The organism is Kribbella sp. NPDC051620, from assembly GCF_044453825.1.
GTDB lineage: Bacteria > Actinomycetota > Actinomycetes > Propionibacteriales > Kribbellaceae > Kribbella.
Window position 1 is genome coordinate 956,568 of sequence record NZ_JBITDB010000004.1, and the last position, 55,769, is coordinate 1,012,336.

Sequence of the window (55,769 nt, forward strand, 5' to 3'; positions counted from 1 at the left end):
CGGCTTCACCGGCAGCTTGCTGCGCGGTACGCCGCGATAGACCCCGAACGCGAGGGCCGGCATCAGCAGGGCGGCCAGCGGGATGTCGAAGTACCGGCCGATCGGGTAGATCAGTGCCTCGACGGCCAGGCCGAACGAGGTGCCGAGCGCGGCGTCGACGGCGAACCAACCGGTACCACCGGTCAGCCGGCGCCAGAACAGCGTGCCGGGGACGGCGATCACCAGCAGCAGGTAGCCGAGATAGGCGATCGACATCCACGGCTTGTGGTCCTGCAGCGCGATGAACCAAGCGAGCGGCAGCACCGGCAGGCTCGCCAGCGAGGCAAGCCCCATCGCTCGTCCTGGTCTCGTCATCCCGGTCCTCTCAGTCGCGTCCACGCATACGGAAGAGAGCCCCGGACGACGAAAAGTTCCCTGCACTTCACAACTGCTGTCACAGCAAAGGCTGATAAGCGGTCAACAGTGTATGAGCCGTTTACCAGGCGACGGCGCACGCCTACACTGAGTAGGCGAACTCCCCCTGGTCCGTCACACAGCGCACGGGAGGTCACGTTCATGCCTGCCCAGCACATCGCGGGAATGCCGGTCGAGGAGATTCTGCTTGCCGCGCTCGCCGCCGCCACTCCGATGATCGCGCTGATCGGCTGGGAGATCCGGGACCGCCTCCGGCGGTTGCGCGGAAAACTCTCCCGCACCCCCGCCACCCGAGCAGACCGAACCCCAGCGAACGCCGCAGCCGACCCAACCGCAGATCCAGCCCCGGAGGTGCAGTAGACCGTGTCAGACCCCGGTCCACAGACGCTAGGCTCTGTGGTCATGGCTGAGCTGACGCGGGAGCAGATCCGGGACCTGATGGGAGCGGTGCTGACGGCGCAGGGCAAGACGTTGCCGGCTGATGACGGCGCCGACCTGCGGGAGATCGGCTTCCGCTCGCTGGACTTCTCCGAGCTGGCGCTGCGGGTCGAGGACGAGATCGGCGACGAGCTGAACTTCGACGCGCCGGGGCTGCGTCAGATCGCCAAGGTCGGCGACGTGCTGGACTTCATCGAGCAGCTCCAGTCGGCGTGACCACGCGGCGCCGGTCCACTGCCCTGATCGGGGACGACAACACCGTCGTCGCCGGTGGCAAGACGGTGACGTGGCGGACCCTGCACAAACTGCCGCAGTTGCCGTCGCCGGCCGCGGTCCTGGTCGACAACGGCGCCGACGCGCTGGCCGCGGTACGGCATCACGCCGTGCACGGCACCGAGCTGCTCGTCGCGACCACCTCGCGGGTCGACCTGAGCATGCGCGAGGAGCTCGCGGACTCCGGCTTCGCGATCGTGATCGCGAAGGGCGACGAGCACTCCGTCGAGCCCGCGAAACTCAAGCGGGTGGAGGAATCCGGCCGCGCCTGGCTGCTCACCTCCGGCTCGACCGGCCGCCCGACCCGGATCGGCCACACCCTCGAATCGCTCACCACGGTCACCAACCAGCAGCAACCCCGCACCTGGCTGCTTCCGTACTCGCCCGGCACCTACGCCTGGTGGCAGGTCGTGACGATCTCGCTGACCCAGGCCGACCAGGGCCTGGTCGTGATCGAGCCGTCCGAGCTCGAGATCTGGCCGTCCATCGCCGCCGAACACGGTGTCACCGCAGCCTCCGGTACGCCGACCTTCTGGCGGCAGACCATCTACCGCGACACCGACGCCCTCACCAAGGTGCCGCTCGAGCAGATCACCCTCGGCGGCGAGCCGGTCGACCAGACGATCCTCGACCGCCTGCACGAGCTCTTCCCGAAAGCCCGGATCTCCTGGATCTACGCCTCCTCCGAGGTCGGCGCCTCGATCGTCGTGCACGACGGCAAGGCCGGATTCCCCAAGGCCTGGCTGGATCGCGAGCCGAACGACGAACGTCCGACGCTGTCGGTCGTCGGCGACGAGCTCGTCATCGCCTCTCCGCACCACGGCGCGGGAATGGACGGCGCGGTCCATACCGGCGACCGGGTCGAGTTCGCCGGCGACCGGGTACTGATCACCGGCCGGCTCGACAGCGACGAGATCAACGTCGGCGGTTCGAAGGTTTCGGCCGGTGTGGTCCGCAGTGTGTTGCTGGCCCACCCCGGCGTCGCCTGGGCACGGGTCTTCGCGCGCAAGGCGCCGCTGGTCGGCCGGATGGTCGCCGCCGAGGTGGTGGCCAATCCCGCTCTCGGGCCGATCACCGCCGACGACCTGGTCCAGTGGTGCTCGCATCGGTTGCCGGACTACGGCGTACCGCGGCGGATCAAGCTCCTCGATGAGATCCCGCAGAAGGAGACGTTGAAAAGCGATGTCTGAGCCGACTGCAGTGCCGCCGTCCTCGGTGGTGCTGGTCTCCGGTGGTTCGCGCGGGCTGGGCCTGGCGATCGTCACCGACCTGCTGGCGTCCGGCGTGAAGGTCGCCGCGTTCGCCCGCACCGTGACCGCCGAGCTGACGGCGCTGGCGACGAAGTACCCGGATGAACTGCATGTCGGCTCGGTGGACGTGAACGATGCCAAGGCGACGCAGGCGTTCGTCAAGGAGGTCGAGGCGAAGCTCGGGCCGATCGACGGGCTGGTCAACAACGCTGCCGTCGGCCAGGACTCACTGCATGTGCACACCTCGGCCGAGCAGCTCGCGGGCATCATCCAGACGAACCTGACCTCGCCGCTCGTACTCACCCGGTTCGTCCTCCGTCGGCTCCTCGCCAAGGGCCTGAAGGGCCGGATCGTCAACGTGACCTCGATCTGCGCACAGCGCGGTTACCCGGGGCTGGTGGCGTACTCCGCGACGAAGGGCGGCATGGACGCGGCGACCCGGTCGATGGCTCGCGAGCTGGGCGGCCGGGTGCTGGTCAACTCCGTCGCGCCCGGCTTCTTCGCCTCGGAGATGTCCGCGGTGCTCGGCCAGACCCAGCTCGACCAGATCGTCCGGCGGACCCCCACCGGTCATCTGACCGAGCCGGAGGAGGTCGTACCGGTCGTCCGGATGCTCCTGCTCGACCAGACCAACATCAACGGCCAGGTCCTGGTCATCGACGGAGCAGCGTCCGTCTAGGCCGAATAGGCGCCGATGCAGGTGGCTTCCTCGCGGACCAGGTCGCCGTCGAAGCGGTCGCCGAGGTTGCGCTGGAACTCCTGGAAGGCGGCCAGGTCGAGCAGGCCTTCGCCGTTGACCACGTGGACGAAGGTGACGCCGTCGGCCAGCCGGAAGCTGGCGTAGGTCAGGTCGGGCGGGGCGGCGGCGGTCAGCTCGGCGAAGACCTTCTCGATCAGGATCAGGTTCTCGTCGGCTGCTTCCGGCTTCGTGCGGTAGCGGAACACTGCGGTAGCCATGGTTGCTCTCCTTCAGAGGTTGTCACTGGTTCAGACAGTTCAGGAGGCCCGAACTCATCGCAGCGATGAGTTCGGGCCTTCCGGGTTGTCAGTACCTGTGACAGCGAATTCCTGGAGGACACGTGAACAGCAAGATCGGTACGACCGGCGAGCAGCGCTGGGTACTGGGGCTGACCGCGATCGGCGCGATGATGGTGGCGCTCGACGCACTGGTGGTGGCGGCCGCGCTGACCACCATCCGGCAGGACCTCGGCGCGACCGTCGAGCAGCTCGAGTGGACCGTCAACGCCTACAGCCTGAGCTTCGCGATGCTGCTGATGACGGCGGCGGCGATCGGGGACCGCTGGGGACGGCGCCGGACGTTCGCGGGCGGCCTCGCCCTCTTCTCCATCGCCTCGATCGCCTGCGCGCTGGCTCCCTCGGTGCCCCTGCTGATCGCGGCCCGTACGGTCCAAGGCGTAGGCGCGGCGGTCGTGATGCCGCTGGCGATGAGTCTGCTCGGCGCCGCGTTCCCACCCGAGCAGCGCGGCTGGGCGATCGGCATCTTCAGCGGGCTGACCGGCCTGGCCGTCCTGGGTGGCCCGATGATCGGCGGCGCCGTCACCGAAGGTCTCGCCTGGCAGTGGATCTTCTGGATCAACGTGCCGATCGGCGCGGTGGCGATCCCGCTCGTCCTCGCGAAGATCCCGGAGAGCCGGGGTGCCGTCCGCCGGCTCGATCTGCGCGGTGCTGCCCTGATCACGCTTGCGGTCCTCGGCATCGTCTGGGGTGTCGTCCGTGGCGCGGTGGCGGGCTGGACGAGTCCGGAGGTCCTCGGCTCCTTCGTCGCGGGAGCCCTTCTGCTGCTGGGCTTCCTGGCTTGGGAGAGCCGCGCTCCACAGCCGATGCTGCCGCTGAAGTACTTCCGCTCGCGCGCCTTCTCGGCGGGTAACGCGGCCGGCTTCTTCCTCACGGCCGCGCTGTTCGGTGCGGTCTTCTTCCTCGCCCAGTTCATGCAGGCGACCTTCGGCTCCGGCCCGCTCAAGGCCGGGCTGCAACTCCTGCCGTGGACAGCCACCCTCTTCCTCGTCGCGCCGATCGCCGGACGCCTGGTGGACAAGATCGGCGAACGTCCACTGGTCTTCACCGGTCTGCTCCTGCAAGCAGTCGGCATGTTCTGGATCAGCCAGGCCAGCAAGGGCGCAGTCCAGTACTCCGACCTGGTGCCGGCCCTGATCGTCGCCGGCTGTGGAGTCTCGCTGGCGATGCCTGCGACCCAGAGCGCCAGCATCGGCTCCCTACCCCGGGAGGCGGTCGGCATGGCGTCCGGTATCTACGCCATGATGCGGCAACTGGGCGGAGTGGTGGGTGTCGCAGTACTGGCGGCCGTGTTCGCGGCAGCCGGGGGATACGAGTCCTTCGAGACCGGCTTCGCCCGGGCGCTGGCAGTCTGCGGCGTACTGTCGTTGCTGGGAGCATTGGCTGGCCTAGGGATCGCTGTGCGACGTAGTACCGGCGTTGTGGTGCTGGAGCCGGCGGAGGAGTTGGGATGAACCTGGAGGACGAGTTCGCGCAGTACCGGGGTGAGTTGGTCGCCCACTGCTACCGGATGCTCGGGTCGCTGCATGACGCGGAGGATGCGGTCCAGGAGACGTACCTGCGCGCGTGGCGAGGGTTCGCCGACTTCGAGCAGCGCTCCTCGGTCAAGACGTGGCTCTACCGGATCGCTACCCGGGTCTGCCTGAACGCCCTGCAGCACAGCAGCCGTCGGATGGTCCCGTCGGCGTTAGGGGCTCCAGGGGTCGACCCGCACGACATCGAGTCGCAGTCGCTGGAGACCAGTTGGCTGGAGCCGTTCCCGGATCTCCTGCTGAGCACTGACCCGGCGCAGGTTGTGGGGACTCGGCAGAGCCTCCGGTTGGCGATGGTGGCGGCACTGCAGCACTTGCCGGCGCGGCAGCGCGCAGTACTGATCCTGCGGGATGTCCTTGCCTGGCAGGCGTCCGAGGTAGCTGGGTTGCTCGAGACAACGACTGCTGCTGTGAACAGTTCGCTCCAGCGGGCCCGTGCGGAGATGGCCAAGCTTGCGCCGGCCGAGGACGACTTCAGCGAGCCGGACGAGCCGGTACGCCGGGCCTTGCTCGACCAGTTCGCCAAGGCGTTCGAGAAGGCTGATCTCGTGGCGCTGGAGGGCCTGCTGACGCAGGACACCCGCTGGGAGATGCCACCCATCCCGACGTGGTTCAGCGGGCGGGACGACGTACTGGCCCTGCTGGCGACGAAGCTCCTGCGCGGGGAAGGGCGTCGGATCCTGGTGGAGACCGCGGCCAACGGGCAGCCTGCGTTTGCCATGTACGTGCGTGGCGGCGACGGGATCTTCCATGCGCACTCGGTCAAGTTGCTGACGTTGACGAAGACCGGGATTTCCGCCGTCATGGCGTTCCACAACCCGGGCCTGTTCCCAGCCTTTGGTCTGCCGATCGACCGTTATCCACAGGACTGAAGGCGCGGCCTGCGCGAGGTTGGGCTCGGGTGACAAACTCGTCCGCGTGAGTGACTCCGAGATCCTGCACCTGCTGCCGTCGGCGGCCGCTGCCGTCGTGCTCAACCACGAGGAGGCGGACGCGTTCCTGGCCCGCCTCGGTGGGTATGACGAGCGCGACCAAGCGCAGGTCGATCGCGTCCTGCAGGAGTTCCTGCGGAAGCTGATCCGGTCTGCGTGGGAGCGTGGCTGGACGCCCGGCGACGTGGTTCAGCATGCGCGGCGCCGGTTGGAGCCGGGGGTGGAGCCGTTGCTGCTGGCGGTGATCGCCTCGGAGCATCGGGCCTATCACGAGGTCGATCCGCGCTGGCTGGATCAGTTGCTCGACCTCGGGATCGACGCGCCGTACTCCGAGTTGCAACTGACCCCGTGGGCCTCGGAGCAACGGCTCGGCCGCTATCTCGCTCTCCACACGGCTCTCACGATCGCGGGTTTCCTCCAGTCGTTGCCCGGGCTCGCGAGACTGTTCCCTCTACCCGGTACGCCGGTGCAGGCGCGCGCGGCGGCGACCGGCGTACCTAACGACAAGATGCTCGGGCGGATCAGAGCCCTGCTGGCCAAGGCCGAGGCGACCGACTTCCCCGACGAGGCAGAGGCGTTGTCGGGCAAGGCGCAGGAGTTGATGGCCAAGTTCTCTCTCGACCAGGCGCTGGTGGACGCCGACCCGGGGCTCGACCTGCCCGACGACTCGGGCGCCCGGCGGATTTGGGTCGAAACTCCTTATGTTTCAGCGAAAGCCCAACTCGTCGGAGCAGTCGCCTCCGCCAACCGTTGCCGCACGGTCTCGATGGAACAGCTCGCCGTCGTCACGATCGTCGGCGCCGAGCTCGACCTGCAACTGACCGAGCTGCTCAGTACGTCGCTGCTGGTCCAGGCGAATCGCGCGATGCTTGCTGCTGGCAAACACATCGGCAGGCGCGGCGAGTCGCGCACCCGTTCCTTCCGGCAGTCGTTCCTGATGGCCTACGCGCAACGGATCGGCGAACGGCTGCAGGCGACCACGGACGCCACACAGGCCGCCGTGCCGGCTGCCGACGCCGATCGGCTGCTGCCGGTGCTGACCAGGCGTGAGGAGCAAGTGGAGAAGCTGTTTACCAAGCTGTTCCCGGACACGATCACGCGGCGGACCCGGATCACGAACGGCGCCGGCTGGGAGGCCGGGCTGACCGCGGCCGACCAGGCGCATCTGCAGGCCCGTCCTCAGGTACGCCGATAGGCTGCGGGCCATGCCGAGCGTCAAGCAGACCAGCATCCCGGGACTCCTGCAGATCGAGCTGGACCTGATCGAGACTCCGCAGGGGTGGTTCAAGGAGAGCTTCCAGCAGGCGAAGCTGGTCGATCGAGGGTTCCCACAGGTCGAGTTCGTGCAGAACAACATGGCTTACACGACCGAGGTCGGCATCACCCGCGGGATTCACGCGGAGGCCTGGGATCGGTACATCTCGCCGGCGCTCGGGCGGCTGTTCACCGCGATCGTGGATCTGCGCGAGGGAGCGACGTTCGGCCGGCTGGAGACGTTCGAGCTGACGCCCGGGCAGGCGATCTTTCTGCCGGAGGGTTGCGGGCACTCGTTCTGCACGCTGGAGCCGAACACGGTCTACACGTACCTGCTCGCCGCGCACTGGACACCGGAGGCGCCGCGGACGATGGTCAACCTGTTCGACCCGCAGCTCGCAGTGCCGTGGCCGCTGCCCAAGGACCAGCTGCAGTACGTCGAGGCTGACGCGACGGCGCCGTACCTGGACGCCGTCACACCGATAAAGCTGTGACGCCGATCAGGGTTTGAGGCCGGCCAGGACGATGTCGAGCAGGCGGTTGGCCTGCTCGGGGGACATGTCGCGGCCCATCGTGATCCCGCCGACCAGCCGCAGGATGTCCATCAACTGCAGGTCCTGGCGGACCGAGCCGTCTGCCTTCGCCGCGTCGAGCAACAGCTCACCGGCCTCGCGGACGTTCACCTTGCAGGCCGTGAAGAATTCCGAATCCTTGCCCAGGGCCACCGTCAGCTCCCCGGCCAGGCTCTTCTTCGAGATGCTGTAGCCGACGAAGCTGCGCAGCCAGGAGGCCAGCGCGTCGAACGGGCCGAGCTTCTGGGCGAAACCGTAGGCGCGGTTGCAGACCTGCTGGATCTCGTCGACGTAGACCGCCTCCAGCAGCGCGGTCCGGTTCGGGAAGCGCCGGTACAGGGTGCCGATGCCGACGCCGGCCCGGCGGGCGATCTCCTCCAGCGAGGTGTCCGTCCCGTGCTCGGCGAACGCCTCCCGCGCGGCGGTGACCAGCAGGTCGTAGTTCCGGGCGGCGTCGGCGCGGGCAGGCCGGGTCGTCGGGAGTGGTGTCGAGGTCATCCGGCCCTCCTCGCCGAGGTGTCGTGAACGGCGCGACGAAAAGTCGCACCCTAAATCCCTTGATAAAGCGGAGGGGGCCTCCGTATGGTGGATCCGGAGGAACTCTCCACTTCGTCTCAGCACAACTGTAGCCCCTTCGGGGTAAGGAGCAAGTCACACTATGTCGGCAACAACCGCGGCGCCGGCCGGCGCCGGAACCGGCTCGCCCGCGCGGCGGCCGGGGGTAGTCCTCGCAGTCATCCTGGTCACCCAGTTGATGGTGATCCTCGACGGCACCGTCGTGAACATCGCGATGCCCAAGATCCAGCACGCGCTCGACTTCAGTCCCGCCAGCCTGTCCTGGGTCCAGAACGCCTACGCCCTCGCCTTCGGCGGGTTGCTGCTGCTCGGTGCCCGGGCCGGTGACCTGCTCGGTCGCCGGCGCGTCTTCATCACCGGCGTCAGCGTCTTCACGGCTGCCTCGCTGCTCGGTGGCCTCGCCCCGAGCGCCGAGCTGCTGCTGGCAGCTCGCGTCCTGCAGGGCATCGGTGGTGCGATCGCGGCGCCGGCAGCCCTGACCCTGCTCATGCTCACCTTCCGCGAAGGCCCGGAACGGCTGAAGGCTCTGGGTCTGTACAGCCTGGTCTCGTCCGGCGGCGCCAGCGTCGGCCTGGTCGTCGGCGGCATGCTGACCGACTGGGTCTCCTGGCGCTGGGGCCTGTTCATCAACGTCCCGATCGGCATCGGCCTGGTCTTCGCGGCCCGGCAGGTGCTGTCCGAGACGGCGCCGGAGAAGGGCAAGTTCGACGTCGCCGGCGCGCTCACCTCGACGCTCGGCATCACCTCGATCGTCTTCGGTTTCATCCGGGTGGCCGAGGTCGGCTGGACGTCGCCCGAGGTGCTCGGCGCGTTCGCGATCGGCCTGGTGCTGCTCACCGCGTTCGTGCTGATCGAGCGCCGGGTGAGCCACCCGATCGTGCCGCTGCGGCTGTTCCGCAACACCGACCGGGTCGCGGCGTACCTGACCATGCTGCTGGTCGTCGGCACGATGTTCGGGATGTTCTTCTTCCTCACCCAGTATCTGCAGGGTGTGCTGGAGTTCAGCCCGCTGCAGGCCGGCCTGGCCTTCCTGCCGCTGACCGGTCTGCTGTTCGCCTCGTCGCGGATCGTGCCGCGGCTGCTCGGCCGGATCGACGCCGGCAAGCTGATGATCAGCGGTTCGGTGCTGGTCCTGGCCGGGATGGTCTGGCTGACCCGGCTCACCGAGGACAGCAGTTACCTCAGCGGCGTCGTCGGTCCGCTGGTCCTGTTCGGGTTCGGCGCCGGGATGCTGTTCATCCCGAACACCGGCCGGGCGCTGGCCGGCGTACAGCCTCAGGACGCGGGTGCTGCCTCGGGCATGCTGAACGTGTTGCAGCAGGTCGGCGGCGCGCTCGGCCTCGGCATCCTGGTCACGATCTTCGGTACTGCTAGCCGCAACTCGGACGCCGCGTCGAAGATCCCCGCCGAGCGCATCCGCGAGATCCTGACCGATGGTGTGCACGCAGCCTTCGTCGGCTCCGCGATCTACGCGGCGCTCACGCTGACTGTCATCGTGCTCGGCGTCCGCCCGTGGAACCGACGCAACCCTTCACCGGCGGTCGAAAGGATTGAAGAAGTCCCCGTCGAGCTATGACAGTGAGTGCATGACCAAGACCCTCGCAGTCATGTTCATCGCGGGAGCCGGCGCGGCGGTACTGACCGCCGCGCCGGCTTCGGCTTCCGTCGAGTCAGCACCCGGCCGGTGTACGTCACCCGTCCTCATCCGCACAGCAGCGAGCACGGGCGGGATGGGCAAAGGCATCTGCCAGCCGACCCACACCACCACCGCGAATTGCAAGGTCAATGGCCCGGTCGTCGTGGTCGGCGGCGTCGCAACCAGCATCTGGTACTACATCACCGACCACACCATCAGCGTTTCCGGCTACGTCAGCGCCGCCTACTACGAGACCGACGACTGGGCTGTTCCGTACTGCTGAATCAGGTCAACGGCAGGCGGTAAGTCGTCCACTGGGTGTGCTGCTTGAAGCCGAGGCGTTCGTAGAGGCTGAGGGCGCCGGTGGGGTTCTGGGTGTCGACGCCCAGGGATGCGCGCTGGAAGCCCGTTTCGGCGGCCTGTCTCATCAGAGCCGTCAGCGCCACGGCGGCCAGTCCGCGGCCGCGGTGCGACCGGACCGTACCGACCTGCCCCACGTACACCTCGCGGATGCCGGTCGCCGCGGTGTCGGCGTCGTACTCGAAGCCGTTCGCGTAGGCGACGATCTGCTCGTCGTCGAGGACCAGGAACGACAGCCCGGCCCGGAACGCGCGCGACCCGGTGAACCAGACCTTCCAGGTCTCCTCGTCCTTCGGAGTCGAACCCCAGTGGTCCATGAAGACCTCGTTGTGGGTCAGCCGCAGCGCCTCGTCGTACGCCGGTTCGAACGGCACCACCCGAAGCCCGTCCGGTACGCCGACAGCCGGGATCGGCAGGTCGAGCGGGCGCTGCAAAGTGAACGAGTACCGGCACTCGTCGAAGCCCAGCTTGGTGAAGAGCGCCGCCGCTCCGACGTTCGTGCTGATCACGGTCGAGTTGAGCTCCGCCTCGGCAACGTCCGGGTGGTGCTCCTGATGCAGCTCGCGAGCGCGCCCGATCTCCCAGCTCAGCAGCGCCTGCCCGAGCCCGCGGCGACGCCAGTCGCCCCGGACCGCCGAGTCGGTGTTGAGCCGGTCGACGTCGACCAGATTCTTGCGCCAGTAGACGACGCCGTACGCCACCATCACCCCGTCGGCCCAGAGGCCGACCGTGTCCCGGGCGGTGTCCAGCTTCGGATCACCGAGCTCCTCGACCAGATCCTCGGCGCTGTAGTTCTCACCGTTCTGGTCGGTCACCTGGACGTCGTTCATCAACGCCGCCCACTCGCCCGCGTCGGTCTTCTCGATCGGCCGCGCCTCGACCCACTCCGGAAACGTCCCCATGCGCAGAACGGTAGGTGCCGGGCCGACCGCCCGGCACCCCATTTACCCGATCACGCAGTCAGTTGCCGGCAGAGCCACTCGACGGCGAGCGGGTAGCGGTACTCGATCCCGCCGTGCTTGCCCTCGAAGAGCTCGAAGTACAACCGCTCTTCCGGTACTCCGGCCTGCAGCGCCGCCCGATGAAACGCCGTCGCCCCAAAGTCGAGGTAGTACTCGTCCTGCTTGCCCGCATCGATCCACACCGCTCGCATCGACCCCAGCGCCTCGGCGTACCGGGTCTCCGTCGCGACCATGTGCACCGGATCCCGGCTCAGCCAGCGCTCCCAGACCTCCGGGATGGTGCGGCCGAGCTCGTCATAGGGAAGCAGCACCGTTCCGTCCGGCTCGGCCGAGTACGCCGCGGCGTACCCGTACATCTCGAGGAACTCCAGATCCTGGCCGGTCGTCCGCCCCGCGCGGCTCTCGAAGTCGGCGAAGAACTTCGGGTACGACCCGTCATACCGATCGCGGAGCAGCCGTGCGGCCAACGGGAACTCCGGCTGGTAGCAGACCTCGAACGCCGCGTCGCCGGCATGCGTGGCCAGCGCGCCGAACACGTCCGGCCGGAGCAGCGGAGTCACCATCGCCGCGTAGCCGCCGCTCGACTTGCCGGTGATCGCCCGATGGTCGCGATCGGCGATCGTCCGGTACCGCTCGTCGACCCACGGCACGATCTCGTCGCACAGATAGGAGTGGTACTGCCCGGTGCCCGGCGAATCTAGGTACTGGCTGCCGCCGAGCTTCGTCCACGCGTCGACGAACACCACGATCGCCGGCGGCACGTCGCCCTTCGCGAACAACGCGTCGAGCAGTTCCGGATAGGGCTGGCGGAACGGCGTCCGGTTGAACCACATCCCGAGATGCCCGGTGTAGCCCATCGCCACGTAGATCGACGGGTAGCGCTGATCCGATTCGTCGTATCCCGGTGGCAGGTAGACGAGCACCGGCCGCTCGTGCGGATCGCCCAGCGGGTTGCCGCGCAGGAACGCGCTGTCGAAGATCGTCTGGTCGAACCGTCCGGCAAGCTCCGCGGACCACGGCAACATCGGCGAGCCCCTCTCAGATCACATCGCGTCGGGCGCGCTGATCCCCAGCAGCCCCAGGCCATCCTGCAACACCGTGCGGGTCGCGACGCACAGCTTGATCCGGCTGGTCCGCACGTCGCCCTCGCTGCTCAGCACCGGGCAGGTCTCGTAGAACGCCGACAATGCGGCCGCCACCTCGTACAGATAAGTGCAGAGCCGGTGCGGCTGCAGAGTCTCGGCTACTTGTTCTATGCAGTCCCCGAACCCGCTGAGCAACAGCGCCAACCGTTGCTCCGCGGGCTCTGCCAGCACCGTCACGCTTGTTGGAGCCTCGCCGGCCTTGGCCAGCAACCGGGACAACCGCGCGTGGGCATACTGAAGATAGGGACCGGTGTTCCCGGTCATCGCGACCATCCGGTCGAGGTCGAACACGTAGTCGTTGATCCGGTCGCTCGACAAGTCCGCGTACTTGATCGCCCCGATGCCGACTGCGGCCGCGACCCTCGCCTTAGCGTCGTCGTCCAGCGCATCCCGCTCATCGAGCAACGCCCGGGCCCGCGCCGTCGCTCCGTCCAGCAGCGACGCCAACCGGACCGTGCCGCCATCTCTGGTCTTGAACGGCTTCCCGTCCGTCCCCAGAACGGTGCCGAAGGCAACGTGTTCGGCCGGAACATCGTCGGGCAGCCAGCCGGCCGCCCGGCAGAGCGCGAAGATCTGCTGGAAATGCAGCCCCTGCCGATGGTCGACCACGTAGACGATCCGGTCAGCGTGCAGCTCGTGGATCCGATGCCGTACCGCCGCCAGATCCGTCGCGCTGTACCCGAACCCGCCATCCGACTTCCGCACGATCACCGGCAATGGCGAACCGTCCCGTCCCGCGAACCCCGGCAGGAAAGCGCACAACGCGCCCCCCGACTCGGTCAGCAACCCAGCGGCCGTCAGATCGTCCACCACGCCTTGCAGCCGGTCGTTGTAGGCGCTCTCGCCGACCACGTCGGCCCGCGTCAACGGCGACCCCAGTTGCGCATAGATCCGGTCGAACTCGGTGAGAGACACCTCGACCATCTGCCGCCAGATCGCCAGCGTCTCGGCATCGCCCGACTGCAGCAGCACCACCCGTGCCCGGGACAGGTCGACGAAGTTGCTGGAGGCATCGAAATGCTTCCGCGCCCGTTGATAGAGCTGCTGCAACCCCTCGATATCAAGGGTTTCCACCGCCAGGTCCTCGAACAGCACCTGCTCGACCAGCATGCCGAACTGCGTACCCCAGTCGCCGACGTGGTTCTGCCGGATCACCTCGTAGCCGACGGACCGGAGTACGTTGCACAAGGCGTCGCCGATCACCGTCGACCGCAGATGGCCGACGTGCATCTGCTTGGCCACGTTGGGCTGCGAGTAGTCGACGACCACCCTCTTGCCGCGTGGTTTGAAAGCGATCGGCTCGTTGACCGCCGCCGCGAGTGTCGACGGCAGCAGTGTGAGGTTGATAAACCCTGGCCCGGCGATCTGTGCAGGTTCACAGAGCCCGGTCAGGTCGAGCGCCTCCACCAACTGCTGGGCGATGGCCCGCGGTGGTTGTTTCAGTGAGTTGGCGAGCCGGAGTGCCAGGTTGGTCTGGTAGTGGCCGAACTCGGGTCTGGTGGCGGCCCGGAGCTCAGGATCGAGTCCGCCGTACTCCGCGCCGAAGGCGGCCGAGGCGGCGGTGGACAGCTTGATGGCAAGGGCAGACAGCGCTGCGGACATGGCAGAGTCCTTGAGAAGAGAAGCAGCTGGAACAGGGTTGAGGTGTTCAGACAGTGCTTCGTCGTCGCAGGCCGAAGCGATCGCGCGCGATCACCGGGCTGCTCGACATGCCCCCATTATGCACAACCGGTGGCCGCAGCTCACTTCAGAGCTGGTGAGGTGACGGCGCCGGGTGCCGGTCGGCGAGCGGGATGATCGGCGGCAGCTCGGTCTCGCCGAGGAAGATCCGCCGGACCACCCGCTCCGCCGCCCGTCCGTCGTCGAACTCGCAGAACTTCTCCCGGAACAGCTGCCGGTGCTTGGCCGCCTCGGCCTTCGCGAACGCGCCGGTCTGCAGCGCGGCCAGCAACTCCTCCGGCGACCTCGCCACCAGTCCGGGCGGAAACGCCGTGATGTCGAAGTATGTTCCGCGCGTGCTGTCGTAGGCGCCGAGGTCGTCGACCAGCAGCACGATCGGCCGATCGAGATTGGCATAGTCGAAGCTGATCGACGAGTAGTCCGAGATCAGCACGTCGGCCGCCAGCATCAGATCCTCGACCCGCGGATGGCTCGAGGCGTCCACGACCCGGTCGGAGTGTGCGGTCGGGTGCTTCGACAGCGAGTAGTGCGTCCGGACCAGCACCCGGCCGTGGTCGCCGGCCGCCGCGGCCAATTGGTCCAGGTCGAGATGGATCCCGTCGCCACCCAGATCGACCAGGCCGGACGGCGTACGGACCGAGTCGACCCCGTCGCGAAAGGTCGGCGCGTACAGGACCACGAGGTGCGAGTCGTCGAACCCGAACGAGGCCCGGATCGCCCGGACGTCGTCCACGGTCGCGTTGAGCAGCCGGTCGTTGCGGGGGAACCCGTACTCGAGTTCCTCGAAGTGGGCCGGGTAGGTGCGCTCCCAGATCTCCGACGAGTACCGGTTCGACGACAGGTTGAAGTCCCATCGGTCGACCTGCCGCATGAGTTCCTCGAGGTCGAGGTCCTTCGCGGCCAGGGGGTAGTGGCGCAGATCGGTCCCCATCGTCTTCAGCGGAGTACCGTGCTGGGTCTGGATGTGGATCTGCCCGTCGCGCTTGTCCAGCTCCTTCGGCAGGTTCATGTTGCTGACGAAGTACGTCGCCTTGGCGACCAGCTTCTGGTACGCCGGTGAGCCCGCCACCACGTACTCGACGCCCTCCGGGATGGCGTCGACATGCTCCTCGTCGATCACCCAGACGCCGCGCAACTGGGGAGCCAGCTCGGCGGCTTTCTCGTAGATGGCTCGCGGGTTGCACGCGTACTGCTTGAACCAGTAGGCGCCGTAGACGGCCAGGTTGGGGTCGAGGTCGCCGCGGTGCAGCAGCTTGTCGACCGCCTTGCGCGGGCTGGGTACGGCAAGCATCTTGGCACTGAGCTTGAGGGTCGTGTACGTCGCGTAGTCGTCGTGCACGATCTGCCACCGGCGGAAGCCGCGCCGGGTCTTGTCGACCACGTACCCCTCGGGCTTCCACCGCTTGGCGAAGGCCGCGGCGGCGTGGAAGAACTCGGCCCGGTCCTCCGGAGCGAGCCGCTCGGGCTTGTCGAGCACGGCCAGGATGTGGTCGAGCGACCGGTCGAAGGCGAACCGCCGCCAGCCAGCCAGCTCCGGGTCGGAGGTGATGAAGGCGTGCACCCGGTCGTACTGGTCGAAGATGTCGAACTGCTGCCGGGTCGCGGTGGCGTGGATGTTGCCGCCGGTGCGGTGCTGCCGGTAGTGCACGACGACCTGGTCCAGGGTCGCGATCCGCTGCGCGGTGAGCATCGTCGAGTACGTCCAGGGCGCGTCCTCGTAGAAGCCGGCGGTGAAGACGAAGCCGTGCAGGGTGAGGAAGTCGCGCCGGATCGCCTTGTTCCAGACCACCTCGAGAAAGGTCAGGAAGACCGGCCGCTCGGCCGCGGTGAAGACGCCGGCGCCCTCCCGGGCGAACGCGTCGTGCCGCTGGTTGCGGACCACCTGGCCGTCCCAGAAGATCCGCTCGTAGTCGAACATCACGATGTCCGGACGGCCGGTGTCGTCGATCCGGGCGGCGATCGCGGCCAGCGAGCCGGGCAGGTAGACGTCGTCGGCGTCCAGGAAGAGCACGTAGTCGCCGCGGCACTCCTTCAGCCCGGCGTTGCGGGCCGGCCCGAGCCCGACGTTCTCGCTCAGGTGCAGCACCCGGACCCGCGGGTCGGCGGCGGCGTACTCGTCCAGGATCCGCCCGCTGCCGTCCGGGCTGGCGTCGTCCACCCCGATGATCTCGAAGTCCGCGCACGACTGGCTCAGCGCCGAATCCAGGCACGGCCGCAGCCAGGCCCGTGACGCATGACACGGGACCACGATGCTGAACCTCGGGACCCCGGCGGAGTCGGTGCTGGCGGCCATGAGACTGCATCTTAGAGTGCGGTCCATGAGCGCAGACGTCTTCGAACCACTGGCCAGTCTCGAAGGGGTCGGTTCGGCGGCCCGGGCGGCCAGGGATGCGGTCGACGTGCTGCTGCGCGACCGTGGGCTGCGGAAGGTCGGCGCGGACATGACCGCCGAGGCACTGCTCCGGGGTGCCCACGCGTCCGCCGCGCTGGCCGGCAGTTCGGTTTCCTTGGATGAGGTACGCCGGGGAGCCGGTGACGCTCTGTCTGCGGGTGCTGTCCGGATGACGGGCGAGCTGATGAGCCTGGCGCCACGCGTCGACACCGCGCCGGTACAGGTCTGGACCAGACTGCACCAGTTGGCGGCGGTGGAACTCGGTAGTGAAGACCAGTTGGGTCACCTGCGGACCAGTCGGGAGCCGATCCCGGACGACATCCCCGGCCTCCCGCCGGCGCCGCCCGCCGACGAGATGTGGGAGCGCCTGCACGGTCTGGCGCGGGCCCTGACCGTCCCGACCAAGGCTCCGGGGCTGGTGGTGGCCGCGATCGTGCACGCGGAACTCGCGGTACTCCGGCCGTTTCCGGTCGCCAACGGGCTGGTCGCGCGGGCGGCCGAGCATGTCCTGTTGGTTGCTCGTGGCATCGACCCGTTGTCGGTGACCGTGCCTGAGGTCGGGCACTTCGAGCTGGGCGGGTCGTACGCGCAGGGTCTGCGCGATTACGCCGGCGGCGGGCTGGTCGGCGTACAGGCCTGGTTACTGAGGAGTTGTGAAGTGATGGCGCTGTCGGCGGAACGGTCGCCGCTGAATCTTTCTGCCCAGTAACAGAAATTGCGAACGGCGCTCTCCGGGGAGAGCGCCGTCGCGAGCACAACATCCTGGTTACCAAGCGTGCACCTTGTCTGCCGCCCCATGGTTTCGGCGTTGGCCGAAGTCTGGGGTCGTGCTGCCCGGTTGGGATGGGCTGGTCGCCGCGTGGGTGCCTGGTTGCCGTGCGATTCTCTACCGGATCCGAAGATCCTTTGTGCTTCCTTTGTACTCTTCAGATCCCTTCAGGGGAAGGGCTAACGCCACCTTCATGAAGCTGAGAAGAACGGAGCCGGCCTCAACTTCCGGCCGGCCTGGCACGCCGGCGGGCGGCGTACAGGAGCACTCCGGCCGCGGCCAGGACGACGCCGGCGAGGCTCGCGGCGACGGCCGGCCGACGGACCTCGCGGAGCCGTTTGCGCTCCTCGAGCGCCACCGGTTTGCTGAAGTCGAGCACCGGCCAGTCGCGCGAGACCGCGAGCCTGCGCAGCGCCTTGTCGGGATTCACCGCGAACGGATGCCCGACCGCGGCCAGCATCGGCTCGTCGGTGATCGAGTCCGAATAGGCGTAGGAAGCCAACAGGTCATAGCCTTCCGCGGCGGCCAGCTCGGTGATCGCGGTGGCCTTGTGCGGGCCGTAGGCGTAGACCGAGATCTCGCCCGTGTACTTGCCGTCGGCAACTACCATCCGGGTGGCGATCACCTTGTCGGCGCCGAGCATGGCGCCGATCGGCTCGACCACCTCGGCCCCGGACGAGGAGACGATCACCACGTCCCGGCCGGCCGCGTGGTGCTCGGCGATCAGTGCCACCGCCTCGTCGTAGATCATCGGCTCGACGATGTGGTGCAGGGTGTCGGCGACGATTTCGCGGACCGTCTGGACGTCCCAGCCTGTGCACATAGCGGACAGGTACTCGCGCATCTTCTCCATCATGTCGTGATCGGCGCCGCCGAGCAGGTACACGAACTGGGCGTAGGCGCTGCGCAGTACGGTCCGCCGGTTGATCAGGCCGCCGGCGTAGAACGGCCGGGAGAAGGCAAGCGTGCTGGAGCGCGCGATGATCGTCTTGTCGAGATCGAAGAAGGCGGCCGAGCGGGACGTCCCCAGGTGCTCCATGGGGACGAGCATAGGAGACCGGGGGGAAGGAGTTGAGCAGAGCTTTCGAAACGCCGAGGGGCCCGGGCTTTCGTGTGGGCGGCTCTCCCGTTAGACTGTTGAGCAGTGTGACAGTGGCACTGGCTTGAAGGCCTCTGATCGAGGTCCAGGCACCGGTTGTTCAGGCACTTGGTTGAAATAGAACTGAGATGTGTGAATACCGGATTCGGGGGGTACATACTCCTCGACAGTGGCAGACTGTCGCCTCCTGATCGGCCCCCGGCTCCTCCCCCCGAGCCCGTGGCCGAAGACGGCCCCCGGTCACCCCCCCGCCGGGGGCCGTCGCCTTTCCTTGTACAGGTCGAGCCTTTTCCGGCTCCCTCTTTCGCTGGCTGCAAGCGCTTACCGAAATGGCCTTTCCTGCCCGCTGCCGGGCAGATGTCGGCTGCCGAACCTCAAAAAGCCATATAGTTTTCACTTTTGTTGAGCGTGAGAGCGTTCCCACTTTATGCAGGGTCTTGACAATGTAGTTGACTGGTCACACTTTGTGTCACATGAACCCGCGTACGAACCGCCCCCACGCCGCGGTCATCTCAGTCCTGTCAGCCCTGCTTCTCGCGATCACCGGTCTGGTTCTGATCACGCAGACCGGCTCCGCCGCGACCAACCTCGTCACCAACGGGACCTTCGAGACCGGCACGCTCGCCGGCTGGTCCTGTACGGCCGGCTCCGGCGCCGCGGTCAGTGGCTCGGCCCACACCGGTACCTATGCGCTGCAGGCCAGCCCCGGTTCGAACGACATCGCCCGCTGCAGCCAGACCGTCTCGGTCAAGCCGAGCTCGACGTACACGCTCTCGGCCTGGGTGAAGGGCTCGAACGTGTACCTCGGTGCCGACGGCGGCACCAGCACCTGGACGACGAGCACCGGCTGGGCCCAGCTGAGCACGACCTTCACCACCAGCGCGTCGACCAGCAGCGTCGTGGTCTACACGCACGGGTGGTACGGACTGCCGGCGTACCAGGCCGACGACGTAGTGCTGGACGGCCCGGGTGGTACCGGTCCGCCGCCGGACACGACGCCGCCGACCGTCCCGGGTGGTCTCACGGTCGGTAGCCCGACCTCTAGCTCGCTGCAGCTGAACTGGTCGGCCTCCTCGGACACCAACGGGGTCAGCCGGTACGACGTGGTCCGCGGCACCGACGCCCCGCAGAGCGTGGGCAACGTGACCAGCTGGACCGCGTCCGGCCTCAACCCGAGTACGACGTACAGCTTCAAGGTGCGTGCCTGTGACGCGGCCGGCAACTGCTCGGCCTACGGCGCGGCTGTCTCCGGTACGACGTCCAGCGGGCCGACGCAGCCGCCGCCGGGCAACCTGCCGAAGCACGTGCTGACCGGGTACTGGCAGAACTTCAACAACGGCGCGACCGTGCAGAAGATCTCCGACGTGCCGGCGGCATACGACCTGATCGCGGTCGCCTTCGCCGACACCGGTGCCCAGCAGGGCGCCATCACCTTCAACCTCGACAGCGCCGGCCTTGGCGGCTACACGGTCGCGCAGTTCAAGGCGGACATCGCCGCGAAGCACACGGCCGGCAAGAAGGTCATCCTGTCCGTGGGTGGCCAGAACGGCACCGTCTCGGTCGCCAACGCGACCGCGGCCGCCAACTTCGCGTCGAGCGCGCTGTCGCTGCTGCGGGAGTACGGCTTCGACGGGATCGACATCGACCTGGAGAACGGCGTCAACGCGCAGTACATGGGTCAGGCGCTGCAGAGCCTGCGGAACAGCTTCGGCAGCGGCCTGATCATCACCATGGCGCCGCAGACGATCGACATGCAGGCGACCACGTTCGAGTACTTCAAGCTGGCGCTGGCGATCAAGGACATCCTGACCATCGTCAACGTGCAGTACTACAACTCCGGTGCGATGAACGGCTGCAACGGGCAGGTGTACTCCCAGGGCACGGTCGACTTCATCACCGCGCAGGCCTGCATCATGCTGCAGGGCGGGCTCCGGCCCGACCAGGTCGGTCTGGGCCTGCCGGCCTCGAGCCGGGCGGCCGGTAGCGGCTACGTCTCGCCGACGATCGTCAACAACGCACTGGACTGCCTGGCCAGGGGTACCAACTGCGGAAGCTTCAAGCCGAGCACCACGTGGCCCACGCTGCGCGGCGCCATGACCTGGTCGACCAACTGGGATGCGCTTAACGGGGGCGGGTTCGCGAACCAGGTCGGCTCTCACGTCCACGCGTTGCCCTGATGCACAACTATCGACCTGCTCCGGTGTTGGAAGCACTGGGTGTCTGCTCCGAGGACGAGCAGCTCTACCGGGCGCTTCTGGCCCGGCCGGAAGCAACTACGACCGAACTGGTAGCTGACACGGGCTGGGCCACCGCACGGGTGGCCCGGCACCTCCGGTCACTCCTGTCCCTGGGTCTGGCGTCCCGTACTCCGGGGCGCCCGGCCCGCTACACCCCTGCGGTGCCCGAGGCCGCTGTGGAGCTCCTGGCGCTCCGGAAGCAAGCGGCGATCGTGCAGGCGCGTCTCGGAGCGGCTGCGCTGACCTCGGAGTTCCGGGCTCGCGGCGACGCCGGGCCGTTCACGGTGATCCGTGGGCAGCAGGCGATGGCGCAGCGGTTCTACCAAGCGCAGCAGAGTGCGCAAACCGAAGTACTGGTACTCGACAAGCCGCCATTCGTCGTACTGCCGATCGAGCCGCGACGGGCTCATGGAGTCGCCTACCGGACTGTCTATGACATGGCTGCTCTGGTGGAGCCCGCGGAGATCGCTGCTGCTCGTAGCGCTGGGCCGAGCTGTCGCATGCTGCGCGACGTACCGCTGAAGCTGGTGGTCGCCGATCGGCGCATCGGGTTGATGCAGACCGGGCACGAGCTCATCGAGATCGGGCCGTCGACTCTGCTGGACGCTTTGCTGCGACTGTTCGAGCTCCTGTGGCAGCAGGCGACTCCGCTGTCCCCGTCGGCCTCGGACGGGCCGTTGACCTTCGAGGACCAGCAACTGCTGGCCTTGGCGGCTGCCGGACTCACCGACCAGGCGATAGCTCGCCGGCTCGGCGTCGCCCAGCGCACGGTCGAGCGACGGATGCAGAGAATCCTGAAAGCACTCGACGCGACCACCCGCTTCCAGGCGGGCCTTCGCGCAGGTCAGCGAGGTCTGCTGACCTAGGGCGAAACGCCTAGTCGGTGACGTCAGCGACCGTGGCGTCGAGGGCCTTGAGCAGGTCCTCGGCGTTCACTGTCATGCCGACTCCGTGGTCGCCACCGCCGATCGAGATCGTGCCGGTGATCCGCTCGTCGGCGATCACCGGCCAAGGGCTGGTGCTGCCGAGCGGGGTGATCGTGCCGCGCACATAGCCGGTCACCGCGAGGGCTGTGTCGGCGCTGGGCATCGAGATGCGGTTGATGCCGAGCAGCGCGCGCAGCTTGGGCCAGGCGATCTCCCGGTCGCCGGGGACCAGGATGAACCGGTAGTCGTCGTCGGAGAGCCGCACGACGATCGTCTTGATCAGCTTGGCCGGCTCGATGCCACGGGCGGCCGCGGCCTCCTCCAACGAGTTGACCCTGCCGTGCTTGGTGACCTCGTACGCCAGGCCCTTTGAGTCCGCCGCCTCGGTTGCTCGCGTCATGTGGTCAGTTTGGCACTGCGCCTCAACAGGAGGGCCAGGACCAAGGTGATGAGGAGCAGAGCGCCGGCCTCGGCTGCCACTCCAGGCCAGGCGGCGTGCGACCACGCAGTACCGGCCAGGCCGCCGAAGACGGAGGAGCCCAGGTAGTACGCGAAGAGATAGAAGCTGGCCGCCTGACCGGTACCACCGCCACCTGCATGAGCCCGTACGGCGACCCACCCGCTGGCGACTCCATGGACGGCGAAGAACCCCGCTGTCATCACGGCGAGCCCAGCGACGACCAGTGGCAGCGGTGTCGCGAGAGTCAGGGCTACGCCGGCCAGCGTGACGAGGCAACCGACAGGGACTACGGCGCGGCGACCGTACGAGTCGGCCAGCCTGCCCGCCACTGCTGATGCTGCCGACCCCACCAGGTAGACGGTGAACACCAGACCAGCCAGCCCTGGCCCCAGGCCGTACGGCTCGACGGCGAGCCTGAAGCCGGTCGCGTTGTAGACGGCGACGAAGGCACCCATCGCGGTGGCCGCCGTGCCGTAGAGACCGAGCAGGGCTGGGTCCTTGAGCACTCGGAGGGTCTGGCGGCTGGCGGTGGCGCGGGTGAAATGCTGCGAGTCGGGGAGTAGTACTGCAACTAGTACTGCACAGGCGACGGCCAGCAAGGCGATGCCACCGAGCGCTGCTCGCCAACCACCTAGCTCTGCGAGGCCACCGGCGACCAGCCTGCCGGTCATACCGCCTACTGCCGTGCCGGCGATATAGAGGCCGCTCGCTCTGGCAAGGCTGTCGTCATGGACCTCTTCCCGCAGATAGGCCATGGCAACGGCCGGCAGCCCCGCCAGCGCCACACCCTGGAGACCTCTGAGCGCCAGGAGGATCGGCCAGCTCGGTGCGAGGGCGCAGAGGACGGCTATGGCGGCAGCCGCGGCAACCGACCAGCGCATGAGCTTGGTGCGGCCGATGACCTCAGAGGCCGGCCCTGCGACCAGGAGTGCGACTCCGAGGCCCAATGTGGCCAGAGACACACTGAAGGCGCTCTGGCTCGGCGACACCCGGAACACCCGCGCCAGCTCGGGCAGTAGGGCCTGAGTGCTGTAGAGCATCGCGAAGGTGGCCAGTCCTGCTGCGAACAACGCCACCGACAACCTGCGATAGCCGGGCTCACCAGGTCGATAGCCATGGGCGGAAGCGCTCTGCACACAGCCGACTATGCCCGGTCAAACAAGAAAGACTTCGGACATATATAAAGTGCCCCCGTGAGGAAGCTATTGAGTGGGGTCAGGCCGAATCGGCGACAAGTGTTCATGGCAGGGGCGGTAGCGGCGGCGTCCACGGTGGCGACCACCGGTACGGCTGCCGCCGACGGCTACGGATCGGGGACTCTCGGCGAGTGGAGGGGCCTGTCCAAGGCTGTCGCGACCGAGGCGACGATCGAGCGGGTGCTGTCGGTGAACGGGGTGTTCATGTTCGGCGACAGCATCGCAGTACAGGATGGAAAGGCGTTCGCCCTGCGCCTGAAGAGCGAGCTGGGCCTGGAGCTTGCCGTGAACAACTGGTCGGGGCGGCCGACGAAGGACACCGTCGACGCGTTGGCCAACTGGCGGGCGAACTACGGGCTGCCGCGCCGGATCGTGATGGCGTGCGGCACCAACGACATCTTCAATCCGCCCGTGATGGCGGCGCAGATCGACCGGGCGATGAGCCTGGTCGGGCAGCGGACCACAGTGTTCTGGGTGAACACCCAGGTGGCCCGCACCGGTCCGGGGTACACGACGCAGTTGGCAGACCAGCGCAACAGCGCCTGGGTCAACCTGCAGTTGGCCGACGCTCAGCGGCGGCACTCCAACCTGCGCATCGTCCGCTGGGCCGAGTGGCTGGCCGCCAAGCCGCAGCGGCTCAACACCTACCTGCGCAAGGGGATCCACACCTCGGTCCCCTACGGCCAGGACGCCCGGAACGAGCTCATCGTCCAGGCGATCAAGGCCGGCTGACCTGTACTGAGCACTGCGGCGGGCCGGGGTTGCCAGCCCGCCGCAGTACCGGTCAGAACCCTGCGGTGATGCGGGTGAAGTCCCAGTCGCCCTGGGCGATACCACTGCAGTTGGAGACGACGCCGCCGCCGGCGCAACCGCGGTCACGGTTCACGCTCCAGAACGCCAGCCGGGCCAGGCCGTTGTTCTTGGCCCAGGTGGTGATGTTCTGCCAGGTCGCCGTGGTGGTCAGCTCCTGCTGGTCGGACAGACCGTTCATCCCGGAGATGCCCTGGTGGGCGTAGGCCTGCGCGGTGGTCCAGCCGAAGACGGACTTCAGCTTGTTGTTCAGGCCGGTGGAGGCGCCGACCGTGTCGTTGTAGATGTTGCTGCTGCCGAAGTCGAACGGCATCAGGGTGAAGATGTCGATGTTCGCGCCCAGCGCCTGGGACCGCTCGATCAGCCGGTTGCCGTAGTAGTTCGGGCCGGTGGTCGAGGTGCCGAAGGTCAGGATCGTCTGGATGCCGGGGTTGTTCTGCTTGACGATCTTCAGCGCGGTCAGGATCCGGTCCTGGACCGCCTCGTTCTCGAACTCGTCGCTGTTCTCGATGTCGATGTCGATCGCCTTCAGGCCGTAGGCGTTGATCACCTGCTGGTACGCGCCGGCGAGTGCTTCCGGCGTGCTGCAGTTCGGGCCGAGCTTGTTGCCGCTCCAGCCGCCGATCGACGGGATGATGTCCCCGCCGGCCGCACGGATCTGGGAGATCGCGGTGGCATCAGCGCTGCCCTGGAGCGGCCTGCTGCCGTCCCATGCCGCGTTGCAGCCGCCAGACGACAGGATGAAGGCCATCGTGAACCACTTGATGCCAGTGGCGTTCATGACGGTCGCCGGGCTCGGCGGGTTGCCCCAGCCCATGTAGAGGTACGGCGCGGCCCTGCGACCAGGAGCCGGGTCAGTGCCACCAGGCTTGGTGGTCACCGAGATGGAGCCCGTCTTGGGTCCTTCGCCGGCGCTGTCCGAGCCGCTGACCTGGTAGCTGTAGGCCGTGCTGGCGGTCAGCCCGGAGTCGGTGTATGACGTGCCTGTCGGCGTACCGACCTTGCTGCCGTTGCGGTAGACGTTGTAGCTGGTGGCGCCGCTAGCCGCCGACCAGGTGAGGCTCACCGAGTTCGCTGTGGAAGTACCGGCCAGTCCGGACGGTGCACCCGGCACTGTGCCGCCGCCACCGCCGGTGCAGGAGCCGCCATTCAGTCGGCAGGCGGAGATACCGGGGAAGTTGCCCGGGCTCCCGTTGAAGCCGAAGGTGACACTGGCGCCGGGAGCGAGCGGCCCGGCCCAGCTGGGAGGCGTGAAGGTGTGGGTCTGCCCGCTGCTCACGCGGGTGGCGTCCCACGAACTGCTGATGGTGTAGCCGGACGGGAAGTCTAGGGCGACCGACCAGGTGCTGATCGCGGCGGAGGTGCCGTTGGTGACGGTCACCTTGCCCTCGAATCCGCTGCCCCAGTCGGACACCTTCGTGAAGGCCGCGCTCACCGGTGCGGCCGAGGCCGCGGGGATGAACAGGACGGACATCACCACTGCTGCTATCGCCGCGATGGCGACCGAAATGCGCTTGCGTTTCATCATGCTCCGATCAGTGGGCGGTACGTGATCAGACCCGGCCCCAGAGTGCGGGGACGTTCGGCGGTTCCCATCCGGTCAGCGAGGTGTGGCCCTGGATGCACTTGTAGGTGACGCCGTTGTAGGACACCAGCGAGCCGGTCGCGTAGGCCGTGTTCGGAGCCCAGGGGGTCGCCGTCGGAGGGGTGGTCGGCGGCGTGGTGGGAGGTGTCGTCGGGGGAGTGGTCGGCGGCGTCGTGGGAGGCGTCGTCGGCGGTGTGGTCGGCGGTGTGGTGGGAGGTGTGGTCGGCGGGCCGCTGCAGCCAGGGGTGTCCGCGTTGACCGAGTTGACGACGCTGTTGAACAGCGTGACGCCCGGGTCGAGCGCCTCCAGGCTGTACATCATCGCGCCGGCCAGGCCCTTGCAGTGGCCGTAGTCGGCCTTCTCCTTGATCGACCGGGCGTTGTCGCCGGTCCAGAAGGTGCCGTTGCTGTAGAACCACGACGACTTGCTGGCGTCGTCGAAGAACGTGGCCGACGGGTTGTCGACGAAGCCGGTCAGCTCCTTGTAGAACGAGACGCCGGGCACGTTGCCGCTCAGCGCGTGACCGTCAGCAGGCCCGGTGGCCGTCTGGTACTTGCCATTGGCCGTGGCCGGCACACCCTTCCAGCCCCGGTAGTAGAAGGGGTATCCGATCGTCAGCTTGTTCGCCGGGAATCCACCGGGGATCCCGTACGCCGGATCGCCGGTGGTCCAGGCCTGGACCGCGCCGTCGATCGAGTACTTCTTGGTGCCCGGCGGGATCGGGTTGCTCGGGTCGCCCGGTGCTTGGTACAGCGGGTCCTGGAAGTTGGTCGGACCGGTCGCCTCCCAGCCACCGTGCATGTCGTACGTCATCACGTTGTTGTAGTCGAGGTACTGACCGATCTTGTCGGTCTCGATCGTCTTGATCTTGTCCTGCCCGGCCGGCGTCGCGGCGGTGAGGTACATCTTCTTGCCGCCGTTCGCGCTGCCGAACGCGTCGAGCTGGCGGCGGAACTCGGCAAGCAGCAGGGTGAAGTTCTGCTTGTCGGCCGCGCTGTAGTGGTTGCCGAGGTGGCCGTTGGGCGAGCCCGGGTACTCCCAGTCGATGTCGACGCCGTCGAAGATGCCCGCGGCGCTGCCCGGACCGCCGAAGCCGTCCACCATCGGCAGGTCGCCCTTGATGAACATGTTCACGCAGGAGGTGACGAAGGCCTTGCGCTTGGCGTCGGTGGAGGCCGCGTCGGAGAAGTACTTCGAGTAGGTCCAGCCGCCGATCGAGATCAGGATCTTCAGGTTCGGCTGCTTGGCCTTCAGCTTCTTCAGCTGGTTGAAGTTGCCCTGGATCGGCTGGTTCCAGACGTCGCCGACGCCGTCGACGCTGATGTCCGCGCCGTACGACTTGCCGTAGTCCGCGAACGCGTCGCCCGCTCCGTCACCCGCGTTCGGATTGTTCTCGTCCTGCGAGGCGGCCTGGTTGGCCATGAAGCAGGTGTGGCTGGTCGGGTGGATGTTCGCGAACGCGTAGTTGAGGAAGTCGAGCTTGCTCGCGACCCCGGTGGTGATCAGGTTCTTGGGATAGAACGCGTTCTGGTAGATGCCCCACTGGGTGAAGTAGGCCGTCTTCACGCCGCCACTGCTGGCGGCCACGGTCTGCGATCGGGCATCGGGGGCTTGGGTCTGGGCGGTGGCGACCGAGACGCCGGCGACGGCGATCAGGGCGGTTGCGGCCACGGTGGCCGCGGCAGCGACGCTGCGCATTCGACTCATGGGGCGGACCTCCATCAAGGAGCTGTGAGGAGTGCACGGGTGTCCACTTAGTTAAGGACGCTTCGAAAGGAACCGTAGCTCTTCGCCGCCCGCAGGTCGCCGGGTCGCGATGGCGGATTGCCGCTCCTGACGGATATCCGACAGTTCTCCACAACCTTGGTTTTTGTTTCGGCCTCCCGCCGGAACAACGGCACCTTCTAAGACATGAACAACCACGCCATCCACCCAAACGTTCTGCTGGCCACAGCCGACGAACTGCTGCTCGACGACCTGCTCCGCCTGGCCGCCGCCGCAGAGGTGACACCCCACGTCGAAAACGACCTCCTGGGCCTCCGCCGCATCTGGCAGACCGCCACCTTCGTAGTAGTAGGCGCCGACCTCGCCAGCCTCCTGGTCCAAACTCAGCCGCCACGCCGTCCAGGCGTCCTCCTGGCCACGCGCGCCTCCACCCGACCCGCCCGACTTCCCCCGGACACCCAGCGACTCACTCCGGCGACCTCCACGCCTCCGGACGCCCCCGACGCCTACCGTCTCGCACTCTCGATCGGTGCCGAAGGCGCCTTCGTCCTCCCTGCCGACGAAGGCGAGCTCAGCGCCAAACTCTCCGACGCCCTCGACGGCGGGACGCGGACAGCCATCACCCTCGCCGTCGTCGGCGGTTGCGGCGGTGCGGGCGCCACCACCCTCGCGGCAGCTCTCGCCATCACCGCCGGCCGCCGCGGCCTGCGCAGCATGCTCATCGATGGCGACCCGCTGGGTGGCGGTATCGAGCTAGTCCTCGGCACCGAAGACTACGAAGGCTCCCGCTGGCCGGCCCTCCTCAACGCCGCGGGCCGAGTCAGCGCCAGCGCCCTACGAGCCGCCCTTCCCTCAGTGGACGGGCTCGCCGTCCTTTCCTGGGACCGCTCCGACGTGACAGCCCTACCACCAGAGGCGATGCGCTCGGTGCTCGGCGCCGCCCAACGCAGCAGCGACCTGGTCGTCGTCGATCTCCCGCGCCGCCCGGATCCGGCCGCAGAGGAAGCCTTCGTCCGTGCAACCTCGACGCTTGTGGTCGTGCCTCGCGACGTCCGCTCCTGCGCCGCCGCTGCTCGACTCGTTGCCCCGTTGCGCGAGGTCGCCCACGACCTGCGAGTGGTCGCCCGCGAGCCTGGGCTCAACGGTCTCTCCGCCCTCGACGTCGCCGACCACCTGTCCTTGCCGCTGGCCGCCAAGCTCGGCTATGAGCGGGACCTCGCGACAGCACTCGACGACGGCCGCTTCGATCCACGGCCCCGGAGCGCGTTGGGGCGCGCGGCAACCGAAGTACTCGACCTGTTCGGTCTCCACGGTCAGCTCGCGGCATGACAGTCTCACCCGAACTCCTCGAGCGCGTCCGCAGAACCCTTGCAGAGAAAGGATCCGAGCCAACCCCGACCCTGGTGGCGGCAGCCCTCCGCGCTGACGGCAGCCTCGTCGGCGACTCGATCGTGCTCGCCGTCGTCGCCGCCCTCCAGCGCGAGGCGATGGGCGCCGGCCCGCTCGACGGCCTGCTGTCCGAGTCCGGCATCACCGACATCCTCGTGAACGGCCCCAACGAGGTCTACGTCGACCGCGGCTCGGGCCTCGAACGCATCCACTTGAGAACAGGCGACGAACCAGCCGTACGCCGCCTGGCGACCCGCCTGGCCGCCGCGGCCGGCCGCCGCCTCGACGATGCAACTCCGTACGTCGACGTGCGCCTCCCCGACGGCACCCGATTCCACGCCGTCCTCTCGCCGATCGCCGCTCCGGGCACCTGCCTCTCGCTCCGGGTTCCTTCCCGAAAGGTCTTCACTCTCGACGACCTGGTCGCCGCAGGCTCCCTCCCAGCAAGCGGTGCCTCCGTACTCCGGGACCTCCTCGATGCCCGTGTCGCCTTCCTGATCAGCGGCGGCACCGGCACCGGAAAGACAACCCTCCTGAACTCCCTGCTCTCATTGGTAGATCCGTCCGAACGGCTGGTCCTGGTCGAGGACGCGTCCGAGCTCTACCCGGACCATCCCCACGTCGTCCGCCTCGAGGCCCGCCCACCCAACGTCGAGGGTGCCGGCGAGATCTCCCTCCGCGACCTGGTCCGCCAAGCCCTCCGCATGCGCCCCGACCGCCTGGTCATCGGCGAAGTCCGAGGCGCCGAAGTAGTAGACCTCCTCAGCGCCCTGAACACCGGCCACGAAGGCGGCTGCGGCACCGTCCACGCCAACTCCGCCGCCGACATCCCCGCCCGCCTGGAAGCCCTGGGCGCCATGGCCGGCCTGACCCGCGAAGCCATCCACAGCCAGATCTCCTCAGCTCTCCATGCCGTGATCCACCTGACCCGCTCCTCCAACGGCACCCGCCGAATCACCGAAATCCGAGCCATCACCCGAACCTCCGGCGGCCAGGCGATAGCCGTCCCCGCCATCGAGTTCCTCGTCACCGGCCCACCCAAACTCCACCAAGCCGCCGCCCTCCTGACCCACCACCTGGCCGGAGCAGCCTGATGCGAGCGCTGACCGCTCTCTTGGCGTCCGTCACGGTCCTCACGCTGCTCCCGACCCCAAGCCGAGCTCTCCACCGCCTCAGCGCGCCGCGCAGCCAGTCCCAACTGTCGGGCGGCGGGAGTGCCTTCGCTCGCTCAACAACCTGCCGCCTTGGCGCCCTCACGGCAATAGTTGCCCTCAGCATCTTGCTCGCGATATCGACTGATCCATCGGTGGTGGTGACTACGCTGGCCATCGGCGTCGTGGCCTTGGTGGTGCTCAGCCAACGCACTCGAACCGCCAAGGCCCGGATCGCCACCGCCCGCCGAGCCACCGTGATCGAAGCCTGCGACGTCCTCTCAGCTGAACTGACCGCCGGCCGCCCACCAGCGGCCGCGTTGGAAGGCGCCGCCACGGTGTGCCCAGACCTTCAGGTCGCCTCAGCAGCAGCCAAGCTGGGCGGCGACGTCCCATCCCTCCTGGAACTGATCGCCGAATCCCCAGGAGCAGAAGGCCTCCGAGCCCTCGCCGCAGCCTGGCGAGTAGCCGACGAATCCGGCGCGGCCTTCGCCGTCATCACCGAACGCCTGGCCGACTCCCTCCGCGCCGACGAATCCATCCGCCGCCAGATCCTCACCGGCATGGCCGGTCCCCGAGCCACCGCCCGCCTGTTAGCCGTCCTCCCCCTGTTCGGCACAGCGCTCGGCTATGCCCTGGGCGCCAACCCGCTGGCTTTCCTGACCCAAACCCCACCCGGCTGGCTCTGCCTGGCCCTAGGCCTGTCCCTCTCCGCCCTCGGCCTCCACTGGACCAACACCCAAACCAAACCACCCAGCCTTGGAATGCGATGACCGAACCCGTTCTTCCCGCCCTCGCAGCAGCTCTTGCCGTAGTACTGCTCCTACCAACCCCACCAGGTCGCCGCCGGCTCGGGAGACATCGTCCACTCGGCGCCCGCTGGCCCTTCAACCTCGCAACAACAAAGGAAGTACCGTCAGCCACCCGACGCACCCACCTCGTGGTCGCGACCATCGCCGCAGCCGCTCTGCTCCTTCTGCTAGGCATCCCAACCGGCGCAATCCCAGCAGCCGTCGCGTTCTTCGCCACCCCGATAGCCCTCAGTCGCTTGGAACCCGCAGCCACCCGCCAACGCGCGGCGCGCCTCACCGCCGACCTCCCCTTGGCGGTCGACCTGCTAGCCGCCTGCCTGAAAGCCGGCCGCCCACCTCAAGCCGCGATCAGCGTCGTCGCCAAATCCCTCGGCGGCCCACTCGCCGACCTCCTCACCGAGGTCGAAGGCCGGATGAACCTGGGGACCGACCCGATCGACGCCTGGTCCACTCTCCTCAAGGAGCCGTCCTGCGCGGCCTTCGCCCGCGCCACCCAACGAGCCCTCCGCTCCGGTGCCCCATTGGCAAAGATCCTCGAACACCAAGCCGACGACGTCCGCCAGTCCCGCCGCTGGGCCGCCGAAGCGCACGCCCGCGCAGTCGAATCCCGCTCGGTCGTCCCACTCGGCCTGTGCTTCCTACCGGCATTCATGCTGCTGGGCATCGTCCCCACCATCGCCAGCTCACTCTCCGGCCTACTCAGCTTCCTAGGCTGACGGCTTCTCCCGATACGGTTCCAGCGCCGCCGCGACGTTCGTCGCCAGGAACCGCGTGACCCTGTACTCGCAAACTCCCGCAACAGAGAACGGATCGCCGGCCACCAACTCCTCCATCGCAGCCCGATCATCGCCAACGGCAAGGATCACACCACCATCCCGCGGCTCCTTACGCCCGGACGCCACGAACACCCCAGCGTCGTACTGCGCCTTCACCCAGGTCAGATGATCTGCCATGAATCCATCAACACGATCGAGCGGCACGGTATAGGTCAGTTCCAGGACAAACATGCCGATCACGCTAACCCGGTGGTACCGGCGGTTGGTCACTCGCCCTGTTCGGCTGCCTCGAGCAAAGACTCCGCTGCCGAGGTTCGCGCATACAGAACAACCCGCCCGACCCGATGCGGAGTGACCAGCCCACCCGCCCGCAACGCACTCAAATGCTGCGAGACACCTCCAGCGGTCATCCCGATGCGCGCAGCCAGCTCCGTCGTCGACCGCGGCGAGTCCAACTGCATCATCACCTCCGCCCGAGACCGACCCAGTACCGCGGCCAAGCCGGCCGAGGTCCCGCGTACCGGCTCGCTCCAGAGCGTCGCCACTCCACGAGCCGGATAGGTCAACGTCGGCTGCCACGGCGGGATCGTGCTCGAGTACACAGTCGGCCAGACAAAAGCCGACGGCGTCATCAACAACCCCTCGCCGGCCAGCTGCCGCACACCCTTGAAGCGCCGGTGCCTGATCTGCAAAGACCCATCGCGCCATCTCACGGTGTCAGCCAGATCGGCGAACAGTCCGGCATGCCCCGCCTGCCCGAGCCTCCGCCCGCGATAGAGCAGATCCCCTTCGAGCAACGCCCGGATCCGCCCCCAATGCGGAGCGATCGCCAACCCCCAGTACGCCTCCACCTGCTCAGCCAGCCGCTCGACACCACCCCGCGGATCGCCATAAAGCTCAGCGATCGCAGCCGTCGGCATACCGCTGGCCCTACCGCGAACGCTCGTGGTGCCGCGAACACTCGCGCTGACTCTGGCGCGGGCGCTGGAGTCGCCGCTGGCATCTCTCCGCCGGCGGGGGAGGGTTACCTCGTCGAGGGAGCCGATCGGGTTCTTGCAGGCGTAGGCGAGGACATCGAGATCTGCGCGGACCTGGTCGGTGCTGACTCGTCGTAGCGCGCCCAGGTCCGTCGCCAGGTCAGGTACCGGAGTCTGCGACGGCGGGGTGAGGAAGTCCGCGAGATACCAGACGCGCGGATCGACCAGATCGAAGAGCAACCCGAGCTCGGCACCCGACCGATTGATCCGTTCCGTCGTCGTCTCCGCCCAGCGCCGATGGAACGTCTGCGACCGCGGAGTCTTCAGCAACCGGATGCTCGCGACAACCTCCCACAACGGCGAGACCGCCAGCCGCGTCCGGGCCAGGTCCTCCACGGTGAAGGTGATCGTCAGCATCTCGGTCGCCTTGTCGATTTAGTAGGACCTAAATCATTGCAGAAGCCCACCAGAACGCGGCGAGCCTGTCGGTATGACTCTGGAATCAACACGACCAGTCCAGCCGACGATGACGATCGGCGACCTGGAGGTAAGCAGGCTCGGATTCGGTGCGATGCGGCTCACCGGATTCCGGCCGGCGGAGGACCGAACCGAGGCGATCAAGGTGGCGCGACGAGCAGTCGAGCTCGGCGTGAACTTCATCGACACGGCCGACTCCTACGGTGTCGGCGCCAACGAGGACCTGCTGGCCGAGGCCCTGTATCCGTACGCCGACGGCCTGCTGATCGCCACGAAGGTCGGACGGACGCGACCATCGCCGAACGAATGGACACCTCTGGGTCGCCCCGAGTACCTGAGACAGGCGGCCGAGCTGTCCCTGCGACGGTTGAAGGTCGAGCGGATCGACCTGCTGCAACTACATCGCATCGACCCGTCCGTGCCTTTTCAGGACCAACTGGGCGCATTGGCGCAACTGCAGTCCGAAGGTAAGGTCAGGCACCTCGGCCTGTCGGAGGTGACCGTCGAGCAGCTGGAGGAAGCGCGCCAGGTGATCGACGTGGTCAGCGTGCAGAACCGGTACAACCTGACCGACCGCGAACACGAGGCTGTTCTGAATCATTGCGCTGAGCAATCAACAGCCTTCGTTCCCTGGCTCCCCATTGCGAACGGCGACCATGCCTCTTCGCGGACTCTGGCCGATCTCGCCACTGAACTGGATGCCACGCCCGCGCAGATCTCCCTTGCCTGGTTGCTGCATCGCTCACCCGTGGTGGTCCCGATCCCAGGAACGAAGTCGGCCGAACACCTTGAAGAGAACGTGGCGGCAGGCCGGATCCGACTGACCGCGGAGCAGTTCGAACGCCTTTCGGCGGTCGACGGGCGACAGTTGTCCCCAGGCTGAAAACTCCTTCTCTGCAAGGCCTCCGGCGACGGCATCTTGTCAGTAAGCCGTGCCGGAGCAGCCGGGCGGCAGATCAGGAGGTTCGACATGTCCAAGGCGCTGGTACTGGCCCGCCGATCCCGCAACCGCACCGAGCGCGGCGCCGCCACCGCGGAGTACGCCGTGACGATGGTCGCGGCCTGCGGGATCGCCGGCATCCTCATCGCGCTCTTCAAGTCCCCGGCGATGCTGACGTTGCTCAAGGCGATCATCAACTACGCGCTGAAGGCGGCGGGGGTGGACGGCGTACAACTCTGACGCACCGCAGTAGCCTTCCGGCCGCGGCGCCTCGCATCACCGCCGCGGCCGGCCACACCCGCCTGGAAGGACCTGTCACATGCGCATCCGAGACGAGAACGGCTCAGTCACCGCCGAGGCCGCCTTCGCTTTCCCTGTCCTGCTTGCCGTACTGGCCTTCGGTCTCTGGCTGGTCGGCACCGTGATCACCAACGTCCGTTGCATCGACGCGGCCCGGGACACTGCCCGAGCCGTCGCCCGCGGCGAGACCCTGGAGTCAGCCCGCGAACTAGGCGAACGCGCAGCCCCGCCAGGCGCCACCATCACCATCACCCGACAAGACGTCACCATCCACGTCGAAGTCACCGCCACCCCTTCCCAACCGCGCGGCCTCCTCGCCGCCCTACCCCACCCGACCCCCAAAGCCACCGCCGTCATTCAAACCGAGCCGGCCGAATCCGATGACTGACCGGCCGGGCCCGATGACTGACAGAACAGACCGCGGCAGCGCAACCCTGCTATCCCTCGGCATCGCTACCGTCCTACTGGGCGCCTGCGTGATCGGAGTGCTGTGGGCCGCAGTATCCGTAGCTCACCACCGAGCCGACACCGCCGCCGACCTGGCGGCCCTCAGCGCGGCCCAGGCCCAACAATCCACCCCTGGCCAAGCCTGCGCCACCGCTGTCCGAATCACCGACGCCCAAGGAGTCTCATTGAAGTACTGCCATGTCGATGCGGACACGGTCACAGCCGCGGTCACCGTAAGACTCCACCTAGGTGTCTTCGGCACGCCGCTCGTGACCAGCGAAGCCCGCGCGGGACCGATCGGAGGAGCAGACTGGCCAGGTGACGGATGACTCGACTGAGCTACTGGTGATAGACGCCGCGAACGTGGTCGGCTCCCGCCCCGACGGCTGGTGGCGCGACCGCCCAGGTGCAGCCCGCCGCCTGCTCACCAAACTGCAAACCCTCCCGGCCCGACTCGACACCCCCACCGAGATAGCCGTAGTCCTGGAAGGAGCAGCCAAAGCCGCGGTCGAATCCGCCCCTGACCCAGCCTTCCCAGACCTCCGGATAGTCCTGGCCCCAGCTTCCGGCGACGACGCCATAGTCGACCTGGTCACCGAAGCCGTTGCCCAAAACAACAACCGCCCCGTCACCGTGGTCACCGCCGACCGAGGCCTCCGCGCCCGCCTGGACGCGCTAGGCGCCCAATCCACCGGCCCATCCTGGCTCTGGTCCCAACTACCCTCCTGACCTACGCCAGCCCGGGCCGGCTTGGTCAGGCGCCGGCGCCGCCGTCTATGGGGATGATGGCGCCGGTTACTACTGAGGCACGGTCGCTGAGGAGCCAGGCGGCCAGTTCGGCGATCTCTCGGGGGTCGGCCATCCGGCCGAGTGGGGTGCTTGCGTTGATGCGGTCGACGACACCCGGGGTCGCCGCCTCCCAGGCGTCGATCATCTCCGTTGCGGTGCCGCCCGGGGTGATGCCGTTGACGCGGATTCCCTGCGGAGCCCACGTCACTGCGGCTGTCTCGGTGATGCTGTTGAGTGCGCGCTTCATTGCGCCGTACGCGGGGAGGGCCGGGTTCGCGCGGCGGCTGCCGATGCTCGAGGTGTTGACGATCGCTCCGCCACCGCCTCGTCGCATCAGCGCGTACTCGGCGTTCATCGCAGTCCAGTGCGCCCGGAAGTTCACCTCGAACTGTTCCTCGATGTCCTCGTCGCTCGTCGTGTCGAGCGGACCGGGCGCCCGCTGAATCGCCGCACCGTTGTTGAACGCCCCGTCCAACCGCCCATGCAACTCGTCGACCCGATCGACGGCCGCGCGAACGCTCGCCCGGTCGGCGAGGTCCACCGTGACGGCATCCGCGACTCCGCCGTCACCGCGGATCTCGGCGACAAGCTTCTGAAGAACGTCGGTACTGCGGGAGGCAAGCACGACGGCGGCTCCCTCCGCGGCGAACAACCGCGCCGCGGCCGCCCCGATGCCGCGGCTGGCGCCCGTGATGAGTACGACCTTGCCGCTGAGCAGGCCGATGGGTGTGTTCTCGATATTCGTGGTCATGTCCCCAGCGTCAGGCGGTAGCCGATCCGGAGACAGGCACAGGCTGTACCAGGATCCGCCGCCGCGTTGCGGGCAGACTGGTGACATGGACAAGCAGGAACTCGGAGCGTTCCTTCGGAGTCGTCGTGAGCGCCTCCGGCCGGAGGATGTGGGGATGCCTTCGGGGGCTCGGCGGCGTACGCCGGGGCTTCGGCGGGAGGAGGTAGCGGTGCTTGCCCACATCTCCACCGAGTACTACGTGCGGCTGGAGCAAGGTCGGGCGCCGCGGCCGTCGGGGGAGGTGCTTGCTGGGATCGCGGGGGCGTTGAGGCTCACGGATGCCGAGTCGGACCATCTGCATGTGCTTGCGGGTACTGCACCCACTCGGACGGGGTTGCATCGGCGGGATGTGCGGCCGAGCATCCGCACGCTGCTCGAGCGGTTGCCGCAGACGGCTGGGTTCGTGACGTCCGCGATCTTCGAGGTGCTGGCGTGGAACGATCTCGCGGCCGCGTTGATGGAGGACTTCGAAGAGGTCGCTCCGGGGGATCGCAATCTCGCTCGCCGGGCCTTCCTCGCACCGACACGCGACGGACTGCCGCTCTATGGGGTGTCCGACGCGACGGAGTTCAGGCAGCACGTCGTGATGGAGCTCCGTTCCACCCTCGCCCGCTACCCGTCCGACCCTGCGGTGACCGACCTCATCGACGAGCTGCGCACCGGCAGCTCCGACTTCGCCAGACTCTGGGAGCAACACGACGTACAGGCTGCGCCGATGCTCACGAAGACCTTCCATCACCCGGTGGTCGGCCAGGTCACCGTCGACTGCGACTCACTGGCCCTCACCGACCGCGACCAGCACCTCGTCCTCTACAGCGCGCCCGCGGGCTCCCGAGACGCCGAAGCTCTGGCCCTCCTCAACGTCCTCGGCGCCGAAACCAACAACTACCGCCGCTAGCCCACCCAGCTCACCTAGGCAGTCCCGCCTGAGGAACTGGCCGGGATGGTTGCGGGGTCAGTCGAGGAGCCAGCCGTTCTGTTCGGCGGTTTGGATGGCGTCGGCTCGGGTGCGGGCGCCGGTTTTGCCGATGGCGGACCAGAGGCGGGTGCGGACCACGCGTTCGGAGACCTGGAGGTTGCGGGCCATCAGGGCGATGGTGCCGCCTTCGCGGGCGGCTCGGAGGGTTTCGGTTTCGCCGTCGTTCAGGGGGCTGTCGGCGTACCGGAGGGTTTCGGCGGCGAGGTTGGCGTCGACGACGCGCAGGCCGAGGTGGACCCGGCGTACGGCGTCGGCGAGTTGGGGTGCGGGGCTGCCTCTGAGGGCGAAGCCTTTGGCGCCGGCCTCGAGGCCGCGGCGGAGGTGGCCGGGGCGGCCGTAGGTGGTGAGGATGACGACGCGGCACTCCGGCATCGAGGTGCGCAGCCGACTGGTGACGCTGAGGCTGTTGGCGCCGGGGCCGGCGGCGTCGAGCAGGGCGACGTTGGCGCGGTGCTGTTTCGCGGCGCCGACGACGTCGTCGGAGCGGCGGAGCTCTGCTACCACCTCCAAGTCCTGTTCGCGTTCCAGACCGCTTCTGAGCACGCCTCGGCTGAGGATCTGGTCGTCGACCAGCAACAGCCGGATGCGGTCGGGCAAACGAGCCTCCGGGGGACCGTCCGGGCACCGGGGAAGTGTGTCCGGGAGGAGATGAGCATGACGTCGGTTCCAGATCATGGAGCCCTGAACTCAGCGCGTCCACATCAACGCGACATCTCTACCAGATTGCGACCAGATCGCGACCAGACAGAACCCGCAAGCAGCAACTCCAGAGTGCCCCCGAGCCAGGGAGGTACTGCAGATGCCGTTCCGGTATCAGCAGGGTGAATGACAGGAACGGTTGCCGGGGATGAAGAGTGCTGTGTCGCGCCTCGGCAGCAGGCGCTACGAATCCGCACGGGGCGGAAGGGGCAGAGGGTGCCATCGGCAGCCAGGGGAGCGGCACCGCGCCGGGCACACATCGGCACCCCGGCACCGGCATTGGGGCCTTCGGCACCGGCACCTGGCACCGGCACCGGCATCTCGGGCACTCGACGCCGGCATCTCGCACCGGCACCTCCCACCGACACCGGCACCTCCCACCGACACCGGCACCTCCCACCGACACCGGCACCTCCCACCGACACCGGTACCTCGCACCGACACCGACACCGGTACCTCGCACCGACACCGGTACCTCGCACCGGCACCGGTACCTCGCACCGGCACCTGGCACCGGCCACCTGGCACCGGCCACCTGGCACCGGCCACCTGGCACCGGCCACCTGGCACCGGCACCTGGCACCGGCACGGCACCTGGCACCGGCATCTGGCGCTGGCACATCTGGTGTTGGTGGTGGCGCATTCTGCGGTGGTAGCTAGGGGACTTGCGAGGCGCAATGGTGGGTGGAGTGGTGGGGGTGGTTAGGCGGTTAGGGAGAGGAAGCGGTTGGTGGGGGTGATCAGGGCTGTGCCGGGGGTGGTGGGGGCGGGGATGGATTCGTAGGGGGAGCGGATGGGGTGGGGGGTGCCGTCGGGGGTTAGGAGGAGGGTGTTGGGGGCGTCGATTACTACTAGTTCGTTGTCGTTGTGGAGGACCAGTGGGGCGTCGTAGCCGGCGGAGATTGCGGTGCGGCCGGCGGCTAGGCCTTCCAGGACGGCGGGGACCAGTTCGTCGGGGCCTTCGGCGGAGGCGTCTATGGCTATCCAGGTGGTGGGGATTCCGGGCGTCGTCAGTGAGGACGGGTTGTGGTAGTCGCTGCCGCCGATGGGGATGGTGCCGAGGCCCCAGGCCTGCCACCAGGCGACTGGGCCGCCCCAGTGGTGGTCGAGCCAGGAGGAGTGCCAGATCTCGGCCAGTGGTGGGTGTTCGGGGAGGGGATGGCGCCAGGCGCAGTCGCCGCTCAGCGGGTGGTTGATCGAGAGCAGGCCGCCGCGACGGGCTACCTCCGTCACCCAGGTTGATGCTGGTTGGCGGAAGTCGATCGTGCCGATGGCGCCGAAGGCGTTGGCGTGGCCGGTGTCGGTGGTGACCTCCTGGCCCGGGATCAACCCGATGCCGATCTGCCGGCTCAAGCCGGCGAGCTCGGCGTGATGTGCCTCGGTGTTGTGGTCGGTGATCGCCATGACGTCCAACCCGGCCGACACCCCGAGGGCAGCGAGGTTGGCGACCGGTGTCGAGCCGTCCGAGTGCAGTGAGTGGGCATGAAAGTCACCCGCCACCCAGCGAAGGCCGTCGGCGGCAGGCAGTACCCGGCGCGGCGGACGAGCCGGTACGCCGACAGCAGCCGTCAAGGCGACGTACTCGTCCAGTCCCGGGATCACCGAGACCGGCCCGGTCACCGCCTCGACCACTAGCTCAACACCCTCGACCGGGACCCGGTGCAGCCCGATCACCACGAACCAGGTGCCCTCCTCCAATTCGCCGGGCACGTAGCCCGGAGTCGCAGCAGTCGAGGTGATCGCGAAGGACTGCCGCGCACCGCCGGACCAGCCGCGCCAGCCGCCGGCCCCCTCACAGCCGAGGTCGATCACGGCGCCTTCGACGTCGGGGACAGTCAGGGTGACCAGCAGTCCCGGGCAGCCCGCAGGGATGTCGACCGGCAGCGAGTGCCAGACGGAGGCCGCCCTGTCGTCCAGGGTCCACCGCTGCCGGTACGTCGTGATCGCCATCAGCCGACGACGGCAGGCTGGCGGGCGAGCAGTTCGCCGGACTCGCGGTGGTACAAGAGAACCCGCTGCGCAGGAGCAGTCAGTACTACGGGAGTCCCCGGCGCGGGCTCGTCCTCCTCCGGCACAGTCACGCCGACGAGCACACCGTCGCACTCCACGCTGACCAGAGACATGGTGCCAAGGTTCTCGGCCACCACCACCGACCCGCGGATGCACGGACCGGCCACGTCGCCAGTCGACAGGGTGAGGTATTCCGGGCGGATGCCGACAGTCACCTCGGCGCCGGCCGGCACGGCTGAGATTGCCGCCGGCAACCACCCACCAGCCACCGACACGACCCCCAAGCCGCTCGAGCCACCCCAGCCGTCCCCGAAGCTGGCCGAGCTGGCCCCGGAGGTGCCTGAGCTGATCCCGGAGGTGCCTGAGCTGATCCCGGAGGTGCCGGAGCGTGCCCCGACGGTGTCCGAGGGGGACTCGCCGGCGCCCGATCCGACCGACTCCGAGCCAGCAGCGCCCCAGTCAGCCAAGCCCGAGCCCGAGCGTGCCCCGACGGTGTCCGAGGGGGACTCCCCGGTGCCCGAGCCCGACTCCGAGCCGGCGGCGCCCCAGCTAGCCGAGCCCGCGCCGGCCAAGCCCGCGCCGGCCAAGCCCGCGCTGGCCGAGCCCGCGCCGGCCGAGCCCGCGCCGGGGCCGGGGCCGGAGGTGACTACTCCGGGGAGGAGGTTCATTGGGGTTGAGCCGATGAAGTTGGCTACGAAGGTGTTGGTGGGGCGGGCGAAGACTTCGCGGGGGGTGCCGAGTTGGCGGAGTTTGCCGGATTGCATCACGGCGATCCGGTCGGCCAGGGCCAGTGCCTCGGCCTGGTCGTGGGTGACGAAGACTGTGGTGATGCCTAGGTCCCGCTGCAGCTTCTTCAGGAAGGTGCGGGCCTCCAGGCGCAACCGTGCATCCAGGTTGGACAGCGGTTCATCGAGGAGGAGCACCTTGCCCTCGGAGGCGATCGCGCGAGCCAGCGCGACCCGCTGCTGCTGGCCGCCCGACAGCTGCCCCGGTCGCCGTTCGAGCAAGCCCTGCAGCGACAGCTCGCCCGCCGTGCGCGACGCAACACCGGAGCGAGTAGCCGCAGCGACCCGGCGTACCTTCAAGGGATAGGTGATGTTCTCCGAGACGGTCATGTGGGGAAAGAGCGCGTAGTCCTGGAAGACCATCGCCACCCCACGCTTGCCCGGCTCGAGTCGCGTCACGTCGGCCGAGTCGATCCGGACGGACCCTTCCGTCGCGGACTCCAGCCCGGCGATCGTGCGCAGCAGCGTCGTCTTGCCGCACCCGGACGGTCCGAGCAGGGCGAAGAACTCGCCGTCGGCCACGCTCAGGTCGAGTCCGTCGACGGCGCGGACGCCGTTCGGGTAGACGGTCGCCAGGCCTTCGATCTCGATACCGGCCATCAGCTCTTGATCCCTCCATGGAAGCGGAACCCATAGCGCGAGTTCACCAGCAGATACAGCACGACGACCGGGATCGAGAACAGCAGCGAGAACACCGGCAGAACCTGCAGATTGACGCTGCCGCCCTCGTCGGTGAAGGTCTGCATCAGCACCGGCCCGGGCTGCAACTCGATCGACCGGATCAGCAGGAAGGGCACCAGGAAGTTGCCCCACGAGTTCACGAACGCCCAGACCAGGATGGTCGCCAGTCCCGGCCGGGCCACCGGCAGCACGACATCCCGCAGGATCTGCAGCGGCGAGGCGCCGAACACCCGGGCGGATTCCTCGTACGACTTGGGCACCGCGTCGACGAAGTCCTTCAGGATGAAGATTGCCGCAGGCAACAACCCGCCGGTCATCACCAGCGCGACCCCGAACCGCGAGTCGATCAGCCCGAGCTGGAACATCATCACGAAGATCGGCACCATCGCGGCGGTCCCGGTGACCACCGACGACAGCAGCAGAAGCCCGTACAGCAAAGCGTCCCGTCCCGGGATCCGCACCCGCGACAGCGCATAGCTCGCCAACGCCGCGAACACAGTCACCGCGACAGCCGTACTACCGCAGATCAGCAGCGAGTTGACCATCGAGTGCAGCGCATAAGGATGCTCGAACGTCTTCCGGACGTTGTCGAGCGTCCAGTCCGGCCAGTGCACGCCGAGACCCGGCGACGAGTCGAACGGCGCCGAGGCGATCCACAGCATCGGTACGGCGAAGAACAGCGTGATGACGCAGATCATCACGTAGAAGCCGATCCGGCGTACTACGTAGGCGGGGTTCACGAGCGCCTCCGCAGCAGTCGCAGGTAGAGCAGCGCGACGAGCAGGTTCGCGATCAGCAGCAGGAACGAGATCGCCGACGAGTAGCCGAGCTCACCGCCCTGCAGCGCGACGTTGTAGATGTAGACCGGCACGGTCTCCGACTCGTGGTTGGGTCCGCCGCGGGTCAGCAGGAACGGTGAGAAGTCGTTCGCGGTCCACAGCGAGATCAGCAGCGTGTTGGTCAGCACGTGCCCGCGGATGTGCGGGAGCACGATGTCCCGCAGCGTCTGCCAGCCCGACGCCCCGACCATCCGCGCCGATTCGAGCTGCGACGGCGGTACCGCTTGCAGTGCCGATGAGTAGAGCATCATGGAGAAGGCGGTACCGCGCCAGGTGTTGAACACCACCAGGCAGACCATCGGGTAGTCGATCAGCCAGGCTGTGCCCTGCGTCCCCAGGATGCTGTTCAGCGTGCCGGTGTCCCGGTCGAAGAACGCGATCCACAGGTACGCGACCACCGTCGACGGCAGGATCCAGGCCAGCAGAACAAGGCCTTCCACGGTACGCCGTACCGCCGGGCGAGCTCGCCGCATCGTCCAGGCGAGCGCGAAACCGAGGATGTTCTGCCCGATGATCGCCGAGCCGAGCACGAACAGCATCGTCAGCCACAGCGCGTTGTGGAACAGCGCGTCGTTGAGCGCCTTGGTGTAGTTCGACAGTCCGACGATCGACGGTGACACGGCCTCGACGCCGGTCAGCCGGTAGTTCGTGATGCCGATGTAGATCGTCCAGATCGCCGGGAAGACCAGGAACGCCCCGATCAGCAGCAACGCCGGCGCCACGAAGCCGAGGGCCCGGCCGATGCCGAGCCCCGCGACGTCCTGGGCCGGACCCCGGACCCGTGCCGGGCGGCCCGGCACGGGTTCGATGACGGCAGCCATCAGTTGCTGGTGACCTTGTCCTTGCTACCCGCGGCGGCCTCGACGGCCGTCTGGTAGCTCTTCGCTGCGGCGTCCACGGACTTGCCGCCGACCACGTCCGCGGTCGCCTGCTGCAGTGCGGCCGAGATCTTCGGGTACTCCGCCATGCCCGGCCTGTACTGCGTCAGCGGCAGCACCTTGGTGGCGACGAAGTTCAGCATCGGGTCGCCGGCCAGTACCTCGGCGTTGACGTCCGTCCGCTGGGTGATCTTGGCAGCCCCGGCCAGTGATGCCTTGACCATCTCGGCCGAGTTCATGAACTGCAGCAGCTCCCAGGCCTGCTGGGGGAACTTGGTGTTCGGGTTGATCACGGTCGCGCCGCCACCGGACATCGAGACGAAGTCCTGGCCCTTGATCCCGGCACCGGGCTTGCTGGCCGGGATCAGCGCGTAGCCGACGGCGCTGTCGCGGTCCGCCATCTTCGCGACGCCGGCCTTGGGCTCGACGACGCTGCGCCAGAAGTAGTCGCCCTCGAGCAGGATGCCGATCTTGTTGGCGGCGAACTCGGCGAACGACTTGTCCCGGCCCTTGGCCTCGCGCTGCAGGATCGGGTCGCCCAGCCCGGTGCTGTAGATCGACTTGTAGAAGTCGAGCACCTGGCGGATCTGCGGGGTGTTGCCCAGCCACTTGCCGTCGGTGTTGATGGTCGCGCCGGTGCCCACCAGGAGCGGCAGGATGCCCTGCATGGTGGTGGCCTCGCCCATCGCCGTACCGGCGTTGAGCTGGATCGGCGTCACGCCGGCCAGCTTCTTCAGCGCCTGGCCGGCCGCGGTGATGTCGTCCCACGACTTGGGCTGCCAGTCGGCCGGCAGCCCGGCCTGCGCGAACAGCTTCTTGTTGAAGTACAGCACCCGGCCGTCGGTTCCACCCGGTACGCCGTACCGCTTGCCGTCGAAGCTGCCGAGCTGCTGGACCGAGTCGGGGATCTGCTTCCAGCCGTCCCAGCCGTCGACCTTGCCTGCGTCGCCGACGGTGTCGGTGAGCGGCTTGATGTAACCGGCCTGGGCGAACTCGCCGACCCAGATGCCGTCGATGCTGAACAGGTCCGGGCCGGACTTGTTCGACAGGCTGAGCGCGAGCTTCTGCTTGTAGACCTCGTCGTCGGAGCCGTCGCCCTGGAACTTGACCGTGACGTCGACGCCCTTGGCCTTCTGCGCCTCGACGAACTTCGGGATCAAGACGTCCTCGGTGAACTCGGCGCCGGCGCTGCTCTTGCCGCCCTTCACCGAGTTCGAGCCGATCACCAGCTCGATCTTCTTGGCGTCGGAGTTGCGGTTCGCGTCCTGGTCGCCGCTGCCGGAGTCCGACGAGCCGAGGCAGCCGGTCAGCAGCACGGTGGCAGCCGTTCCTAGTACGGCCAGCCGGAACAAGCGCGGGATACGTCGCATCAGGGGCTCCTTGCGGGTCTGTGCAGCCAGTGCGGGTTCACCTTGGCACTCCGCGAGAACTTTGTGAAGACTTTTATACGGCGAAGGAAGAAATGTTGTTACTTTCCAACGTAATTCCGTTGCCTTCGGCTACATCCATGGCCGGCGGAGGCTGTCAAGTCCGATCCGGGCGGCAACCATTGCGGAAAAGTTAAAGTGCGCTCGCGGTTGGATGACAAAGAGTAGGGGAGTAGATACAGAACGTGAGATCGCGCGGTAGCGTCAGTGCCGATCGGATCAACGGAAGCGGAGGTGAAGAACATGTTGCTCGGACTTCTCCACGGCCTGCTGGATGACTGCTACTACTACTGGCACTGCCACCACGGCTGCTGGTGGTGACCCGCTGACCGGGCTCCTCCGCTGACGCGCAAGCAGCGGATCGCCTACCGAAAGGAAGGGGCCGGTCCCGAGAGATCTCGGGACCGGCCCTCCTCTGTGTGGCTGAGGATCCTCCTCGTTACTTCTGGGCCAGCTGCATCATCTGCTTCGGCAGAGTCGTCATCTGGGCCGGTACCGGAGTCTTCGCCTGCAGCAGGCTGAACAGGCTCGACGCGGCGTTCGCGATCGGCAGCGGCAGGGCCAGGCCCAGCGATGCCAGCAGTGCGTTCACGAGTGCCAGAACCGCGCCGAGGATGTCCAGGCCCGGCAGCGGCAGCGCGCTCCACCCCTGGTACTTCGCCCCGCTGGCCGACTGGACGCCGGTCGGCTGGGCCTGCTTCTTCACGCCCTTGCCGAGCAGCGAACTGAGTGCCATTCCGTTCGCCGCGTTGACGAACGAGCCGGACGACTCGTCGTAGTTCCACTTCTGGCCGTCACCGTCGCGGCAGGGCAGCACCAGGACCGGTGCGTTCTTCGGCGTGGTGACCAGGTCCGCACCGGTGTCCAGGCAGGCGCCGGTCTTCGCAAGGGCGCCACCGACGCTCTTGCTCATCGCGACCTGCAGCTGGCCCTTGTCGGTGAGCACCCATTGCTGGGTCTTGCCCTCCTTGCCGGGAGCACAAGCCATCATCACCGCCATCGGGACCTTGTTGGACGTGACGAAGGTGAGGCAGTACCGGGTGTCCGCCCGGTTCGCGATCTGCTTCACCACGCCGACCTCGACGCCGGGTGGGGTGGCCGGGGCCGGAGCCGCCGCCTGAGCGGGGATCGCGGTGGCCAGGGCGACGCTGACGGCGAGGACTGCCACGCCGGTGCGACTCAACATTCTACGGATGATCAAGACAACCTCCAGAGGTCGTGCTATCTCGCGGCGTCAGGTCGTCGGGACCCCGAGGCGAGAGCGGCCGAGCCTGGTTCCGGGAACCGCGACGAGCACCCCATTGCGCGTGGGGCGAGTTGCGGGTCGATCCCCCGATGAGGAGGCGGTGTGGCCCGGAAGGCCGGCGGTGACTCAACGCGACGTCGACGCCACGATCAGTAGTACACAGGACCGGAGGAAGTGGCTATCGAGATCGACGGGAACTTGATGCCAATGGCAACTAACTGCCATGGATGAATTGTTGCGTCAGGCATCGATATACGGCTGGGTGATCGCCGTGCCGCGGCTGAGTGGCGGCTGTGCCCGGATTGAGATGTTACCCCGAAAACCGTTGCGGGGCACGTTCCCTGGCTGAGCCGGTTTCACCTTCTGGGAAAGGTGAAACCGGCTCACGCGGTAAAGCTCAGTGCGGCTGTTTCGAGTCGGTGCCATCGGCAACGATGTGCCGTTCGGCGGCCAGCCGCTCGCCGTCCGACACGTCGACGGTCCGGGCGTCAGGGTCGTCGTCAGCCAGGGCCGGCGAGCTGGTCGGGTCCGCGGTCGCGGAGTCCGCGGCGTGCCGCCCGACCGGTTCCTCGACCTGGTCGGAGGCTGACGCGTCAGGCTCCACCGCGGCCACCCGCTGGCGGAGCTGGCGTACTTCCTGGTGCCGGCGGTAGCCGCGGCCGAGTCCCTTCTTCGTCAGCCACAGGCCGAGAGTGATGGCGATGCCGGCGGCGGCACCGAGGAAGAACAGGGTGGGGACGGCGAGTCCGAAGTCGACGCCGAACACCGACATGGTGGTCGAGTCGCCGGACGAGACGGAGACGCCCAGGCCGAAGAGGACGGCAAGGACGATCAGGACGATTCCGAGAGCCAGCATGATCGCTGCCTTTCTTCCAGCAGCCTGGTGCTGGAGGTTTCAGGCCTCACTGCGAAGAAGTGCGGTAAGCAGCGCCACGGCGCCGCCTTTGTCGAGCGGGTTGTTCCCGTTCCCACATTTGGGTGACTGTACGCACGACGGGCAGCCATCCACGCACTCACAGTGTGCAATCGCCTCCCGTGTCGCGGTCAACCACTCGCGCGCCGCGGCGTACCCGTGTTCGGCGAAACCGGCCCCGCCCGGATGCCCGTCGTAGACGAAGACCGTGAGCCGGCCCGTGTCGGCGTGCTTGGCGGTCGAGACGCCGCCGATGTCCCAGCGGTCGCAGGTGGCGAACAGCGGCAACAGGCCGATCGAGGCGTGCTCGGCCGCATGAGCAGCCCCCGGTACGTCGCTCAGCCCGAGCTCCTCGACGAGCTGGTCGGGCATGGTCCACCACACCGCTTTGGTGCGCAGTGTCCGCTCGGGCAGATCCAGAGGTTGCTCGTCGAGCACATCACCGGTGACGAGCTGCTTGCGCTGGAACGAGATCACCTGGTTGGTCACCTGGACCCAACCGCGGGACAACTCGGCCGCACCCCACTGCCGCGTCTCCTCGGTCGCCAGGATGCTGATCTCGGTGACGTCCCGTGCGAACGTCGTGTAGTCCGGCGACGCGGCTTCGACGATCGCCGCATGGTTCTCCAGGTCGAGTGTGCGCACCAGGTACGACTCGCCCGCGTGCACGTAGACCGCGCCGGCGTGGACGCTGGCGTGTGCCGAGCCGCCGTCGACGGTACCGAGCAGCCGGCCGGTCTGGTCCTCCACGATCTGCACCGTCTTGCCGCCTGCTGAGCGGATGTCGATCGCGTCGACCGCCCGGTCGCGCCGGGTCCAGAACCAGCCGTGCGGCCGTTCCCGGAGCAGGCCCTGTTTGACGAGTTGCTTGATGACGGTCTCGGTGGTGGCGCCGAAGATCTCGTAGTCGTCCGGCGTCAGCGGTACTTCCTGGGCGGCGGCGCAGAGCTGTGGGCCGAGGATGTACGGGTTCTCCGGGTTGAAGACAGTCGCTTCGACCGGCCTCCCGAAGATGGCGGCCGGGTGCCGGACCAGGTAGGTGTCCAGGGGGTCGTCGCGGGCAACCAGGACTGCCAGGGCATCGCCACCCGATCGCCCTGCCCGTCCAGCTTGCTGCCAGAGGGATGCGCGCGTCCCCGGCCAGCCGGACAGTAGTACTGCGTCCAGCCCGGCTATATCTATGCCGAGCTCCAACGCATTGGTCGCGGCCACTCCGGTCAGCTCGCCGCTCTGCAGCATGCTCTCGAGCCGCCGCCGCTCCTCGGGCAGATAGCCCGCCCGGTACGCCGACACCTGCTCGCTCAGCGCCGGGTCGACCTCCGCGAGGTTCTGGCGAGCAGTCATCGCGACGGACTCTGCTCCGCGGCGCGACCTGACGAAAGCCACGGTCCTCACGCCTGACACCACCAGGTCGGTCAGCAGGTCGGCCACCTCGGCCGGGGCGGACCGGCGTACCGGCGCTCCGTTCTCACCACGCAGGGAGGTCAGCGGCGGCTCCCAGAGGCCGAAGGAGATGCCACCTCGGGGTGAGCCGTCCTGTGTGACCTCCACCATCGGCAGGCCGGTCAATCGCTCCCCGGAGACAGCCGGCTCCGCCACGGTCGCCGATGCGCAGACGAAGACCGGGTGCGCCCCGTACTGCGCGCAGACCCGCCGCAGTCGGCGCAGGACCCCGGCGACATGTGCCCCGAACACACCTCGGTAGTGATGGCACTCGTCGACCACCACGTACTGCAGTGCTCCGAGGAACCGGGCCCAGCGTTGGTGGTTCGGCAAGACGGACCTGTGCAGCATGTCCGGGTTGCTCAGCACATAGGTGGCGTGGTCGCGAGCCCAGTCCCGCTCGGTCCGCTCCGAGTCGCCGTCGAGGGTTGTCGGACGCAAGCCGGGCACGGAGTACGCCGAGACCGCGCGCAACTGGTCGTGGGCCAGGGCCTTGGTGGGAGACAAGTACAGAACAGACGCCGTCCGCCGATGTGGTGACGCCGCGTGCGCGATGCTCAAGGTGGCGAACGCCGGCAACAGGTAGCCGAGCGACTTGCCGGACGCAGTACCGGTCGCGACCACCACGTGCTTGCCGCTGTACGCCGCTTCGGCCGTCGCGACCTGGTGGCTCCACGGCGCGGTGATACCGGCATCCGCCAGCTGGGCGATCACCTCGGGTGGCGACCAGCGTGGCCATTCACTCGTTTGACCTAGTCGGGGTGGCACTGATTCCACATGCGTCAGCCGCTCGGCGCGGCCAGGTCCCGCGGCGAGCCGCTTGAGAATCTCGGCTGCCTCACTCACCCTGCCGACCTTAGTCAAGGCCATGGACACAACGACATCCGAGAGTGCACGGGCGAATGCGCAACGCGTGTGCAAATGCGGATGCACGCGTCAGTTTGGACAGCCGGCTCGACGCGGGATGCACCGAAATGAAAGAGTTTTGGCACACGGCCCTACTCACGGTCCGTACATGGTTGAATGCAACAGTTCACGGGATCGGAGGCCGAAGTGGATCTGTCGCTGGCGACGCGCGCGGAGGGCGCGCGCATTGTCGTCGAGGTGGGTGGGGAGATCGACGCGTTCGCCGCGCCGAAGCTCCGCGACAAACTCGACCAGCTGATCGAGGCGGGCAACCACCAGCTGGTCGTCGACCTGGAGAGGGTGGAGTTCATGGACTCCGCCGCGCTCGGCGTGCTGGTCGGCGCGCTGCGGAAGATGGAGGCGCGCGACGGTTCGCTGTCGCTGGTCTGCACCCGCGAGCGGCTGCTGAAGATCTTCCGGATCACGCATCTGGACAAGGCTTTCGAGATCCATCCGGACGTCGCCTCGGCCATCTGAGGCGGGCCCGGTCCGATCGCGGGGCAAGGGAAAAGGTGTCCCCGCGATCACAGCCGGTGAACTGCCGGCCGTCGGCGGCGGGTATGACGTAGACCACCCTGTCATCAGGTCTGGTAGTTGACCCGTTAGAGTGACCCACCGCGCCAGGCCTTTGGCGCTGTGTCGTAATTCTCAACCCTTCGGTGTGCGGCAGTACGGGGGCCGTTCAGCCCTGAGGGGTTGCCTACAAGGAGGACGGATGTCGTCGCTTGCTGTACAAGCGGTGGATCTTTCGTCGAGCAACACCACGCTGGTCGCCGTTGTCGGAGTGATCGCGATCCTCGCGGTCGCCATCGCTCTGGTGTTCCGTCGTCAGGTGCTTGCCGCGAACGATGGCACCGAGAACATGAAGGTCATCGCCCAGGCGGTCCAGGAAGGCGCCGCAGCCTACCTGTCCCGGCAGTTCAGGACGTTGTCGATCTTCGCCGTGGTGGCGTTCCTGCTGCTGTTCCTGTTGCCTGTGCACAGTGACGGCGGCAACGAGACCACGCTGAAGATCTTCCGGTCGGTCTTCTTCCTGATCGGGGCCGGATTCTCGGCAGCCATCGGCTACCTGGGGATGTGGCTCGCCACCCGCGCCAACGTCCGGGTCGCCGCGGCTGCCCGCGACGAAGGCCGCGAACCCGCCATGCGGGTCGCGTTCCGGACCGGTGGAACCGTCGGCATGGCGACCGTGGGCCTCGGCCTGTTCGGCGCCGCGCTGGTGGTGCTGCTCTTCAAGGGTGATGCCCCGACCGTGCTGGAGGGCTTCGGCTTCGGCGCCGCCATGCTCGCCATGTTCATGCGGGTCGGCGGTGGCATCTTCACCAAGGCCGCCGACGTCGGCGCGGACCTGGTCGGCAAGGTCGAGCAGAACATCCCCGAGGACGACCCGCGCAACGCCGCGACGATCGCCGACAACGTGGGCGACAACGTCGGTGACTGCGCCGGTATGGCCGCCGACCTGTTCGAGTCGTACGCCGTCATGCTGGTCGCCTCGCTGATCCTGGGCAAGGCCGCCTTCGGCGAGCAGGGCCTGATCTTCCCGCTGATCGTGCCGGCCATCGGCGCGGTCACCGCGGTCATCGGCGTCTTCCTGACCAAGCCGCGGGCCGGCGAGAACGGTCTGCGGACGATCAACCGGGCGTTCTACATCTCCGCGGCGATCTCGGCCGTGCTGTGCGCGGTGGCGGCGTTCGCCTACCTGCCGAGCAAGTTCGCCGACCTGACCAACGCGACCGCGGCGATCGCGGCGCAGGACGGCGACCCCCGGGTCATCGCCACCGTCTCGGTGATCATCGGCATCGTGCTGGCCGCGATCATCCTGGCCCTGACCGGCTACTTCACCGGTACCGAGGACAAGCCGGTGCAGGACGTCGGCCGGACCTCGCTGACCGGTGCGGCCACCGTCATCCTGTCCGGTATCTCGGTCGGCTTCGAGTCCGCCGTCTACACCGCCCTGGTGATCGCCGCTGCTGTCTACGGCGCCTTCCTGGTCGGCGGCTCCGGTGTGCTCGCGCTGTTCGCGATCGCGCTGGCCGGTGGCGGTCTGCTGACCACCGTCGGCGTCATCGTCGCGATGGACACCTTCGGTCCGGTCTCCGACAACGCGCAGGGCATCGCCGAGATGTCCGGTGACGTGGACGGCGAGGCGGCCCAGATCCTGACCGAGCTGGACGCCGTCGGCAACACCACCAAGGCGATCACCAAGGGCATCGCGATCGCCACCGCGGTACTCGCGGCGACCGCGCTGTTCGGGTCGTACACGGACTCGATCTACGCGGTGCTGAACGACGCCGGCGACGCCGCGTTCAACATGGACGCGCTGGTCTTCGACCCGTCCACGCTGGTCGGCCTGATCATCGGCGCGGCCGTCGTCTTCATGTTCTCCGGACTGCTGATCAACGCCGTCGGCCGGGCCGCCGGCGCGGTCGTCTACGAGGTACGTCGCCAGTTCCGCGACATCCCCGGGATCATGGAAGGCACCGGCAAGCCGGAGTACGGCAAGGTCGTCGACATCTGCACCCGCGACTCGCTGCGTGAGCTGGCCACTCCTGGTCTGCTCGCGATCGCGGCCCCGATCGCCGTCGGTTTCGGGCTGGGCGCCTCGGCGCTGGCCGGTTACCTGGCCGGCGCGATCGCCAGCGGCACCCTGATGGCCGTCTTCCTGGCCAACTCCGGTGGCGCCTGGGACAACGCGAAGAAGCTGGTCGAGGACGGCAACCACGGCGGCAAGGGCTCGCCGGCACACGAGGCCACCATCATCGGTGACACCGTGGGCGACCCGTTCAAGGACACCGCCGGCCCGGCCATCAACCCGCTGATCAAGGTGATGAACCTGGTCTCCGTGCTGATCGCGCCGGCCGTCGTCGGGATGTCGTCGATCGGTGAGGACAAGAACACGGCGCTGCGGATCATCATCGCGCTGGTCGCGTTCGTCATCATCATCGCGGCCGTGGTGGTCTCCAAGCGCCGGGAGTCGGTCATCTCCGACACCCCGGCCGAGGCCAGCATCGCTGCCTGATTTGTCTTGACCTAGTACCGACGTAGTACCGCCGAAAGGCCCGCCGGAGTTCGCTCCGGCGGGCCTTTCTGTTCGGACAAGACGTTCGGCCATCGACCGTCGACTTTGGTCGGATGCGCCCGGTGGTCTTCGTACGGCATCGTCGGGGTCGGGTCAGGGGGTCAACCGATGGCATCCCGGGTCCGGCAGGCGGCAGAATCCACCTGCGGGTGGACACACCGGATCCGCCCGGGGTGCGATGTGATGACCCGTCCAGGCCTCGATACTGAGGTGGACAACCGCCCGCCCATCAACTCACTGGCGCGCCACCGAACGAGGAGTACGGGATGATCGAGGCAAAAGGCCTCACCAAGCGATACGGCGCCACCGTTGCCGTTGACAACCTTTCATTCGAGGTGAAGCCGGGGAAGGTGACCGGCTTCCTGGGCCCGAACGGGGCCGGCAAGTCGACCACCATGCGGATGATCCTGGGCCTGGACACCCCGACCTCCGGCGACGTCCGGATCGACGGCCAGCACTACAGCGACCTCAAGCAGCCGCTCCGCAAGGTCGGCGCCCTGCTGGACGCCAAGTGGGTGCACCCGAACCGGTCCGCGCGTGCCCACCTCGCCTGGATGGCAGCCTCCAACAAGCTGCCCAAGGCGCGAGTGGACCAGGTGCTCGAGGCCGTCGGCCTGACCCCGGTCGCCGGCAAGCGCGCCGGCGCCTTCTCACTCGGTATGTCCCAGCGGCTCGGCATCGCCGGCGCGTTGCTGGGTGACCCGGAGATCCTGCTGTTCGACGAGCCGGTCAACGGCCTCGACCCCGAGGGCATCGTCTGGATCCGGAACTTCATGCACCGGCTGGCCGACGAGGGCCGCACGGTCTTCGTCTCCAGCCACCTGCTGTCGGAGATGGCGCTGACCGCCGAGGAGCTGGTGGTGATCGGCCGCGGACGGCTGATCTCCCAGACCAGCACCAAGAACTTCGTCGACAACGCCAGCGGCAGCAGCATCAAGGTCCGCAGCCCGCAGCTGGACCAGCTGCAGAGCCTGTTGCAGCAAAGCGATCTGATCACCCGGATCGAGGACGTCGAGGACGAGGGCAAGGTGCTGTTCGTCGACAGCGAGGTGACCACCGACTCGATCGGCGAGGCGGCCGCCGCGCAGGGCATCGTGCTGCACGAGCTGAGCCTGCAACGCGGTTCGCTGGAGGCCGCCTTCATGCAGATGACCGGCGACTCGGTCCAGTACCACGCGCACGACTCGGAGCTGGCGCCCGCGCTGGCGGCCGCCGAGATCGTCGTGGCCGAAGAGGAGAAGAACTGATGTCCCTGATCACCGTGGAGCGGATCAAGCTCTTCACCACCCGGTCGCCCTGGTGGTGCATGGTCCTCTCCCTGCTGCTGTTCGACGGCGTCATCACGCTCCCCTATATCTTCGCGCCGGACGACACCAAGTGGACGACACCCGACACCCAGTCCTTCTACCTGTTCGGGTTGGTCGTGATGATGGTGATGGCAGCCCTTGCCGTCACCACGGAGTACCGGTTCAGCACCATCCGGACCAGCTTCCTCTCGGTCCCGAAGCGGACCCCGATCCTGGTCGCGAAAGCCGTGGTGGTGTCGGGCCTGAGCGCCGTGGTCGGCCTGGCCTCCGCGTTCCTCTCCCTCCTTCTCGCGAAGTTGCTGGTCGCGGACGCCGGCGGTCTGACTCTGAAGACCGCCGCGGACTGGCGAGCGGTGGCGGGGATGGGGGCGGTGTACTTCCTGGCCGCGCTGATCGCGGTGGCGATCGGCATCCTGGTCCGGCAGAGCGCGGGCGCGATCGCGATCGCGGTCTGCTGGCCGCTTCTGCTCGAAGGTATCGGCCTGACGATCCCCAAGGTGGGCGACTTCGTCAGCGACTGGGGTCCCTTCAGCCGGGCCGGATGGTTCATCACCGGTACCTCCAGCGGCCCTGACGCAGCCGACGCGTTGATGTCGCCGGGCTGGTCGCTGGTGTACTTCGCCGGCTGGGCGATCGGCCTGCTGGTGGTCGCCCTGGTGGTCGCCAAGAAGCGCGACGCCTGACAGACGGCCGCCGGGTGGGTTTCCCGCCCGGCGGTGCGAGACCCGGCCGGGCTGAGGGGTCCTGGTCGCCACGGCTCGTGAAATATCCGGTCTTCCGGATATTTCACGAGCCGTTCCTCATTTCATTCTCTTTGTGGTTCCGGCTTTTTCCGGTCAGCGGCAGTTCTTCTGGCCGACGATCTTCCAGTCGCCGGTGTTCGGCACGATGCGATGCTGGTAACAGGCATTCGCCTGGATCTCGCCCAGGCTCTTGATCGTCTTGAAGATGCCGATGAGCGAGATCTTCGGCGCGACGTCACAGATCACCTTGACGATCTTCTGGACCGCTCCGGGCAGCTTGGCGATGCCCTTGCAGGCGACGTAGGCGCCGGCACCACCGGCGGCGATCAGCGCGCCGAGCGTCAGCTGGATCTCGGCGCCCAGCATGTTCAGGTAGATCCCGCGGCCGTAGGTCAGCTTCGGGTCCATCGTGATCGGGTACTGGGCGCCGGCCCTGTCGACGCGCTGGACGAGTTCGTTGCCCGTGGACGCCTCGTACCAGGTCTTGAGCGTGCGTCCGGTCGCGTCCACCGCCCAGGGGGCCTCCACGACGCCTACGAGGTCCGTTCCGGGCTTCGACAGCAGGTACCCGGCCCCGGCCTGCTCGAGGCGCCAGCCGGCCGCGAGGGCGAGCTCGTACCGTGCGGTGTCTCCGCTGCGCAGGACCGTGATGACCTGGCCGCCGTCCGGGAGTTGCCGGACGACCGAGTTGCGGCGGTCCTTGGCGCTGATCGTGTGCGAGACACCGGCCGACGAAACGGTCACGCTCTTCGTGGAGTCGCGTACCTCGACCGCCGGCCGGGCCGGTCCGGTCGCTTCTGGGCCGCGGGCCGCCAGCGCTTTGCCGACAACCGCCGCGGTATCCGGACTCGCATTGGCGACCTGACTGCCGGCCAGAATGACGCCGAACGTCAGCGCAATCGAAACCATCCCCCGAATGAATTTCATTTCTTCTCCTTTGCCGAAGTGATATTCGGAGACTAAGGAGAATGTCGCGGAAGGTGGCAACCCTTTCTGCAGCAAGCTGCAGATATCCAGCCGCGGAAGTATGGATCGAGCCGGAACCGCAATGTGGCCGGGCTTGCGGTCGTCACGACTGTTCACCGGAGCGGGCTGCCGGGCGGCCGCCGGCTTTGTTAGCCTGCGGGGCATGACCGATTGGGCGCAGGTGCGCGCGGACGGGTTCGCCGTACCGGCTGGTCGACCGGTGGAGGAGTTGGTCACCGAGCTCTCGGCGATGCTCCGGTCGCCCGATCCGCTGATCCGCGACGCGCAGGCGTACTCGACGCTCGCCACCTGGATCAGCAACGGAGTGCTCGGGCCGACGGAGTTGCGGGCGCTCGGGGACGACATGGTCGGCCGGTTCGCCGACTCGGAGATCCAGGCGCGGACGTTCGCGCCGCTGATCCTCGACTCGATCGTCTCGCACGGCGTCTTCGAGCCGTCCTGGGTGCCGCCGTTCGAGCGCTGGTACGTGGCTGAGGAGGATCTGCGCGGCTTCGACCCCAAGCTTGGGTGGCTGCACGCCGTTGCGCACGGGAGCGACCTTCTGGGAGCGCTGGCGCGGGTCAAGGCCGTCGAGCCGGTGCAGATGCTCCGGCTGGGCATCGGACGGCTCCTGACGCCGACCGAGTACGTGCTGCGCGATCTCGAGGACGACCGGCTGGGGTTCGCCCTCGCCGTCGCGCTGACCCGGCACGATCTGTCCGAGGAGGACGCGGTCGGCTGGCTCGATCCCGCCATCCGGG

The 55,769-nt window shown here is 67.8% G+C and carries 54 protein-coding genes (2 of these 54 cut by a window edge); 29 read left to right on the forward strand and 25 right to left on the reverse strand.

The window, feature by feature from the left end; all coding sequences use genetic code 11:
• On the reverse strand, positions 1–354 hold the 5' end (the start) of the coding sequence (locus tag ACIA12_RS23625) for a hypothetical protein (protein WP_396369193.1). 2,328 nt of this gene lie to the left of the window's left edge; 354 of the gene's 2,682 nt are visible here — the first part of the coding sequence; it begins with the start codon at positions 352–354; the stop codon falls past the left edge of the window.
• A 201-nt stretch (positions 355–555) separates the two neighbouring features.
• Here ACIA12_RS23625 and ACIA12_RS23630 point away from each other — a divergent pair, with 201 nt between their 5' ends.
• The 4 genes from ACIA12_RS23630 to ACIA12_RS23645 are packed head-to-tail and all read left to right on the forward strand — an operon-like array spanning position 556 to position 3,054.
• A complete protein-coding gene (locus ACIA12_RS23630; RefSeq protein ID WP_396369194.1) occupies positions 556–774 on the forward strand; it encodes a hypothetical protein in 219 nt (72 codons plus the stop codon).
• Positions 775–816: 42 nt separating this feature from the next.
• Positions 817–1,068: an acyl carrier protein gene (locus tag ACIA12_RS23635; RefSeq protein ID WP_343967549.1), complete on the forward strand. Its 252-nt coding sequence runs from the start codon at positions 817–819 to the stop codon at positions 1,066–1,068.
• Positions 1,065–2,315, forward strand: coding sequence for an AMP-binding protein (locus ACIA12_RS23640; protein ID WP_396369195.1), 1,251 nt, complete (start codon positions 1,065–1,067; stop codon positions 2,313–2,315). Before ACIA12_RS23635 ends, ACIA12_RS23640 begins: the two co-directional genes overlap by 4 nt.
• Entirely contained in the window at positions 2,308–3,054 is a 747-nt protein-coding gene (locus ACIA12_RS23645; RefSeq protein ID WP_396369196.1) for an SDR family NAD(P)-dependent oxidoreductase, read from the forward strand. The genes ACIA12_RS23640 and ACIA12_RS23645 overlap by 8 nt, the downstream gene beginning before the upstream one ends.
• On the opposite strand, the gene ACIA12_RS23650 is transcribed toward ACIA12_RS23645, so the two are convergent.
• Positions 3,051–3,332, reverse strand: coding sequence for a hypothetical protein (locus tag ACIA12_RS23650; protein WP_396369197.1), 282 nt, complete (start codon positions 3,330–3,332; stop codon positions 3,051–3,053). The two genes, ACIA12_RS23645 and ACIA12_RS23650, sit on opposite strands and share 4 nt — an antisense overlap.
• 122 nt (positions 3,333–3,454) lie before the next feature.
• On the opposite strand from ACIA12_RS23650, the gene ACIA12_RS23655 reads away from it, so the two are divergent.
• Genes ACIA12_RS23655 through ACIA12_RS23670 form a run of 4 tightly spaced genes read left to right on the forward strand, consistent with a single transcriptional unit; the run spans position 3,455 to position 7,622 of the window.
• Positions 3,455–4,864, forward strand: a complete 1,410-nt coding sequence (locus tag ACIA12_RS23655; RefSeq protein WP_396369198.1) for an MFS transporter — start codon at positions 3,455–3,457, stop codon at positions 4,862–4,864.
• Positions 4,861–5,814, forward strand: a complete 954-nt coding sequence (locus ACIA12_RS23660; protein WP_396369199.1) for a sigma-70 family RNA polymerase sigma factor — start codon at positions 4,861–4,863, stop codon at positions 5,812–5,814. Before ACIA12_RS23655 ends, ACIA12_RS23660 begins: the two co-directional genes overlap by 4 nt.
• A gap of 46 nt (positions 5,815–5,860) precedes the next feature.
• Entirely contained in the window at positions 5,861–7,069 is a 1,209-nt protein-coding gene (locus ACIA12_RS23665; RefSeq protein WP_396369200.1) for a DUF2786 domain-containing protein, read from the forward strand.
• A 10-nt stretch (positions 7,070–7,079) separates the two neighbouring features.
• Positions 7,080–7,622: a dTDP-4-dehydrorhamnose 3,5-epimerase family protein gene (locus ACIA12_RS23670; protein WP_396369201.1), complete on the forward strand. Its 543-nt coding sequence runs from the start codon at positions 7,080–7,082 to the stop codon at positions 7,620–7,622.
• Between the two features lie 6 nt (positions 7,623–7,628).
• Here ACIA12_RS23670 and ACIA12_RS23675 read toward each other — a convergent pair whose 3' ends face one another.
• On the reverse strand, positions 7,629–8,198 hold the full coding sequence (locus ACIA12_RS23675; RefSeq protein ID WP_396369202.1) for a TetR/AcrR family transcriptional regulator: 570 nt from the start codon (positions 8,196–8,198) through the stop codon (positions 7,629–7,631).
• A 160-nt stretch (positions 8,199–8,358) separates the two neighbouring features.
• On the opposite strand from ACIA12_RS23675, the gene ACIA12_RS23680 reads away from it, so the two are divergent.
• Both ACIA12_RS23680 and ACIA12_RS23685 read left to right on the forward strand, forming a co-directional pair.
• Complete coding sequence (locus ACIA12_RS23680; protein WP_396369203.1) at positions 8,359–9,852, forward strand: MFS transporter; 1,494 nt, start codon at positions 8,359–8,361, stop codon at positions 9,850–9,852.
• A gap of 10 nt (positions 9,853–9,862) precedes the next feature.
• Positions 9,863–10,195, forward strand: a complete 333-nt coding sequence (locus tag ACIA12_RS23685) for a hypothetical protein (RefSeq protein ID WP_396369204.1) — start codon at positions 9,863–9,865, stop codon at positions 10,193–10,195.
• 1 nt (position 10,196) lies between these two features.
• On the opposite strand, the gene ACIA12_RS23690 is transcribed toward ACIA12_RS23685, so the two are convergent.
• From ACIA12_RS23690 to ACIA12_RS23705, 4 genes are all read right to left on the reverse strand, one after another.
• Positions 10,197–11,174: a GNAT family N-acetyltransferase gene (locus ACIA12_RS23690; RefSeq protein ID WP_396369205.1), complete on the reverse strand. Its 978-nt coding sequence runs from the start codon at positions 11,172–11,174 to the stop codon at positions 10,197–10,199.
• 50 nt (positions 11,175–11,224) lie between these two features.
• On the reverse strand, positions 11,225–12,259 hold the full coding sequence (locus ACIA12_RS23695; protein WP_396369206.1) for an alpha/beta hydrolase: 1,035 nt from the start codon (positions 12,257–12,259) through the stop codon (positions 11,225–11,227).
• A gap of 18 nt (positions 12,260–12,277) precedes the next feature.
• Positions 12,278–13,981, reverse strand: a complete 1,704-nt coding sequence (argS, locus tag ACIA12_RS23700) for an arginine--tRNA ligase (protein ID WP_396369207.1) — start codon at positions 13,979–13,981, stop codon at positions 12,278–12,280.
• A 145-nt stretch (positions 13,982–14,126) separates the two neighbouring features.
• Entirely contained in the window at positions 14,127–16,352 is a 2,226-nt protein-coding gene (locus ACIA12_RS23705) for a CDP-glycerol glycerophosphotransferase family protein (protein WP_396369208.1), read from the reverse strand.
• Between the two features lie 25 nt (positions 16,353–16,377).
• Here ACIA12_RS23705 and ACIA12_RS23710 point away from each other — a divergent pair, with 25 nt between their 5' ends.
• Entirely contained in the window at positions 16,378–17,160 is a 783-nt protein-coding gene (locus ACIA12_RS23710; RefSeq protein ID WP_396369209.1) for a cell filamentation protein Fic, read from the forward strand.
• 280 nt (positions 17,161–17,440) lie between these two features.
• Here the strand turns inward: ACIA12_RS23710 and ACIA12_RS23715 are convergent, their stop codons facing one another.
• Entirely contained in the window at positions 17,441–18,271 is an 831-nt protein-coding gene (locus ACIA12_RS23715) for an HAD family hydrolase (RefSeq protein ID WP_396369210.1), read from the reverse strand.
• 521 nt (positions 18,272–18,792) lie between these two features.
• On the opposite strand from ACIA12_RS23715, the gene ACIA12_RS23720 reads away from it, so the two are divergent.
• Both ACIA12_RS23720 and ACIA12_RS23725 read left to right on the forward strand, forming a co-directional pair.
• A complete protein-coding gene (locus ACIA12_RS23720; protein WP_396369211.1) occupies positions 18,793–20,496 on the forward strand; it encodes a chitinase in 1,704 nt (567 codons plus the stop codon).
• Positions 20,497–20,519: 23 nt separating this feature from the next.
• A complete protein-coding gene (locus ACIA12_RS23725; protein WP_396369212.1) occupies positions 20,520–21,422 on the forward strand; it encodes a helix-turn-helix domain-containing protein in 903 nt (300 codons plus the stop codon).
• A gap of 10 nt (positions 21,423–21,432) precedes the next feature.
• Here ACIA12_RS23725 and ACIA12_RS23730 read toward each other — a convergent pair whose 3' ends face one another.
• Both ACIA12_RS23730 and ACIA12_RS23735 read right to left on the reverse strand, forming a co-directional pair.
• Complete coding sequence (locus ACIA12_RS23730; RefSeq protein WP_396369213.1) at positions 21,433–21,882, reverse strand: aminoacyl-tRNA deacylase; 450 nt, start codon at positions 21,880–21,882, stop codon at positions 21,433–21,435.
• Complete coding sequence (locus ACIA12_RS23735; protein ID WP_396369214.1) at positions 21,879–23,078, reverse strand: MFS transporter; 1,200 nt, start codon at positions 23,076–23,078, stop codon at positions 21,879–21,881. Before ACIA12_RS23735 ends, ACIA12_RS23730 begins: the two co-directional genes overlap by 4 nt.
• Before the next feature lie 105 nt (positions 23,079–23,183).
• Here ACIA12_RS23735 and ACIA12_RS23740 point away from each other — a divergent pair, with 105 nt between their 5' ends.
• Positions 23,184–23,870: a hypothetical protein gene (locus tag ACIA12_RS23740; RefSeq protein ID WP_396369215.1), complete on the forward strand. Its 687-nt coding sequence runs from the start codon at positions 23,184–23,186 to the stop codon at positions 23,868–23,870.
• 52 nt (positions 23,871–23,922) lie between these two features.
• Here ACIA12_RS23740 and ACIA12_RS23745 read toward each other — a convergent pair whose 3' ends face one another.
• A complete protein-coding gene (locus ACIA12_RS23745; protein ID WP_396369216.1) occupies positions 23,923–25,476 on the reverse strand; it encodes a cellulose binding domain-containing protein in 1,554 nt (517 codons plus the stop codon).
• Positions 25,477–25,501: 25 nt separating this feature from the next.
• Entirely contained in the window at positions 25,502–27,241 is a 1,740-nt protein-coding gene (locus ACIA12_RS23750) for a glycosyl hydrolase family 18 protein (RefSeq protein WP_396369217.1), read from the reverse strand.
• Between the two features lie 204 nt (positions 27,242–27,445).
• On the opposite strand from ACIA12_RS23750, the gene ssd reads away from it, so the two are divergent.
• The 4 genes from ssd (at position 27,446) to ACIA12_RS23770 (ending at position 31,327) form a co-directional block, all read left to right on the forward strand.
• Positions 27,446–28,588, forward strand: coding sequence for a septum site-determining protein Ssd (gene ssd / locus ACIA12_RS23755; RefSeq protein WP_396369218.1), 1,143 nt, complete (start codon positions 27,446–27,448; stop codon positions 28,586–28,588).
• Positions 28,585–29,742 (forward strand): TadA family conjugal transfer-associated ATPase, encoded by a 1,158-nt coding sequence (locus ACIA12_RS23760; RefSeq protein WP_396369219.1) that lies wholly within the window; start codon positions 28,585–28,587, stop codon positions 29,740–29,742. The genes ssd and ACIA12_RS23760 overlap by 4 nt, the downstream gene beginning before the upstream one ends.
• A gap of 215 nt (positions 29,743–29,957) precedes the next feature.
• Positions 29,958–30,572, forward strand: coding sequence for a type II secretion system F family protein (locus ACIA12_RS23765; RefSeq protein WP_396369220.1), 615 nt, complete (start codon positions 29,958–29,960; stop codon positions 30,570–30,572).
• Positions 30,569–31,327: a type II secretion system F family protein gene (locus tag ACIA12_RS23770; RefSeq protein WP_396369221.1), complete on the forward strand. Its 759-nt coding sequence runs from the start codon at positions 30,569–30,571 to the stop codon at positions 31,325–31,327. Before ACIA12_RS23765 ends, ACIA12_RS23770 begins: the two co-directional genes overlap by 4 nt.
• Here the strand turns inward: ACIA12_RS23770 and ACIA12_RS23775 are convergent.
• Both ACIA12_RS23775 and ACIA12_RS23780 read right to left on the reverse strand, forming a co-directional pair.
• Positions 31,319–31,618, reverse strand: coding sequence for a YciI family protein (locus ACIA12_RS23775; RefSeq protein WP_396369222.1), 300 nt, complete (start codon positions 31,616–31,618; stop codon positions 31,319–31,321). The genes ACIA12_RS23770 and ACIA12_RS23775 overlap by 9 nt on opposite strands.
• A gap of 35 nt (positions 31,619–31,653) precedes the next feature.
• Positions 31,654–32,781 carry a DUF5937 family protein gene (locus ACIA12_RS23780; protein ID WP_396369224.1) on the reverse strand — a complete coding sequence of 376 codons (1,128 nt, stop codon included), beginning with the start codon at positions 32,779–32,781 and terminating at the stop codon, positions 31,654–31,656.
• Positions 32,782–32,854: 73 nt separating this feature from the next.
• On the opposite strand from ACIA12_RS23780, the gene ACIA12_RS23785 reads away from it, so the two are divergent.
• The 5 genes from ACIA12_RS23785 to ACIA12_RS23805 all read left to right on the forward strand — a co-directional run bounded on the left by ACIA12_RS23785 (position 32,855) and on the right by ACIA12_RS23805 (position 35,257).
• Complete coding sequence (locus tag ACIA12_RS23785; RefSeq protein WP_396369225.1) at positions 32,855–33,724, forward strand: aldo/keto reductase; 870 nt, start codon at positions 32,855–32,857, stop codon at positions 33,722–33,724.
• Positions 33,725–33,811: 87 nt separating this feature from the next.
• Entirely contained in the window at positions 33,812–34,021 is a 210-nt protein-coding gene (locus ACIA12_RS23790; RefSeq protein ID WP_396369226.1) for a DUF4244 domain-containing protein, read from the forward strand.
• Positions 34,022–34,100: 79 nt separating this feature from the next.
• Positions 34,101–34,469 carry a TadE family type IV pilus minor pilin gene (locus ACIA12_RS23795; RefSeq protein WP_396369228.1) on the forward strand — a complete coding sequence of 123 codons (369 nt, stop codon included), beginning with the start codon at positions 34,101–34,103 and terminating at the stop codon, positions 34,467–34,469.
• 13 nt (positions 34,470–34,482) lie between these two features.
• Entirely contained in the window at positions 34,483–34,857 is a 375-nt protein-coding gene (locus tag ACIA12_RS23800) for an Rv3654c family TadE-like protein (protein WP_396369229.1), read from the forward strand.
• Entirely contained in the window at positions 34,847–35,257 is a 411-nt protein-coding gene (locus ACIA12_RS23805) for a hypothetical protein (protein ID WP_396369230.1), read from the forward strand. Before ACIA12_RS23800 ends, ACIA12_RS23805 begins: the two co-directional genes overlap by 11 nt.
• A 25-nt stretch (positions 35,258–35,282) precedes the next feature.
• Here the strand turns inward: ACIA12_RS23805 and ACIA12_RS23810 are convergent, their stop codons facing one another.
• Complete coding sequence (locus tag ACIA12_RS23810; protein ID WP_396369231.1) at positions 35,283–36,068, reverse strand: SDR family NAD(P)-dependent oxidoreductase; 786 nt, start codon at positions 36,066–36,068, stop codon at positions 35,283–35,285.
• A gap of 85 nt (positions 36,069–36,153) precedes the next feature.
• Here ACIA12_RS23810 and ACIA12_RS23815 point away from each other — a divergent pair, with 85 nt between their 5' ends.
• Positions 36,154–37,005, forward strand: a complete 852-nt coding sequence (locus ACIA12_RS23815) for a helix-turn-helix transcriptional regulator (protein WP_396369232.1) — start codon at positions 36,154–36,156, stop codon at positions 37,003–37,005.
• 57 nt (positions 37,006–37,062) lie between these two features.
• Here the strand turns inward: ACIA12_RS23815 and ACIA12_RS23820 are convergent, their stop codons facing one another.
• From ACIA12_RS23820 to ACIA12_RS23860, 9 genes are all read right to left on the reverse strand, one after another.
• Complete coding sequence (locus ACIA12_RS23820; RefSeq protein WP_396369233.1) at positions 37,063–37,683, reverse strand: response regulator; 621 nt, start codon at positions 37,681–37,683, stop codon at positions 37,063–37,065.
• A gap of 804 nt (positions 37,684–38,487) precedes the next feature.
• Positions 38,488–39,735 (reverse strand): CehA/McbA family metallohydrolase, encoded by a 1,248-nt coding sequence (locus tag ACIA12_RS23825; protein WP_396369234.1) that lies wholly within the window; start codon positions 39,733–39,735, stop codon positions 38,488–38,490.
• The gene (locus ACIA12_RS23830) at positions 39,735–41,180 is read right to left on the reverse strand and encodes an ABC transporter ATP-binding protein (protein WP_396369235.1); all 1,446 of its coding nucleotides are present in this window, start codon (positions 41,178–41,180) and stop codon (positions 39,735–39,737) included. Before ACIA12_RS23830 ends, ACIA12_RS23825 begins: the two co-directional genes overlap by 1 nt.
• The gene (locus ACIA12_RS23835; RefSeq protein WP_396369236.1) at positions 41,180–42,001 is read right to left on the reverse strand and encodes a carbohydrate ABC transporter permease; all 822 of its coding nucleotides are present in this window, start codon (positions 41,999–42,001) and stop codon (positions 41,180–41,182) included. Before ACIA12_RS23835 ends, ACIA12_RS23830 begins: the two co-directional genes overlap by 1 nt.
• Entirely contained in the window at positions 41,998–42,921 is a 924-nt protein-coding gene (locus tag ACIA12_RS23840) for a carbohydrate ABC transporter permease (protein WP_396369237.1), read from the reverse strand. Before ACIA12_RS23840 ends, ACIA12_RS23835 begins: the two co-directional genes overlap by 4 nt.
• A complete protein-coding gene (locus ACIA12_RS23845) occupies positions 42,921–44,348 on the reverse strand; it encodes an extracellular solute-binding protein (protein WP_396369238.1) in 1,428 nt (475 codons plus the stop codon). The genes ACIA12_RS23840 and ACIA12_RS23845 overlap by 1 nt, the downstream gene beginning before the upstream one ends.
• Positions 44,349–44,844: 496 nt before the next feature.
• Positions 44,845–45,591 (reverse strand): ricin-type beta-trefoil lectin domain protein, encoded by a 747-nt coding sequence (locus tag ACIA12_RS23850; protein ID WP_396369239.1) that lies wholly within the window; start codon positions 45,589–45,591, stop codon positions 44,845–44,847.
• Positions 45,592–46,048: 457 nt separating this feature from the next.
• Complete coding sequence (locus tag ACIA12_RS23855) at positions 46,049–46,507, reverse strand: hypothetical protein (protein WP_396369240.1); 459 nt, start codon at positions 46,505–46,507, stop codon at positions 46,049–46,051.
• 39 nt (positions 46,508–46,546) lie between these two features.
• Entirely contained in the window at positions 46,547–48,853 is a 2,307-nt protein-coding gene (locus tag ACIA12_RS23860; protein ID WP_396369241.1) for a DEAD/DEAH box helicase, read from the reverse strand.
• A 207-nt stretch (positions 48,854–49,060) separates the two neighbouring features.
• Here ACIA12_RS23860 and ACIA12_RS23865 point away from each other — a divergent pair, with 207 nt between their 5' ends.
• The 4 genes from ACIA12_RS23865 (at position 49,061) to ACIA12_RS23880 (ending at position 53,982) form a co-directional block, all read left to right on the forward strand.
• The gene (locus ACIA12_RS23865; protein ID WP_396369391.1) at positions 49,061–49,390 is read left to right on the forward strand and encodes an STAS domain-containing protein; all 330 of its coding nucleotides are present in this window, start codon (positions 49,061–49,063) and stop codon (positions 49,388–49,390) included.
• Positions 49,391–49,628: 238 nt separating this feature from the next.
• The gene (locus tag ACIA12_RS23870; protein WP_396369242.1) at positions 49,629–51,932 is read left to right on the forward strand and encodes a sodium-translocating pyrophosphatase; all 2,304 of its coding nucleotides are present in this window, start codon (positions 49,629–49,631) and stop codon (positions 51,930–51,932) included.
• Between the two features lie 326 nt (positions 51,933–52,258).
• Positions 52,259–53,239, forward strand: a complete 981-nt coding sequence (locus ACIA12_RS23875; RefSeq protein ID WP_396369243.1) for an ABC transporter ATP-binding protein — start codon at positions 52,259–52,261, stop codon at positions 53,237–53,239.
• Entirely contained in the window at positions 53,239–53,982 is a 744-nt protein-coding gene (locus ACIA12_RS23880) for an ABC transporter permease (RefSeq protein ID WP_396369244.1), read from the forward strand. The genes ACIA12_RS23875 and ACIA12_RS23880 overlap by 1 nt, the downstream gene beginning before the upstream one ends.
• 153 nt (positions 53,983–54,135) lie before the next feature.
• Here ACIA12_RS23880 and ACIA12_RS23885 read toward each other — a convergent pair whose 3' ends face one another.
• Positions 54,136–54,969 (reverse strand): hypothetical protein, encoded by an 834-nt coding sequence (locus ACIA12_RS23885; protein ID WP_396369245.1) that lies wholly within the window; start codon positions 54,967–54,969, stop codon positions 54,136–54,138.
• Between the two features lie 202 nt (positions 54,970–55,171).
• Here ACIA12_RS23885 and ACIA12_RS23890 point away from each other — a divergent pair, with 202 nt between their 5' ends.
• Positions 55,172–55,769 carry the 5' portion of a DUF2785 domain-containing protein gene (locus ACIA12_RS23890; protein ID WP_396369246.1) on the forward strand. The gene runs 197 nt beyond the window's last position, so the window shows 598 of its 795 coding nt (coding positions 1–598); it begins with the start codon at positions 55,172–55,174; its stop codon lies beyond the right edge, outside the window.

Excerpts from the sequence above, each read along its gene's own strand:
- ACIA12_RS23825 (WP_396369234.1), bottom strand. The coding sequence starts at position 39,735 with ATGGCGATCACGACGTACCGGCAGCGGTGGACCCTGGACGACAGGGCG.
- ACIA12_RS23690 (WP_396369205.1), bottom strand. The coding sequence starts at position 11,174 with ATGGGGACGTTTCCGGAGTGGGTCGAGGCGCGGCCGATCGAGAAGACC.
- ACIA12_RS23795 (WP_396369228.1), top strand. The coding sequence starts at position 34,101 with ATGCGCATCCGAGACGAGAACGGCTCAGTCACCGCCGAGGCCGCCTTC.
- ACIA12_RS23685 (WP_396369204.1), top strand. The coding sequence starts at position 9,863 with ATGACCAAGACCCTCGCAGTCATGTTCATCGCGGGAGCCGGCGCGGCG.
- ACIA12_RS23650 (WP_396369197.1), bottom strand. The coding sequence starts at position 3,332 with ATGGCTACCGCAGTGTTCCGCTACCGCACGAAGCCGGAAGCAGCCGAC.
- ACIA12_RS23880 (WP_396369244.1), top strand. The coding sequence starts at position 53,239 with ATGTCCCTGATCACCGTGGAGCGGATCAAGCTCTTCACCACCCGGTCG.
- ACIA12_RS23790 (WP_396369226.1), top strand. The coding sequence starts at position 33,812 with ATGTCCAAGGCGCTGGTACTGGCCCGCCGATCCCGCAACCGCACCGAG.
- ACIA12_RS23780 (WP_396369224.1), bottom strand. The coding sequence starts at position 32,781 with ATGCTGACGATCACCTTCACCGTGGAGGACCTGGCCCGGACGCGGCTG.
- ACIA12_RS23635 (WP_343967549.1), top strand. The coding sequence starts at position 817 with ATGGCTGAGCTGACGCGGGAGCAGATCCGGGACCTGATGGGAGCGGTG.
- ssd (WP_396369218.1), top strand. The coding sequence starts at position 27,446 with ATGAACAACCACGCCATCCACCCAAACGTTCTGCTGGCCACAGCCGAC.
- ACIA12_RS23705 (WP_396369208.1), bottom strand. The coding sequence starts at position 16,352 with ATGGCCGCCAGCACCGACTCCGCCGGGGTCCCGAGGTTCAGCATCGTG.
- ACIA12_RS23720 (WP_396369211.1), top strand. The coding sequence starts at position 18,793 with ATGAACCCGCGTACGAACCGCCCCCACGCCGCGGTCATCTCAGTCCTG.
- ACIA12_RS23850 (WP_396369239.1), bottom strand. The coding sequence starts at position 45,591 with ATGTTGAGTCGCACCGGCGTGGCAGTCCTCGCCGTCAGCGTCGCCCTG.
- ACIA12_RS23800 (WP_396369229.1), top strand. The coding sequence starts at position 34,483 with ATGACTGACAGAACAGACCGCGGCAGCGCAACCCTGCTATCCCTCGGC.
- ACIA12_RS23785 (WP_396369225.1), top strand. The coding sequence starts at position 32,855 with ATGACTCTGGAATCAACACGACCAGTCCAGCCGACGATGACGATCGGC.
- ACIA12_RS23770 (WP_396369221.1), top strand. The coding sequence starts at position 30,569 with ATGACCGAACCCGTTCTTCCCGCCCTCGCAGCAGCTCTTGCCGTAGTA.
- ACIA12_RS23670 (WP_396369201.1), top strand. The coding sequence starts at position 7,080 with ATGCCGAGCGTCAAGCAGACCAGCATCCCGGGACTCCTGCAGATCGAG.
- ACIA12_RS23750 (WP_396369217.1), bottom strand. The coding sequence starts at position 27,241 with ATGAGTCGAATGCGCAGCGTCGCTGCCGCGGCCACCGTGGCCGCAACC.
- ACIA12_RS23695 (WP_396369206.1), bottom strand. The coding sequence starts at position 12,259 with ATGTTGCCGTGGTCCGCGGAGCTTGCCGGACGGTTCGACCAGACGATC.
- ACIA12_RS23630 (WP_396369194.1), top strand. The coding sequence starts at position 556 with ATGCCTGCCCAGCACATCGCGGGAATGCCGGTCGAGGAGATTCTGCTT.
- ACIA12_RS23715 (WP_396369210.1), bottom strand. The coding sequence starts at position 18,271 with ATGCTCGTCCCCATGGAGCACCTGGGGACGTCCCGCTCGGCCGCCTTC.
- ACIA12_RS23775 (WP_396369222.1), bottom strand. The coding sequence starts at position 31,618 with ATGTTTGTCCTGGAACTGACCTATACCGTGCCGCTCGATCGTGTTGAT.
- ACIA12_RS23875 (WP_396369243.1), top strand. The coding sequence starts at position 52,259 with ATGATCGAGGCAAAAGGCCTCACCAAGCGATACGGCGCCACCGTTGCC.
- ACIA12_RS23740 (WP_396369215.1), top strand. The coding sequence starts at position 23,184 with ATGGCAGGGGCGGTAGCGGCGGCGTCCACGGTGGCGACCACCGGTACG.
- ACIA12_RS23645 (WP_396369196.1), top strand. The coding sequence starts at position 2,308 with ATGTCTGAGCCGACTGCAGTGCCGCCGTCCTCGGTGGTGCTGGTCTCC.
- ACIA12_RS23760 (WP_396369219.1), top strand. The coding sequence starts at position 28,585 with ATGACAGTCTCACCCGAACTCCTCGAGCGCGTCCGCAGAACCCTTGCA.
- ACIA12_RS23745 (WP_396369216.1), bottom strand. The coding sequence starts at position 25,476 with ATGATGAAACGCAAGCGCATTTCGGTCGCCATCGCGGCGATAGCAGCA.
- ACIA12_RS23840 (WP_396369237.1), bottom strand. The coding sequence starts at position 42,921 with ATGGCTGCCGTCATCGAACCCGTGCCGGGCCGCCCGGCACGGGTCCGG.
- ACIA12_RS23885 (WP_396369245.1), bottom strand. The coding sequence starts at position 54,969 with ATGAAATTCATTCGGGGGATGGTTTCGATTGCGCTGACGTTCGGCGTC.
- ACIA12_RS23710 (WP_396369209.1), top strand. The coding sequence starts at position 16,378 with ATGAGCGCAGACGTCTTCGAACCACTGGCCAGTCTCGAAGGGGTCGGT.
- ACIA12_RS23675 (WP_396369202.1), bottom strand. The coding sequence starts at position 8,198 with ATGACCTCGACACCACTCCCGACGACCCGGCCTGCCCGCGCCGACGCC.
- ACIA12_RS23660 (WP_396369199.1), top strand. The coding sequence starts at position 4,861 with ATGAACCTGGAGGACGAGTTCGCGCAGTACCGGGGTGAGTTGGTCGCC.
- ACIA12_RS23680 (WP_396369203.1), top strand. The coding sequence starts at position 8,359 with ATGTCGGCAACAACCGCGGCGCCGGCCGGCGCCGGAACCGGCTCGCCC.
- ACIA12_RS23870 (WP_396369242.1), top strand. The coding sequence starts at position 49,629 with ATGTCGTCGCTTGCTGTACAAGCGGTGGATCTTTCGTCGAGCAACACC.
- ACIA12_RS23730 (WP_396369213.1), bottom strand. The coding sequence starts at position 21,882 with ATGACGCGAGCAACCGAGGCGGCGGACTCAAAGGGCCTGGCGTACGAG.
- ACIA12_RS23830 (WP_396369235.1), bottom strand. The coding sequence starts at position 41,180 with ATGGCCGGTATCGAGATCGAAGGCCTGGCGACCGTCTACCCGAACGGC.
- ACIA12_RS23815 (WP_396369232.1), top strand. The coding sequence starts at position 36,154 with ATGGACAAGCAGGAACTCGGAGCGTTCCTTCGGAGTCGTCGTGAGCGC.
- ACIA12_RS23855 (WP_396369240.1), bottom strand. The coding sequence starts at position 46,507 with ATGCTGGCTCTCGGAATCGTCCTGATCGTCCTTGCCGTCCTCTTCGGC.
- ACIA12_RS23845 (WP_396369238.1), bottom strand. The coding sequence starts at position 44,348 with ATGCGACGTATCCCGCGCTTGTTCCGGCTGGCCGTACTAGGAACGGCT.
- ACIA12_RS23810 (WP_396369231.1), bottom strand. The coding sequence starts at position 36,068 with ATGACCACGAATATCGAGAACACACCCATCGGCCTGCTCAGCGGCAAG.
- argS (WP_396369207.1), bottom strand. The coding sequence starts at position 13,981 with ATGTCCGCAGCGCTGTCTGCCCTTGCCATCAAGCTGTCCACCGCCGCC.